The sequence below is a fragment of the Methylophaga sp. UBA3603 genome (assembly GCF_002375335.1).
Lineage (GTDB): Bacteria > Pseudomonadota > Gammaproteobacteria > Nitrosococcales > Methylophagaceae > Methylophaga.
This window is the reverse complement of the sequence record NZ_DFMC01000007.1, coordinates 115,343-162,474: the sequence shown is the minus strand read 5'-3', so window position 1 is coordinate 162,474 and position 47,132 is coordinate 115,343. Positions and strand designations below refer to the sequence as shown.

The window sequence follows — 47,132 nt, the reverse complement described above, 5'->3', positions numbered from 1 at the left end:
CCAAGTTTGGAAAATGATTCAGATGGTCTGGGCGCAGTTGGTGCATATCGTGCACTGTCTAGCTGGACTAACCTGGGTGGTGTTCTGAGCGTGTTTAGCTTGTAAGACCAATTAAGTATTAAAAAATATACTTAAGTTAAACCTTAAAACCCGGTATCTTTTAAAGATGCCGGGTTTTTTTTTGAACAAAAACGGCATAGGAAATGTCTTACAAATTCCCATAAGTAATAAGGAAGAGAGAATGATAAAACTACAAAAATGGGCAATCCTGGCGTCAGCTCTAATGGGTGCCTCGTTTGCAGTTAATGCTGAAGATTTAAAGCCAATTCAGGGACAAGAAGTATTAAGGGTCTGCGCGGATCCTAACAATATGCCCTATTCCAATAAAAACAAGGAAGGTTTCGATAATAAAATTGCTGCACTATTAGGTGAAAAATTAGGTATTCCGGTTGAATATTACTGGTTCCCACAACGCATTGGTTTTTCACGTAACACGATTAAAAAAGAACATCCCGAACGTGGTGGCTATATGTGTGACCTCGCCATGAGCGTTCCCGAACACACTGATTTCCTATTACCTACCAAACCGTATTTCAGCTCTATTGAAGCGATTGCTTATCGGAGTGGCGAAGGTTATGAAATTACTAAGCTGTCAGATTTAAAAGCTGTAAATGAAAAACATGGCCCCTTAAAAATTGGTTTGTTTGATCGCGCCATTTCTACCAAAGCTTTAATTGATATGGGCTTGGGGGAGAATATTGTTTATTACCAATTGATGAGCGGTGATGTAAATGAAAGCCCAGGTAGAGCGATAGAGGATTTAGCGGCTGGTAAAATTGATGTTATCCCGATGTGGGGACCAATAGCCGGTTACTATGCCAAGGTATCGGATGTGCCTATTACGGTAAATCCATTAAATGAACTGGGTCAGTTGCATGTATTCAGCTTCAGTATGGCAACTCGTTATTCGAATAGAGATTGGAATAAATTGCTGAATAAATTTATCGATCAGAATAAAGATGAGATTGATGCCATTATTGCTGAATACAATTTACCATCTTTGGAAAACGTTAGTCCGACCCCCGCGAAAAGACCGCGTAAGGATGATGACGATTAATACACTGTTTGAATAAATCATTAGCTGAAAAATAGAGGCTACAAAACAGTAGCCTCTATTATTTTTTTCAGATCATCATTAATCCGGGCGGCAAAACTTGCCTGATCTCTATCCGACACGTTTTCATCCATTAATCTGGTGCCAATAATCACCCCACTGTTGCTTTCCCTAACAGTAATGATGCAGGGCATATCATTGATAAGTTGTTCATTAATCAACATCATTTCTTTTGCGTGGGTAATATTACAAAAGCTAATGACAGTAGATAACGGGAAGTTTTTATCGCCACGTTCACGGATCGCAGAACCAATTTCGCTTTTATGAATTATCCTGTAGTTATACTCGGAGATGGCTATGTCCAGATTTACCAGTGTGTCTTGATAATTATATGGACTGTTTTTTTCAAGTATTCGATTAGTGTTTGCCGATTGGCATGCGATAATAAGTAATACGCATGAAATCACAATTGCGGGAATCTTTAGGCGTTCAAGTAGAGTCATAAGCAAATAAAAATAATAAATTGAAATATAAGAATTTAAGCATAACACCTATAAAAATTCATGAGGTAACAAACAGTGAAGACAAACCAATACATCGTTTTTTTGTTCGGATTAATATTGCTGATAAGTGGCAAAGCGTTTGCAGCGCCAGGCATGTCAGAAATCAATAATGAGTTATTTGATAAAGCGCATTTAAAAAATATTGATCAGCCAGGGGTGCTGAAATATAAATTTTCTAAAAACAGTTTTGTTGATGGGGACCGCACTGACACGATTGAAATGATGGTCAATAATATTCGTAATACTGGTCGTGCAGATACCTATTTTGAGTTTTTTACCGGCGAGAATAAACGCCCCTACGAACCACGCCTGGACCAACGGGGTAATAGTGTCTTTGTTTTGTTTCTGGAATATGACATTCATGAAATGAATCGGTTGACAGGGGGGGAGTGGCGTTATTTTCAACGGCTGCTTCGTTGGTCTTTTGCTGAAGGGGCTGACAAGAAGCAAATTGAAGTGGACTACAAAGGCAAGAAAGTAAAAGCATGGCAATACATCGTGCAGCCGTATATCAAAGATCCCAAGAATGATCGTTATAAATTGTATTCTTCCAAATATTATATTTTTACTATGTCGGAAGAAATTCCTGGTGAGATTTATCAATTAAAAACTGTTGTGCCAGACGGTAAAAACTGGAAAGAAGGTGACCCAGTCCTGGTTGAGGAAAAAGTCACATTTACCGGTTTTGAACCCCAGTAAAGGATAGGTAACAATTTATGAAACGGGCCTTCGTGCCCGTTTTTTTAATGAAAAGACTTTTAAAAAAACTCCAATCCATTCAAGGTGCCTTAAGGTTCCATGAGCTCAGCTTTGTGGTGTTAATTATCATGACAGCCTTAATGAGCTTTAACTGGGCACTTGTCTGGCAGAAAAGTTCAGAAGAGTCGCTGCGTTTAAGTTCAATCAATACTCATGTACAACATTTACGTGGCGATCTTTATCGTCAGCTAAAAGAAGTCTTTGATGTTGTTTTTCTAAATGATGAGCTTGCAGTAGAACAATATTACCAATTTGTTGATCAGATTAATTCTTATCTAACTCGGTTAAAAGCGCTTTCAAGCTCGCCAGACGAAGCGCTTTTGATCGTCAGAATTGAATATGCCTATAACAAGTTTTATCAGGAAACCCGACGTTTCCTGAATAACGATAAACTGAGCAATGATGACAAACTCTGGTTAGATGAACAGCTTGAACAGCAAACCTTTCAGCAACTTGAAATGGTTTTCAGCGATATCGAGCACTATCTTCAACAGCAACAGCAGCAGTTAACTGACTCTGATGAACGGATGTTTGGCAAAATGCTGCTCAGCGAAGCCTTGCCAATTATGTTGGCATTAGTTCTACTCATTATCTCCAAATGGTTTGTCCGTCGAAATATGCTGGCGCCACTACGTAATGTTACCCAAGGTGCCAAAATAATCAGTACCGGCGATTTTCATCATCATATTCCGTTAACAGGTGTCGACGAACTGCAAAGACTTTCGCAGGCTATTAACAGCATGGCTGACGAATTGGCCAGTAATCGTGACAAATTGATAGAAACCAAAAAACAAGCCGCATTAGGCGAACTAGTGCCTTTGGTCGCTCATAATATACGCAATCCTCTTGCAGGGATCCGTGCGGCCGCACAAGTCTCTATCGAAGAAGCGAATGAAGAAGGTCGAGTCGTGCTGAAAGACATTATCATTGCGGTAGATCGACTGGAAAACTGGGTCACCTCGCTACTGATGTACCTGCACCCGTTAAAACCCAATCTTGTTGAGGCGACACTCACCGAACTCACCGATAATGCTTTATCCCTGACAGCCCTGCAACTCAATGATAAAGACATCCATGTAAATCGTCATGGCTGGCAGCAAGAGGCCAGACTGATTAATATAGATAATAATCTGATGGAGCAGGCTATTTTCAATTTGATTCAAAATGCAATTGAAGTGTCACCCATTAATTCAACCATTCATATTCATTATTGGGAAAAACCTCAGCTAATTGGATTGCAGATTGAAGATCAAGGACCGGGTTTTAGCGAAACGCCTCAGGCAGAGACCAGCCAAATGCATAAAAAGCTGAATTGCGGACTGGGTATTCCTTTTGCTCAGAAAGTGGTTAAACAGCATCAGGGCGATTTGATTTTTGAAAATATTCCGGAGGGTGGAGCGCGAGTTTCACTGACCTTGCACCTGGATAAAACGCTGACTCGTCAATAGGATGTTACATGCTTAATTTTGTATTAATTGAGGACGAAAGCCTGTTTGCCAAATCGGTTAAACGACGGCTGGAACGGGAAGGTCATCAAGCCAAAATTGCCGATAACATCAGTGATGGAAAAAAACTGTTACGTCAGGAATCAATCGATGTATTGCTATTGGATGTCAGGTTACCTGATGGCAATGGCCTGGATTTACTGGCTGAAATTCGTGTGTCAGGACATCCACTGCAGAACTTGCCTGTGGTCATGATGACAGCTTATGGCGAGCTGGAAGACGCGGTTAATGCAATGAAATTCGGCGCCTCAGATTATCTCAAAAAGCCTGTGGATTTGGATGAACTGATGATGACGATTGAGAAGGTGGTGCACAATCACGCTATCAGTCTTCAGTTACATTATTCTGAACAGCGTGAACAAAAGACTCACAAACCAATTAATTTGATTGGTACTAGTCAGGAAATCCTGGCTATTCGGCAGCAGGCAAAACAGCTCTCTGAGCTCATGGATAAAAATAAGGATACTACCCCTGTCGTATTAATTACCGGAGAAACAGGCAGTGGCAAAGGCGTTCTAGCCAGGTATTTTCATCAAATAAGTCAGCGGCATAATCGGCCTTTTGTCCATGTCGATTGTGCTGCATTACCGGAAGCTTCAATCGAAGCTGAGTTATTCGGTCAGTCACCCAGCACCCTTGAAACCAACTCTCCTGCTCGTCCCGGTTTGATTGAAGTCGCTGAGGATGGAGCGTTATTACTGGATGAAATTGCAGAATTATCGTTATCAACTCAAACCAAACTGCTGAATGTCATAGAGCGTAGACAGCTTCGCAGACTGGGATCCAGCAAAGAAATTTCGGTGAATTCCCATATTATTGCTACGACCAATCGCGACCTTCATCAATTAGTGATTTCGGGCGAGTTTCGAGCTGATTTGTATTTTCGGTTAAATGTTGTAGAGATTAAGCTGCCACCGCTACGGTTACGCCAACAGGATATAGCGGAACTTGCACAGTTTTTTATCGAGCAATTTGCCAAACGTTATGGTGTCGAACAACCAAGACTCGCATATGATGCAATGCGTGAAATGCAACAATATGATTGGCCTGGTAATATCCGTGAACTGGAGAATGTTTTGGAGCGAGCCGTAATGCTCTGTAAACAGAGTGTCATCGAATCTGATGATTTGTCATTGAAAGCATTTGGCCGTGACAACCAAGACGAACAAGGGGGCTCCAAGTTCGAAAAAATGACACTTGATCAGGTGGAAAAATATTTACTGGAAACGGCTTTGAAACGAAGTTCAGGTAATGTTTCCAGAGCGGCGAGACAGCTTGGATTAACCCGTATGGCAATGCGTTATCGTATGGAGAAATACAAGCTTTAAACTATTTGACCAGTTTTAAGCTTGGCTTGCCATTAGTCGTTTTATTGGTTGGTTTACCTGGTTCTTTAGCTGTTGGCGGTGGAGGCGTGGGATGCTCTTCTTCTGGAAAGAACATACCTTCGTTATTTTCTTTTCCATAAATCGCCTGAATGGCAATAACCGGAATAAATAAATTCATCGCCTTGCCAGAAAATCTTGCTGAAAAACTTACCCAGTCATTGTCCATATTCAGGCCGTCGATAGCATCGGGCGCCAGATTAAGAACGATGCGCGAATCGCGAATATACTGTTCTGGAACCACAACCCCTTCATAATCCGTATTCACCAGCAAATAGGGTGTGCAATCGTTATCGAGCAACCATTGATAAATGGCTCTGATTAGATAAGGCTTTTGTGAAGACATGCTCATTAGCGCATTCCTCTCTCCGCTGTGCTCAGACTAGCCTGGAAGGTATCTCTATTAAATATTTTTTCTGCATAACGTTCAACCGCTTTGGCGGAGTCAGGTAATTTTATCCCCAAATGCGGTAATCGCCACAATAACGGAGCAACGTAACAATCAATTAATGAAAATTCGTCGCTCATGAGAAAGTCGTATTGTTCGAACAATGGTGCCAGAACGGTCAAATCCTCACGTAGCGTTTTTTTGGCCTTGGTTGCTGGTGATTTATCACGCCCGGATAATTGAGGCCACATGGAAAACCAGTCCGTTTCCAGACGATGCAACATCAGTCGCATCTGAGCTCTTGCACCTGGATCGTTAGGCATCAGGGAAGGATGAGGGAAACGCTCATCAAGATATTCCATAATGATTCGTGAATGAAATATCACGATATCCCGATCAAACAATGTCGGGCCCTGAGCGTATGGATTTGCTGAGGCCACCTCTTCTGGCCAGTGGCCATCAACAAGATCTACAATCTGACAATCAATTTGCTTTTCTTGAACAACGATACGGGTTTGGTGACTGAAGGGACATTGTACATCTGAGTACAATGTCATCAGTGGTTTACGATTACGTGTTGTCATTAGCTGTACTGCTTATATTTTGGAATGTAGCGTTAGTGAACGTCTTTCCAGTAAGCTTTTTTCAGTGCCAGTGCGATCACAAAGAATATCGCAAGATAGAGCAAGACCCACTTACCCAGCGCTAAACGCTGTAATTTAGATGGTTCACTGATATAAGCAAGAAAGTTGACTAGATCTCGGCTCATCATATCGTATTGACGAGGAGTCAGCGCACCTTCTTGTTCAACACTTAAATGACCATCCTCGTCTATAGCCTGATATCCCTGTTGTTCCCAAAGGACATGTGGCATACCAACATCTTTGAAAGCCAGGTTATTAGTGCCCATTGGCCGACTCTCATCCAGATAGAATGTACGCAGGTAGGTATATAACCAGTCCGTACCTCTTGCTCGAGCAATAACCGATAAATCCGGCGGCACAACACCAAACCAGCGTTTGGCATCCTCAGCTCGCATTGCTATTTGCATGGTGTCACCAATTTTATCGGTGGCAAACATCAAGTTTTCAGTGACTTGATCATCGGTAAGCCCCAGATCTTTTGCCATACGGTTATATCGCATCAACGATGCACCATGACAGCTCAGGCAGTAATTAACGAACGTGTGAGCGCCACGTTGCAAAGAGGCTTTATCGGTCAAATCAATATCGACAGTATCCAGTTTTGATGACGGCCCCGCTGCAATGGAGAGCGTCGAGAACACACTGAATATCGAAACAAGAGCAGCAAAAATCAGATTTCTCATTTGGTCGTCACCCTTTCTGGCACAGGTTTATCTTTATCAAATTTCGTGTAAATCGGCATCAGGAGAAAGAAAGCAAAATACAGAACGGTAAAGATCTGAGCCATCAAAGTATAAAGAAACGTTGCAGGCTGAGTACCTAAGTAACCTAATGCTAAAAAGCTAATAACAAACACTACCAGAGCGATACGGAAATAAGGCCCTCTATAGCGAATAGAGCGGGTTCTGCTGCGGTCCAGCCAGGGCAGCAGGAACAACACAACAATCGCCAGACCCATGGCAATAACACCGAACAACTTATCTGGCACCGCACGTAAAATGGCATAGAACGGCGTAAAGTACCAAAGCGGGACAATATGTTCCGGTGTTTTTAATGGATCGGCAGGAATAAAGTTATCTTTTTCCAGGAACCAGCCGCCAAATTCCGGCATATAAAACAACACCAATGAAAAGATAAACAGGAAGACAACAACACCGACCAAATCCTTCACAGTGTAATAAGGGTGGAATGGGATGCCATCAACTGGCTTACCGTTTGCATCTTTGTTTTTCTTGATTTCCACGCCATCCGGGTTGTTGGAACCAACTTCATGAAGAGCCAGAATATGCGCTGCTACCAAGCCAAGCAATACGATTGGCAAGGCAATAACATGCATCGCAAAAAACCGGTTTAAGGTGGCATCAGCGACCACATAATCGCCACGAATCCACAGAGCCAGATCTTCACCAATAACCGGTAATGCGCCAAATAAGGAGATAATTACCTGAGCGCCCCAGTAAGACATTTGACCCCAGGGCAACAAATAACCCATAAAGGCTTCAGCCATCAGCACAACATATAACAGCATGCCGAAAATCCAAATCAACTCTCGCGGTTGTTTATAGGATCCGTACATCAGGCCACGGAACATATGCAAATAGATAACAACAAAAAAGGCGGAAGCCCCAGTAGAATGCAGGTAACGAATCAACCAGCCCCATTCAACGTCACGCATAATGTATTCAACCGAGGCAAAAGCCAGTTCCGCATCCGGTTTGTAATTCATGGTTAAAAAGATACCGGTAACAATCTGCAGAACCAGAATCAATAAGGCGAGTGAGCCAAAGTAATACCAAAAGTTAAAGTTTTTCGGTGCGTAATACTCCGAAAGATGTTCCTTCCACATTTTTGTTGCCGGGAAGCGGGCGTCAATCCAATCCATCATAGACATCATGCAGCTCCTTGGGCATCTTCACCAACAATAACAACATTGTCACCTTGGAAATGGTAAGGGGGGACGACAAGGTTGCTTGGTGCAGGAACACCTTGGAAAACCCGTCCGGCTAAGTCAAATCGTGAACCATGGCAGGGGCAAAAGAATCCACCTTTCCAATTTGCGCCAAGATCTTCAGGAGCTATTTCAGGTCGGTAGGTTGGGGAACAGCCTAAGTGAGTACAGATGCCGACCATTACCATGACTTCTTTACGAATAGAACGTGTTTCGTTCTGCGCATATTCAGGTTGTTGGGTCTGTTCGCTTTGTGGATCACGCAGATCATCATTTAAGGTTGTAAGCGCATTCAAAATTTCTTCTGAACGGCGGAAAATCCATACCGGTTTTCCACGCCACTCAACCGTTAGTAATTGGCCGGGTTCCAGCTGGCTGATATCAATTTGTACTGGAGCACCAGCCGCTTCAGCTTTGGCACTTGGTGCAATGGATGATACAAAAGGAATGGCTACAGCCACTGCGCCAGCACCGCCTACTACACTAGCTGCGGCTGTTAAAAACCGTCTTTTGCCAGTATCTATAGTGTCACTCATCAGATGAATATCCCCTGATATGTTATTTAATGTGAATCCAGCAGAGCATCAATGCCTTGGGATTGCTGAGATAAAACCATTAAATTTTAGCATAGCAAGGAATTTTTTGGATCAAAAAAGCCCGCATTTTCATGCGGGCTTTAGAAAAGCCGGAAAAGGCAGAGTAAGTGTTACTCTCCAGCAGCTTTTTGTGTTTTTTTCACAAGCCGTTTCAGTGCACCTTTTGGTTTTGAATCAACGATAGCTTGTAAGTTGGTTGGCTCACCAACAATAATAGAGCCACCCATGCCAGCACCCCAGTGAGGATCACATTTGTACATGTAAACACCTTCAACTGTTAATGGCTGGGTTTGAAAATTTTCGCCCATTTGGGACATAAAACCTTCAGCACCTTCAGGGATATATTGGTGTTCGCCGTCTGAATCGGTGAATGTAGTATTGACCAGATGACCATTCATTTTGTCCCAAGATACAGTATCACCCGGTTGAACTTTGATAACCATTGGGTCAAATGAAGTTAGTGATGCTGATACAACATGATTTTCAGCCATTGCAGCCGCAGAAAACAAAGATGCAGCACCTAATGCAGCCGCGATCAGTGATTTACTATATTTCATGAATATTTCCTCTCTTTATTGAGTTATTTGCCTCAGTGCGGAGCCAGTCTCCCATAATGAAGCTGAACACACACTGAACACATTTAGTTACGTGTTTTAGCACGCTATTTTCTTGGCAGGACAAGCACAAAAACGCCAGACTATACTGACTGTTTGTGGGATATGTCCATGGAAAAATGAAAATTTGTGTCATTTAACACAATGTTCTCTCCCTGATTTGAACGCATCCAACTGCCTGAAATCAATAGAGATGATGATTTAATAAAATTCAGGATGGAAACTTGGTGGGTGATGATTTTAAATTACTACCTAATTATCTTGTGGAGTGGGGAACGGTCAGTTTTTGCTGGTTACACCCAATTACTAAGGTTGGTTGTGAATTATCGCAGTCAGTTATTTGCAAGGGATAGCTTCGCTGTTTAATTGATAGTAGCCAGCGCTTTTGGATTCAAAGAGTTTTCGGTAGCTGATGCAGGTATCTGACTTTTTAGGCAAAGATTACGTGTGATCCCTACTTTCCAACAAAAGATTATGGATAGCAAAGCACTGCCGGGCATATGAAAATCCAGGAATGTCCGTTTAGTAGGTTGCCATATTTAGTTACGTTAAAATGCCAAAGACTGAATTCGCAAATTTTCGGTATAATCAACCCCTTTTAAGCTTGAAACAAATATTTCTTGCCGCATTTATAAGCAGCGTTGTTTGTTGATTCATTTTTAGGGAGTAACCTCATGCCGTTTTATGAATATCGCTGTGATGCCTGTAATCATAACTTTGAAGCGTTGCAAAAGATCAGTGATGATGCGTTGGTGGAGTGTCCAGCATGTCATCAACCCAACTTGAAAAAGCTGATTTCAGCGGCGGGTTTTCGTCTTAAAGGCCAGGGCTGGTATGAAACAGATTTTAAATCGGGTTCAAAACGGAATCTTGCCGACAGCGGAACCTCAGACAGTTCATCTGCCGCAGCTCATACCTGTGGAACAGGATGCAGTCATTAAAAATTTAAATGCGTAAATATTTAATAGCAGGCCTGCTGGTCTGGATGCCGCTTGGGGTCACTTTTTTAGTGGTCCGGGCGATAGTTGGTTTTTTAGATAAAAGTCTGTTGCTGTTGCCGGACGCATTTCAGCCCGATAGGCTGCTCGGCTTTCATATTCCCGGTTTGGGAGTATTACTGGCAGTGGCGCTGGTTTTAATCACCGGCATGATAATGGCCAACTTATTGGGGCGTCGATTAGTGGCGTTCTGGGAATCATTACTGGCAAGAATCCCGCTGGTCAGAACGCTTTATTCAGCGGTTAAGCAAATCATGGAAGCGGTGCTGGCAACAGATGCCAAATCGTTTCGAAAAGTATTATTGGTGGAATATCCACGCAAAGGTGTCTGGAGCTTAGCGTTTATGACATCGGATGATCTGGGTGAGGTGCAGGATAAAACCATTGCCAATGTCATCAGCGTGTTTATTCCGACCACACCAAATCCTACCTCGGGGTTTGTGTTGATGGTGCCGGAGTCTGATGTTATTGAATTGGATATGGCGGTAGAAGAGGGGTTGAAAATGATTATTTCGATGGGCGTGGTGGTGCCAAACTCACTAGCCTATCAAAAGAAACGTCAGGATCAGCAGCTCACTGAATAGAAAATTTCGGACACTTTTTATCTATATAAATGGTGTAGTGTTAAACAGTATTTTTGGATGTTGGAATAATTATGCGTAGCCATTACTGCGGCGATGTAAACGAATCTTTGATTGAACAAACGGTAAAAGTTGCAGGCTGGATGCATCGTCGCCGGGATCATGGTGGGGTTATCTTTATTGATTTGCGTGATCGTGAAGGTCTGGTGCAAATCGTTTGTAATCCGGAAGATGCCGAAAGTTTTGCCGTGGCTGAAAAAGTACGCAGTGAATATGTGTTACAAATTGAAGGTGTGGTTAACCCCCGTCCTGCGGGCAGCGAAAATACCGATTTAAAAAGCGGCAAAATCGAAATTATCGCCAAGCGCGTGACTATTTTGAACAGTTCTGAAACTCCGCCATTCCCATTGACGGAACAGGCTGAAGTTAATGAAGATATCCGGCTGCGTCATCGTTATATCGATTTACGTCGCCCGGAAATGCTGCAAAAGCTGCGCTTTCGTTCACAGATTATCCGCCAATTACGCCAGTATCTCGATAATCACGGCTTTATGGATATTGAAACACCTATCCTGACCAAAGCTACCCCGGAAGGCGCGCGCGACTATCTGGTCCCAAGTCGTACTCATCCAGGAGATTTCTTTGCATTGCCACAGTCGCCACAGTTATTTAAACAACTGCTGATGGTGGCTGGTATGGATCGCTATTACCAGGTTGTTCGTTGCTTCCGCGATGAAGATTTGCGTGCTGATCGTCAGCCGGAATTCACGCAATTGGATATTGAAACCTCTTTTGTTGAAGAAGAGGATTTAATGCAATTGATGGAAGAAATGATCCGCGACCTGTTTGCCAATGTATTAGAGCAACCGTTACCGAATCCTTTCCCAAGAATGACCTATGCGGATGCTATGGACCGTTATGGCAGTGATAAACCGGATCTGCGAATTCCATTGGAACTCGTTGATGTAAGTGATTTGATGCAGGGAGTTGATTTTAAAGTCTTCTCTGCACCAGCCAATGATGAAAATGGACGTGTGGCTGCTTTACGCGTTCCGGGTGGTAACTCATTAAGCCGTAAAGAAATTGATGATTACACCAAATTTGTCAGCATTTACGGTGCAAAAGGTCTGGCTTACATTAAAGTGAATGATCTTGCTGCTGGCCGGGAAGGTTTGCAATCACCTATTCTGAAATTCCTACCCGATGATGTGGTTGATGCGATTTTGCAAAGAACGGCAGCTGAAACCGGTGACCTTGTTTTCTTTGGTGCCGATAAAGCTTCTGTTGTGAATGAATCTTTGGGTGCTTTACGTGTCAAAATTGGCCATGATTTAGATATGGTTGAACATGGTTGGCGCCCGTTATGGGTGGTTGAATTCCCGATGTTTGAATGGGATGACAAAACGCAACGTTGGTATGCCTTACATCATCCCTTCACTGCGCCACGTGAGTCAGATATTGATTTATTAAGCAACGATCCGGGCAAGTGCTTGTCCCGTGCGTATGACATGGTATTAAACGGTACTGAATTGGGCGGCGGTTCGATTCGTATTCATAAAACAGATGTGCAGCAGAAAGTATTTGAAATGCTGGGTATTCCTGCTGAAGAAGCGGAAGAGAAATTTGGCTTCCTGTTACAGGCATTGAAATATGGCTGTCCACCACATGGTGGTTTGGCATTTGGTTTGGACCGCCTGGCGATGTTAATGACGGGCTCAGCATCGATCCGTGATGTAATGGCATTCCCGAAAACACAGTCAGCGGCTTGCCTGTTAACCAATGCACCAAGCCCGGTCAGTGATGAACAGCTTAAAGAATTGAATATTCGTCTGCGTAAAGTGCCAACAGCAGAAGTCTGAGCAAAAAAGCAATAGCGGATTTAAGAGGAAAGCGAAGTGGCTACAAAACTAGCAACAACGGCAATCCCGTTTGAACAATACTTCTCAATTGATGATGAGGCATGCGATCAACGTATAGCTGCCGCTAAACAGAAATTGGGCGATGATTTGGTTATTCTGGGGCATCACTACCAGCGTAATGAAGTTTTCAAACATGCGGATTTTTCAGGTGATTCGCTAAAACTGTCACGCAATGCTGCCGAATCAGACGCTCAGTACATCGTGTTTTGCGGCGTGCATTTTATGGCGGAAGTAGCGGACATTCTTTCCCGTCCTGATCAAATCGCGATTTTGCCCGATCTGGCAGCTGGTTGTTCTATGGCAGATATGGCGAATCGAGTAAATGTTGATCGCGCTTGGCAGGAAATGAGTGAAGTACTTGATCCAGATGAAATGATCACACCGATCACTTACATCAATTCTGCTGCAGATCTGAAATCCTTCTGTGGCAAACATGGTGGCATTGTCTGTACGTCAACCAATGCCCCCCATGTTTTGGATTGGGCATTTGCTCAGCGCGAAAAAGTCCTGTTTTTCCCCGATCAACACCTTGGTCGTAATACCGGTTATAAAATGGGTATTCCACTCGAAGAAATGGTCGTTTGGGATTTTGATAAGCCTCTTGGTGGTTTGACCCCGGAAGCATTGAAAAAAGCTAAAATCATTTTATGGAAAGGTTTCTGTTCAGTTCACCAGATGTTTCAACCACAACAAATTGATAACTTTCTGGAAAAATATCCGGAAACCAAAGTCATCTCTCATCCGGAGTGCAGTTTTGAAGTCTGTCAGAAGTCAGATTATGTCGGTTCCACTGAATATATAGTGAACACGATCGCCAACAGTGAACCTAACACGCGCTGGTTGGTGGGTACCGAATTGAATCTGGTGAACCGTTTACATGAACGTTTCCAGGACCAGGGTAAATCGGTGCATTTTATGTCGCCCACTGTCTGTATGTGTTCAACCATGTTCCGTGTTGATCCGCAGCATTTGTTATGGGTATTGGAAAACTTGGTGGAAGGTCATGTGGTGAATCAGGTGTCAGTGGATCCGGTGACTGCCAAAGAAGCCAAACTGGCGCTGGACCGGATGCTCGCTTTACCAATTTAATTCAGGAGTAGCGCGTTATGTCAGAGAGCAAACAAGCCTGTACACAGCGACGCTATGAAGTGAGCAAAAAAGATTTACCCATCAGCTGTCCCATGCCGGATATGCCGGCATGGAATGCCCATCCACGGGTATATCTTGAAATCAAAAGTCATGGTGAAGTGCTATGTCCATACTGCGGCACGCTATTCGTATTGAAAAATTGATTGATGAAAAAACGTCTACAAGTCGCTGTTGCGATTATTCTTAATAATGATGAACAGGTTTTAATTGCACGCCGTCATGCGCATCAGCATCAAGGTGATCTGTGGGAATTTCCTGGCGGTAAGCGTGAAGCCAATGAAACCCGGTTAGAGGCTGTGCAACGGGAGATTTACGAAGAGGTCGGTTTACAGGTTGAGCAGGCTGAACCCTTAATGCAGATAGTTCATGACTATCCAGAGTTGCAGGTTGAGCTTGATGTCTGGTTAGTGACCGAGTTTTCCGGTGATGCAACGGGCAAGGAAGGACAGCCATTAGTGTGGTGTCCCTTAGCTGAATTATCGGGCAGGGAATTTCCCGCTGCAAATATGCAGATTATTGAGCGGTTAACTAATTTCTACCTTGTTTAGCAGCTAGTGCTCGTTTACAGGCTGGCAGGTAGTAAATACTGAGCAACAGCAATCGTTAATGAAATGAGTTGGGATCGTCTTCAGGATCAATAACCGGCTCTCCAGGTATGCGGTGATTTCCCGCTGCCCATTCACCCAAGTCAATTAATTTACAGCGCTCACAGCAGAACGGCTTCCATTTGTTGTCATCAATCCATTCAACTTTACGTCCACATTGGGGACAATTTACTTTCAATACCATAATTACATCGTGCAACAGCTAAGCTGAAAATCCGCATCATCATTAATTTGTTGGGGACGTTGATTAATATCAAACGTCATAAACCGCACCGTGAAACGGTGTTTGCCACCACTTATTTCTGGGTAATAAGGCGTGCTTGACGGAATACGAACCCGAATTAATTGGGTTGGCAGATTACTGTCCAGGCTGCGTTGATAAAATCCCTTCTCTGCTTGAGCACCACTGAAACCGGCACTGCCACGAATCAGTTGCAGCGAAATATTAATCGCTCCGCGTACTGCTACAAACTGTTCCAGCCAGTAATTTAATTGTTGCTGGCGTTGCTCAACAGAGGAATGTTGTAACCAGTAATGGTAGGCAGGTAAATCAAAATCACAGGTGCCGCCGGCAATGCTGGATCGCTGACGGATGCTGTAAAGAAATTCATTTTCTTTTAAAACCTGACCAATTGACGTTTTACGAATCTGCAAGGCATCGAGTGTCTGATCCAACTCTGCAAGTAATGCATCCAATGTGTCTTTATCAACACCGGGCGAGTTTTCCAACGCTGACAAATTGGTAATCAGCCGTTCAACTTCCTTGGTCACTTCGGACTTCATATCGCCACGCTCAAATACCTGCAACATACTCAACATGGCATCAATGGCTTCACGATGACTCATTTCATCATCATGCTGAATGGCATAATCCACGCGCGCCAACAGAAATTCCAATCTCAGGAATGTTCTTATGCGTTCATTCAGTGGTTGTTCGTATGTGATAACGTCGGACATAGTGTGTTTTTATCATTTACATAAGGTCAGCTTGATGACCAGGATTAATTTTGCGTCGTCTCTGCCAGCTGACAATATAACGCATGCAGTTGAGTAACCTGAAATTTCAATTTTTCAATTCCATCACTATTGTCGATGATATCGTGAGCACATTGCAATCGCTGTTCGCGGTTTGATTGAGCCGCAAGATGTTGAGCAGCTTCTTCAATGGTTAGATTGTCTCGGATTTGCAGACGGGTGAGTTGAGTTTGGTAATCCACATCAACGACCAAAATACGATCCACGCACGACTGCATCCTGGCTTCAACTAATAACGGTACACTCAGAATACAGTAACGGCCTTTGGCATTTTCTGCCTGATGTAACAGTTGTTGGCGAATTGCTGGATGCAGGATCCGTTCAAGCGTTTTTTTGGCTGCAGCATCCGAGAACAGCATCTTACGTAATGCTGGTCGGTTTAACTGACCATCTGCAAGTACGTAATGATTGCCAAACTGCTCAACAATTTCCTGGTATTGGGTTGTACCAGGCTGGCTCAGTTCGCGGGCAATAATATCGGCATCAATAACGGTAACGCCCAGATCTGCAAATAATGTTGAGACAGTTGATTTGCCTGATGCAATGCCGCCGGTTAGGCCAACCCGAAACACCATCTCAGCTTAATCCGCTCCAATTCAGATATGCGGTACTCAGAGTGTCGCCCCATATCAGCGCCAGCCAGCCGGCTGCTGCCAGATAAGGACCAAATGGAATGGGAATATCCCGATGCTGTTGTTTTAACAAAATCAGGCTGATACCAACCACTGCACCGACTAAAGAGGATAATAAAATAATCATTGGCAATGCCTGCCAACCCATCCAGGCTCCCAAGGCTGCCAGCAGCTTAAAATCACCATAGCCCATGCCTTCCTTACCTGTGACCAAACGAAAGGCGTGATACACCAGCCAGAGCGCCAGATAACCGGCAATAGCACCAATAACGGCAGAGCTAATATCGGTATAGGTAGCAAACAGGTTAAAGCTGAGGCCTAACCACAATAAGGGTAAAGTAATGCTGTCTGGCAACAGTTGATGATCAACATCGATAAAGGTCAAAGCGAGCAGAGCCCAACTCAACAGTAATCCACCTACTACGGCAATGCTGAAACCAAAGTGCCATGCCACCACCGCCGAGATCACTGCAGTGAATAATTCGATCAGCGGATAGCGTTTGGATATTGGCGCTTTGCATTCCTTGCAACGACCTTTCAGAGCGAGATAACTGATTACCGGAATATTTTCCAATGCAGTAATCGCATGACCGCAATGCGGACAGCGAGAACGCGGTTTGCTTAACGTAAGTTCATCTGTCTCAGGTTCAGATGTTCCAATCAATTCATGGCACTGTTGGGCCCACTCACGCTGCATCATCAGCGGCAGTCGGTGAATGACTACATTGAGAAAGCTACCGACCAGTAATCCCAGAATGAAAATACTGGCAATAAAAAAAATGCTGGAGGTTTCCAGCAGATAAATTAGCGACATAGGATTAAACGACAGCGCCGAGTTTGAAAATCGGCAAGTACATGGCAATAACCAGTGTACCGATCAATACACCCAGGAAGGCCATGATAAACGGCTCCATCAACGCGGTCATATTATCAACAGCATCATCGACTTCACGTTCGAAAAAATCTGCGACTTTCGCCAGCATCGCATCCAAAGAACCCGATTCTTCACCGATGGAAACCATCTGAATCACCATATTAGGAAACAGCTCGGTATCGGTCATGGCTTTATTTAATTGGGTACCGGTTGAGACATCATCACGCATTTCCAAAGTGGCTTCGTTATAGACGATATTACCCGTGGCACCTGCTACCGAGGTCATCGCTTCCACCATTGGCACACCGGCTTTGAACATAACTGAAAATGTGCGAGCAAAACGTGCAATTGCACCTTTTGTTAATACATCACCAATAACCGGCAGTTTTAATAACATACGATCCATAAAATGCTGAACCTTGCGAGAGCGGCGTTGTGCTGCCATAAAGCCCATCACCGAGCCAATAATGCTGCCGAAAATTAACCACCAGTAATCCTGAAATACCTGGGAAATGCTGATGACCATTTTAGTAAGGCCAGGCAGGTCCGCACCAAACCCGGTAAATAAAGCCTGGAACTGTGGGATAACAAAGATCATCAAAATCGCCGTCACAATAAACGCTACTACCATGATGGCAGTTGGATAAACCAGCGCTTTTTTAATCTTCGATTTCAGTGCTTCAGTCTTTTCCTGATATGTCGCGATCTCGTGCAATAAGGCTTCCAGCGTACCGGACTGTTCACCGGCGTTGATAAGACTGATATACAGATCATCAAAATATAATGGGAATTTCGCTAATGACTCCGCCAGACTAGTGCCTGATTCAACATCGGCTTTAATTGCCAGAATCATTTCCTGCATACTGGCATTTTCATGGCCTTCGCCAATAATTTGCAGTGATTGCATCATCGGCACACCCGAAGACATCATGGTGGCCAGCATTCTGCTGAAGATGGCTATGTGAGCCGGTTTGATTTTGGGTTTGCGTGGAGCAAATAAATCCTTGGGTTTACGACGTACTTTGTCCGGCATAATACCTTGACGGCGTAAATCTGCCCGAACGGCCTGAATACTTTCACCGGCCTGTTCACCTTTAACCTTGCGGCCGGCTTTATTTGTTCCTTGCCAGATAAACAGGGTCGGTAATTCGGCTTTTTTAGGTTTAAGTTTAGCTTTAGCTGCTGTGGCCACGGTTTATTCCTTAATGACGCGGTTAATCTCTTCCAAGCTGGTTAATCCGGCCATGACTTTTTTCAAACCGGAAGCTCGTAAATCTGCAATACCCTCAGCTTTTGCCTGATCCGCCAGTTGCATGGAGTTACCGCCTTCCATAATCATTCTTCCCATTGCATCCGAGACTGGCATTACCTGATAGATACCAACACGACCTTTATACCCCTCGGTGCATTGATCGCAACCTACAGCACGGTAAACTTTGAAATCTGTCGCAATTTGCTCCGGTGTGTAACCTTCTTCGATCAGCGTTTCTTTTGGTAACGGTTCCACGGTTTTACAATGCTGACACAGGCGACGCGCCAGACGCTGGGCAATAATCAAGGTTACAGCGGAAGCGATATTAAACGCCGGCACACCCATATTGGCGAGGCGGGTCAATGTTTGTGGAGCGTCATTGGTATGTAGCGTTGAAAACACCATATGACCAGTCTGCGCAGCTTTAATGGCAATTTCAGCGGTTTCCAGATCGCGGATCTCACCCACCATGATTACGTCAGGATCCTGACGTAAGAAGGCTCTTAAACATTCAGTAAACCCCAGCCCGATCTGCGGATGTACATTGACCTGATTGATACCCGGCAGATTTATCTCTGCAGGGTCTTCTGCTGTAGAGATATTTCGATCGTCAGTGTTGAGAATATTTAAAGCGGTATACAAGGAAACGGTTTTACCACTACCTGTTGGACCGGTGACTAGCACCATGCCATAGGGTTTATGCATGGTCTCAAGAAAGATTTTTTTCTGATCTTCCTCATAACCCAATGCATCAATACCTAATTGGGCGCTAGTAGGGTCCAGAATACGCAGTACGATTTTTTCGCCGAACAGGGTCGGGCAGGTGCTGACACGAAAATCGATGGCTTTGGATTTGGAAATTTTCAATCGCATCCGGCCATCCTGGGGGACCCGACGTTCAGCAATATTCATTCTAGACAGGACTTTCAGCCGCGCAGCAATACGTCCGCCAAGCACTACGGGTGCCGTTTTGGTTTCATGGAGGATGCCATCAATACGCACCCGAACACGATATTTTTTCTCGTAGGGTTCAAAGTGAATATCCGAGGCACCGGCTTTGATCGCCTGAGTCAGAATACCGTTGATAAATCTGACGACCGGAGTGTCATCAATATTTTTTTCAGTGAGTTCAGCTCCACGATCAGCATCATCATCCGGCCCCAGATCAATATCATCTAGCTCAGCATCATCAAAATCATCCAGAACCTGGTTTTTGTTATCCAGTGCTTTTTCGATGGTGACGGATAATTTCTGTTCATCGACCAGAACAGGGTAAGTATTCAGAGCAGTGTTGAACTGGAATTCATCCAGGGCCTGAAGATTGGTAGGATCGGACACGGCCACATAAAGACGTTTACCACGTTGAAACAACGGTAGGGCATTATGCTGACGGATGAGTTTTTCCTGGAACAGGCTGGTAGGCGCAAGTTCCATATTCATACTGTCCAGGTCAAATAAAGGAACGCCAAATTCCTGAGAGGCAATGGCACCGATAACATCACTATCAAGCAGTTTGTTATTGACCAGATAGGTCACAAAAGATTGTGAAGCCTGTTTAGCCGTAACCTGAGCAGTCTGTGCCTGCTCCTCACTCAGCAACCCTTCACTTACAAGTCGTCTTGCAAGACCGCTTAGTCTGATTGGTGCTGTCATATTTGCCATTACAGGACGCTATTCCTTAATATAAAGCTAATTTTAAATGCACTTATAATATGTAAGTTAAATAATAAATTCTAGTTTCCAATGTGGGTCAGTTGCCAGTATTCCTGTGTATACTGCCTGCCTTTACAGCATCGGGGAAGACATCATGCGAAAAATTTCTGGCTGGAAAACTCTGGCGATCATCCTGTGTACCATAGGAATACTGACCTCATGCGGCCTAAAGGGTGATTTATATCTGCCTGAAGGAAACGCTAATACTGTGAAGGTTGCCTAAAAAATGCAGGATTATTTCACTCAAAAACATGGAGAGTTGCATGCCGAGCAGCAATCTTTAATTGATTTGGCGGCGCAATTTGGCACTCCTACTTATGTGTATTCCAGAGCTGCACTCGAACAGCATTGGAAAGCCTTTGATGATGCATTCAGTGCTTATCCGCATTTGGTCTGTTATGCGGTCAAAGCTAACTCTAATCTGGCGGTGCTGAATGTGTTGGCCAGACTGGGATCAGGTTTTGATATTGTGTCTGCCGGTGAATTGGCTCGCGTCATCGCCGCAGGTGGTCAAGCGGAGAAAACAGTGTTTTCCGGTGTTGGTAAAACCGCTGAAGAAATTGGTTATGCTTTGAAAACCGGTATTCGCTGTTTTAATGTGGAATCGATCCCTGAGTTGCAACGTATCAGTGATGTGGCCGTCAGTCTTAAAAAAACGGCTCCGATTTCCATTCGTGTCAATCCGGATGTCGATGCGCAAACCCATCCATATATTTCCACTGGCCTGAAAGAAAACAAATTTGGCATTGCCATTGATGATGCGCTGGCGGTGTATAAGCAGGCAGCTTCTTTGCCAAATCTGCAAGTGATTGGTGTGGATTGCCATATTGGCTCCCAACTGACCTCTGTTTCACCCTTCGTTGATGCTCTGGAACGAGTGTTAGCGTTGATTGATGCGTTGGCAGAGCAGGGTATTCATATAAAACATCTCGATATCGGCGGCGGACTGGGGATTTGTTATCGTGATGAAAAACCGCCAACTCCAGCTGAATATGCCAAAGCAATGCAGGCTTTATTAAAAGATCGTGATCTGGAAATCATGCTGGAACCCGGTCGGGCAATTGCAGGTAATGCCGGTGTGTTGCTGACGAAAGTGGAATATATCAAAGCCACAGAAGCCAAAAACTTCGCTATTGTCGATGCGGCAATGAATGATTTATTACGCCCGGCATTGTATCAATCCTGGATGGCGATTGAAGCCGTCAAACCCCGTCAGGATGAAGCTGAACAGGAATTTGATATTGTCGGTCCGGTCTGTGAAACCGGTGACTTTTTAGGCAAGGATCGCAGTCTGGCGATTCAAAGCGGAGATTTACTGGCGATTCGCTCTGCTGGGGCGTATGGTTTTACCATGAGTTCCAATTATAACTCGCGTCCGCGGGCCGCTGAAATTATGGTCGATGGAACAAATATGCATGTGGCGCGTCAACGCGAGTCGGTTGAAAGCCTTTATGCAGGTGAGCAGGTATTGCAGGATTAATCCTATGTTGAAATTCAGCAAAATGCATGGCCTTGGTAATGATTTTGTGGTGATTGATGCCATCAATCAGTCTGTGCAGCTGACCACTGAGCAAATTCGTTTTATGGCGGACCGACATATCGGTATCGGCTGTGATCAGTTATTGCTGGTAGAAAACAGTGACCTTAACGATGTCGATTTTCGTTATCGGATTTTTAACGCCGATGGCGGCGAAGTATCTCAATGCGGTAATGGCGCACGTTGTTTTGCCAGATATGTACGTGACAATGGCCTTACCACCAAGGATTCAATTGCAGTTGAAACGGCTTCCGGCGTGATTTATCCCACCTTGCAGGCCGATGGTCAGGTCTGTGTTGATATGGGAAAACCTCGCTTCTCGCCAGAACAAGTCCCATTTAACGTGGCTGAGCAGAGTAATACCTATATGCTGGCGGTGGAACCAGGACATCAGGTGGAAATTGCTGCATTATCAATGGGCAATCCCCATGCGGTTTTATTGGTTGATGATGTGACCACCGCGCCTGTCAGCGAGTTGGGACCTAAAATTGAAAACCATCAGCAGTTTCCGGAACGGGTCAATGTCGGGTTTATGCAGCTGATAGATCACGAGCATATTAAATTGCGGGTGTATGAACGTGGCTCTGCTGAGACAACGGCTTGTGGTACCGGAGCCTGTGCGGCAGTGGTCAGTGGGATTCGTCGCGGAATACTTGGACGTCAGGTCAGTGTTTTACTGCCGGGCGGCACATTAGAAATCAGCTGGCCGGATGAAAATTCTTCCGTATGGATGACCGGACCAGCACAACATGTATTTGATGGAGAAATTGCGTGGGCAACACTCAACAATCTGTAAGCGCTGAGCAGGTCAGTGAATTTTTACGTCAGCACACAGATTTTTTAATCGATCAGCCGGATTTATTGTCCGAGCTGGAATTCGAAAACACACCTGAAGGCACTATTTCGCTGGCACAGCGCCAACGTCAGCAATTACGCCAGAAAAATCAGCATCTGCATGAACAGTTGCATGCATTAATCGATAATGCGCATAGCAATGCTGAATTACAGCAGCGAGTCCATCAACTCTGTCTGCGACTGATGGACTGTCAGGACATGCACAGCCTGCTGGCAACGTTGATGCAACAATTACAGCAAGAATTCTCGGCTGACGAAGTGTCGTTAAGACTGTTTTACAGTGGCGATCAAAAACCAAAATTACCGCCAGTCGAAGGTAACATCGTCGAACTGCATGCTGATGACAGCCAACTGAAAGCATTTGATCATATTCTGGGCAAGCAGCTACCGGTTTGTGGCCGACTGACCAAAGCGCAGAAACAATTACTGTTCGGTGACAAAGCCGATGAAGTGCATTCGGTGGCCTGTTTACCTTTAGGACACGAGCCCTGTGCCGGTTTACTGGCGATTGCCAGCAGTGATGCCAACCGCTTTCATGCCGATATGGGCACTGAATATCTGAGCTTTCTCGGTGAAGTGTTTATGCGTCTGCTGCGCCGTTTCTGCCACGGCCAGAATGACAGCTGAGCTGCAAACACCGCTGCAGGATTTTCTGCAGTATCTGGAGCAACAGCGCCGGGTTTCGCCGCATACCGTACTCAATTATCAGCGTGATTGTCAGCAATTAATTGAATATTGCCAACAACAATCCTTTACCGATTGGCAACTTCTTAAACCGGCAGATATTCGTCTGTTTATTGCCCGCCTGCATCGAAAAGGTTTAGGTGCCCGCAGTATTCACCGTTTACTTTCAGCCGTTCGCAGTTTTTATCGCTATCTGCTCAAAGAAGGCCTGGTCGATCATAATCCGGCGCAATCGGTGCAGGCACCCAAAGCCGAAAAACGTTTACCAAAAACCCTCGATGTAGACCAAATGAATTCATTGCTTGATAGTACACCGGCTGACACTTTTGTCGCCTGTCGGGATCGGGCAATTATGGAATTATTCTATTCCTCTGGCCTGCGTCTGGCAGAGCTGGCAGCATTGGATTTACGTGATGTCGATTTTGGCCAGCAACTAGTACATGTCATCGCCGGTAAAGGTAATAAAGGAAGGATTCTGCCAATTGGTCGTACAGCGATTGATGCATTGAAAGTCTGGCTCGATAAACGGGATCAGAACGGTCTGTATCAACAACCAGCATTGTTTACCACGCAACAAGGCAAGCGCCTTGGTGTACGTTCCATCCAGCAACGCCTGGCTTTCTGGGGTAAAAAACACGGTATCTCCGAACACGTTCATCCGCATCGGCTACGGCATGCGTTTGCCTCACATATGCTTGAATCCAGCAGTGACTTGAGAGCCGTGCAGGAGTTGTTGGGACACTCGGATATCAGCACAACGCAAGTCTATACCCATCTGGATTTTCAGCACTTGGCGAAGGTTTATGATGCCGCGCATCCTCGGGCTAAGAAGCGTTCTTGAGATTAACCACAGAGGCACAGAGGGCACGGAGAGTTAAAAGCGATTTATCCGCAGATTACGCAGATGGACGAAGATTTCTTAGAGAGAAATATAAAAGAAAAGATATGCGAACACAAAGCTCAGAGGCCGCCCCTAAATCCCCTTTTGTGCTGACGAGTAGCGCAGGTTTATCTGGATAAGGATTGGTCAGTGTCTGAGCGCAGCGAGTTTTGGCCAATCCCCAGATAAATCGTGCAACGCAGTGGAGCCGCAGGCCAGCACAAGGGGTGCCCTTGGGTTGTTAGGGGCTTGGGCACGCAAGCCCCTGACTCGCGAGAGCGAAAGATCAGCTTAAATAGGCAAAATGAACTTAAAGCATAATTTCGCCTGAGGGCGAGTTCATTTTCTTTGCTTGCCCAAAGAAAACGAACCAAAAGAAAATGCACCCCTTGTGTTGGCCTGCGGCTCCCCGAAAAAAATGGCCATCGCAGGGAAATCGAAAAAACTCGCTTCGCTCAAACATTCCGATTTCTAATCCTGCGATAACCATTTTTTCCGGCAACACAAAAGGGGATTCAAGGGAAGCCTCTGGGATCTATGCCCTTTTCTAAATCCTTTCTTAACTTCTATCTAACAATCTGCGCCCATCTGCGTAATCTGCGGATAAATTGCTTTTATAGCCTCAGTGTCCTCTGTGTCTCTGTGGTTAATAATCCAGCTAATGCGCCTGTTCCCAATTATCCCCAACTCCAATCCCCACTTCTAATGGCACTTCGAGATCAGCTGCTTGAATCATAAACTGCTCAATTTCGGTTTTAGCCAAATCAAGCTGATCGTCTGGCACTTCAAAAACCAATTCATCGTGTACCTGCATAATCATGCGAATACCGGTATCGGCTTCGAGCAGCCAGTCATGAATTGAAATCATCGCGCGTTTGATAATATCTGCCGCGCTGCCCTGCATTGGCGCGTTAATCGCGGTGCGTTCGGCATATTGGCGACGCAGGCCGTTACTGGAGTTGATTTCCGGTAGATATAAACGTCGGCCGAAAATGGTTTCGACGTAACCATCCTTTTTGGCCTGCTCGCGGGTATTGTCCATGTATTTTCTGACGCCGGGATAGCGTTCGAAATAGGTTTCCATGTATTTGGCGGCCTGATGACGTTCGATACCAAGTTGTTTGGAAAGTCCGTGGGCTGACATGCCGTAAATCAAACCGAAGTTGATGGCTTTGGCACTGCGTCGTTGATCGCCAGTGACGTTTTCCGGTTCCACACCAAAGATTTCAGAAGCGGTATGGCGATGAATATCTTCACCTTCGGCAAACGCGGTCAACAGGCTTTTATCACCGGATAAATGCGCCATGATGCGTAATTCAATTTGCGAATAATCCGCCGCCAGTATTTTGGAACCTTTACCGGCGACAAAGGCTTCACGGATTTTGCGACCCGTTTCAGTACGGATTGGAATATTCTGCAGGTTCGGATCCGATGACGATAACCGCCCGGTGGCAGTCACCGCCTGATGATAGGAGGTGTGCACACGTCCAGTCTGTTGATTCACCTGTTGTGGCAGTTTGTCGGTGTAGGTGGATTTCAGCTTACTTAAACTGCGATATTGCATAATGATTTGCGGCAGCTCATAGCCATCATCAGCTAATTCCTGCAGCACATTTTCAGCGGTCGAGGGTTGGCCTTTGGGTGTTTTTTTACGTACCGGCAACTGTTGCTGGTCGTAAAGAATTTCCTGTAGCTGCTTTGGTGAACCCAGATTAAATTTGGTACCGGCAGAGGCATGGGCTTCTTTTTCCAGCCGATCAATATCTAACGCCAGTTGATCGCTTTGCTGCTGCAACATAAAGATATCAATATGCACGCCATTACGTTCCAGCGTATTCAGCACCGGCAGCAACGGCATTTCCAGTTCACGATAAACTATTTCCAATGATGGAATCGCCTGAACTTTTGGCCACAAAATATTGTGTAGCTGCAAGGTGATATCGGCATCTTCGCAGGCATAAGGTGAAGCTTCTTCCAAACCGATTTCATTGAAGGTCAGTTGTTTTTTGCCTTTACCGGCAATATCTTCAAAATGGATAGTGCTGCGATTCAGATATTTTTCGGCCAGCGAATCCATATCATGGCGGGTTGCGGTGCTGTCGAGCACATAGGATTGCAGCATTGTGTCATGGGCGATGCCCTGCAAATCAATGCCATGATTCAGCAGAATATGCCGATCATACTTGAGGTTTTGACCGACTTTCAGGGCCTTGGGATCTTCCAGTAATGGTTTCATCAGAGCCAGCGTGGCATCAAAATCCAGCTGATCCGGCGCGCCCGGATAATCATGGGCCAGCGGCAGATAAGCGGCTTCTCCAACTTTGATGGCAAATGACATACCGACAATCCGTGCCTGCAGATAATTGAGGCTTGTAGTCTCGGTATCAAAGGCAAACAGTTCAGCTTTTTTGAGTTTTTCCAGCCAGCTATCCAGCTGCTGCTGAGTCAAGATGGTTTCGTAATGGGTTTCAATCGTTGATGCTTCTACACTATCGGAAATCTGACTGGCGTTAACTATATTTGAGCGTGGATCGTGTCCGGTTTTGAGTTCATTAATCCAGCTGCGGAATTCCAGCTTTTCAAAAAGCTCCAACAGAGTGGCATTATCCTGAGGTTTATTCTGAATATCTTCGACATGAATCGGCAGTTCAACATCACATTTAATGGTCGCTAGCTGATAACTTAATTCAGCCATTTGTTTATGCTCAGCCAATTTCTCAGGCATCTTTTTGGCACCACGAAAATCCAACGTACTTACCGAATCAAGATTGTTGTATATGGCTTCTATACCACCAAGGTTTTGTAGTAATGCTAATGCTGTTTTTTCGCCAACTCCGGGAACGCCAGGAATGTTGTCAACTTTATCGCCCATCAATGCTAATAAGTCGATGATGAGCTCTGGTGGTAAACCAAATTTTTCTTTGACGCCTTCAATATCAAGTTTGGTCTCTGTCATAGTGTTCACCAAGGTGACATTAGAATTGACCAATTGCGCCATATCTTTGTCACCAGTGCTAACCACCACATGCAAACCTTTTGCTGTAGCTTCTTGCGCGAGCGTTCCGATAACGTCATCTGCTTCAACGCCCTCGATTGAAAACAAAGGTAATCCCATCGCATGAATAACGTCATGGATCGGTTGTACTTGTAAACGTAAATCATCCGGCATTGGTGGGCGTTGTGCCTTGTACTCGGCAAATAGTTCATCCCTGAAGGTTTTGCCTTTAGCATCAAATATCACAGCAATGTGACTTTCTGGATAGTCTTTCGCTAACCGACGTAACATAGAAGTCACGCCTCGTACGGCGCCAGTGGGCTCACCCGCTGAATTCCGCATGTCTACTTTGTACATCGCATGATAAGCGCGATACAGGTAGGAAGAGCCATCAACAAGTATAAGTGGTGCAGTTTGAGTCATAGTTCACAAGGCCTGAAATTAGTGGCAAACAGATTGCTTTTATCATCGTAGCGGAAATGCTATCTTTATCGGAAATTAGTGGAGCCAAGTCATGTTAAAACCGTTCGCCATTGTATGCGCAATCAGCGCAATGTTCACAGGAAGTGCCTGGGCTGGGGCTGCGGGCCCTGATTTATCTGAACCACCTGTTGTGCCGCCTACATTACAGGATGGCGAAAGCATTGAACCTGAAATCACCATTATCCAGGAAGAAGATCGTACCATTGAAGAATACCGCGCCAACGGTCAGCTTTACATGATCAAAATCACCCCGGATATCGGACCATCCTACTACCTGATGGATACTGATGGCGATGGTTCACTTGAAACCCAAAAACATAACCTTGCCAATCCGGAAGTGCCGAACTGGATTTTGTTGGAATGGTAACAAAAACTCCCGTTAACTGAGATTTTCATGTCTGTTTATACCGAAGTCGGGCGCGATGAATTAATGGCGTTCCTCGGCGATTATGCCGTTGGTAATCTGATTGATTATCAGGGCATTTCTGCTGGAATCGAAAATACCAATTATTTTGTGACCACCGATCAGGGCGAGTTTGTGCTTACTCTGTTCGAACAGCACGAATTCGCTGAATTGGATTACTTCCTGGAAGTCATGACGTTTTTCTTCAAGCATGGCATTCCCTCTGCGCATCCTGCCGAAGATAAACAGGGAAATTACCTCAAGTCTTTATGCGGTCGTCCAGCAGCGCTTGTTATGCGCCTGGCGGGACATACAGTTGATGAACTTGCCACACTAAGTCAATGTGAAGCCATCGGCGATATGCTGGCGCAAATGCATCTTGTCGGACAGAAGTTTAAACATCGCCGGGCAACACAACGCGGTGCTGACTGGCGTGAATCGATGGCTGAAACACTATTGCCACATATGTCTGCAGAACAGGCAGAAATGCTTCAAGCAGAACTGAATTTTCAACAACATTACAGCGATCTGGAATTACCGTGGGGTGTCACCCATTCGGATTTATTCCGCGATAACGCCTTGTTTGTCGACAATGAACTGCAGGGTATTATTGATTTTTACTATGCCTGCGATGAATTCCTTATTTATGACCTGGCCGTAGTGGTCAATGACTGGTGTGTCAATGAACAAGGGTTGATTGATAACGAACGCTATCAGCGTTTGATGAACGCTTATCTACAACGTCGGCAACTCAATGAAGCCGAAAAGTCCAATTGGAATCTGGTTTGTCGTGCGGCAGCATTACGTTTCTGGTTGTCACGCCTGCAGGATCAGCTTTTCCCTCGTGAAGGTGAAATGACACAGATTAAAAATCCCGATGCATTTCTGAAAATTTTGCAGCAGCATCGCCATAATCCATTGTCTTTAAATACTTTGCAAAACGCTTGATGTTAATCCATCAGGCATTTTTCCGTTTATGAAAGTATTAATCATCAAGCTCACCTCCATGGGCGATTTAATGCATGCCTTACCGGCGCTGAGCGATGCGGCCAAAGCCTTTCCCGGCATTGAATTTGACTGGGTGGTGGATGAAGCCTTTGCTGAAGTTCCAAAATGGCATCCCAATGTTCGCAAAGTCATCACCACCTCGCATCGGCGTTGGAAGAAATCCGCCTGGCAAACGTTGACCGGTGGTGAACTACGCCAGTTCTATCGTGAACTGAATCTGGATGATTATGATGCTGTCGTTGATATGCAGAATAATCTGAAAAGCGCGTTGGTCAGTAAGTTACGCCGCGGCCCGGTCTATGGTCTGGATAAACAATCCTGTCGTGAACGACCGGCCCATCTGGCTTATCAATACCCGATAACGGTTAATCCACAGCAACATGCCGTGGATCGGATGCGGCAGATCCTGTCACAGGCACTGGATTATCCACTCCCCAAAACACCCGCCAAATATGCGGCGAATTTCAGTAAATATCCGTTACCGGAGCTCGAGTTTGCCTTACCCGAGCGTTATCTGATGTTTGTGCACAATGCCAGCTGGCTGACCAAGCTCTGGCCGATTAATTTCTGGCAGCAATTGGTTTTACAGGCGCGATCTGAAGGTTATTCCGTATTGTTACCGTGCGGCAATAATGAAGAATATCTGCGTGCTCAACAGATCGCTTCAATTGATGCAATGGCTTTTGCGTTACCACGTTTAGGCCTGAACGATATTGCGGCGATTATGCACCACTCGGCAGGTGCGGTGTGCAGTGATACCGGACTGGCACATCTTGCTGCTGTTGCCGGAACACCAGCGTTAACATTGTATGGTGCGACAGACACAGCGCTGATTGGCACCTATGGCAAACATCAGCAGCATCTGGTCAGTGAGTTTAACTGCGCCCCATGCTATAAACGCAAATGCCCGTTACCCGCCTCACGCAATGGCGAACCAGTGTGTATGACCGAAATGACACCGGAAATGGTTTGGCATGGACTGCAACCACTTTTAGCCGCACAATAACCGCTTTCTCTAATCAATAAATCAAACGTTATGAAAAATGCATTCCCGGATTTTCGGCAGGCCAATGTCGTCGTAATAGGCGATTTGATGCTGGACCGCTTCTATTTTGGTAAAACCAAGCGTATTTCTCCTGAAGCGCCTGTGCCAGTAGTGAATGTTGAGCGATTGGAAGATATTCCGGGCGGTGCCGCCAATGTAGCGATGAATATTGCTTCACTCGGTGCCAACTGCAGTTTGTCAGGCATTACTGGTCAGGATGAAGCCGCGCAGGTGTTAGAAGAGCGACTGCGTTCGGTCAGCATTGAGTGTGCATTTCATCAAACCTCACAACACCCCACCATCATAAAATCCCGCATTATCAGCGCGCATCAGCAACTGCTACGGATGGATTTTGAAAGCCGATTTACCATAGAAAGCGCTGTTGGGATGGCTGACAAAGTCACGCCATTGCTGGTTAATGATGGTGTGATGGTTTTGTCAGATTACGACAAAGGCACGCTGCATGATCCACAGCAATGGATTAACTTGGCGAAAGCCAATGCTATGACCGTGCTGGTCGATCCAAAAGGCAATGATTTCAGTAAATATCGTGGTGCGGATTTAATCACCCCCAATCTCACCGAATTTGAAACGGTGACGGGCGAAATTCAATCAGAAGCCGACCTGATTGAGAAAGCCAAAAAGCTGATTGCCGACTTTGATATTAAAGCGGTATTGATCACCCGTAGTGAACAGGGCATGTCGTTGATCACCAATGACAACAGCGAATTCCATCTACCGGCGATTGCCAAAGAAGTTGCCGATGTCACCGGAGCCGGGGACACCGTGATTGCCACCTTGGCAGCAGCACTGGCCGCCGGACAATCTTTGCAACAAGCCGTGACCTTAGCCAATGTCGCTGCCAGTATTGTGGTCAGCAAACTGGGCACATCCACTGTCAGCGAACCCGAACTGTTTGCCGAATATCAACGTCATCAGGGCACAAATCAAAGTGATCATTCCTTTGCTGGTGCGGTCACCGTTGAACAATTAAAAATTGCGGTTGATCAAGCCAAAAAACGTGGCGAGAAAATTGTCTTTACCAACGGCTGTTTCGATATTCTGCATGCCGGTCATGTCAGCTATCTGCATCAGGCGCGCGCCCAGGGCGATAGATTAATTGTTGCCATTAACTCCGATGAATCGGTCACCAAACTTAAAGGTAAAGGTCGTCCGATTAATACTGCGGATCGCCGTCAGATCGTGTTGGCGGGCCTGGCCGATGTGGATTGGGTTACCGTCTTCGAAGGCGATACTCCGGAAGATCTGCTCAGAAAAATCCAACCGGATATCCTGGTTAAAGGCGGCGACTACGATAAAAAAGGCGTGGTTGGCTGGGAAATCGTTGAAGGCTACGGCGGCGAAGTCAGAGTGATGGGCTTAACCGAAAACTGCTCTACCACGGCGATAGTGAATAAGATTCATCAGGATAGATAACCACAGTAGTAACAAAGCAATTTATCCGCAGATTACGCAGATGGACGCAGATTATTTATTAAGATAAATAGACCACAGAGACACAGAGGGCACAGAGGTTTCAAAGGAATCTATCCGTGGTTTATCAGACAATTTGGTAGGTTGGTTGAATGCAATGAAACCCAACAAATATCGAATATTCAAGCCAAAATGTTGGGTTTCACAAGCTCAACCCAAACTACCTTGCTTAAGCAATATTAAAATTCAAAATATCTGAAAGCTTAGATGTGACTTTTGGTGCATAGATTTGTGACCTTGAAAGCAGATCTGTAATTTGATTTTCTGTAATGACAAAATCAGAATAGCAAACAGCAGAGCCGATGTAACACCAGTCATTCAAATCAGACTGCTTGGGGGTCAAGCTACCATTTCTTGCCCACTGTTCTCTCAGATGCATATCCACTTTTCTTGTTGGCATCATATTTAAAAATCTACAGAAACTTTCTTCGCCTAGTAGCATAAACTTTTCAAGAGGAACACCCAAATACACTAGCTCTTCACTAATTGGTTCAAGGATATCCTTAAATGTGATTGAATAGATTCTCCGTTTTAACTCAGCTTCAGTCATTGTTGAAGCACAGCCTTTCCATTCTTCAAGATGGTCTTTAAATTTGTTATCTGAAGTAAGATCTACCTTAGTAAATAGGTATTCAATTTCACCAGATTTTAGAACACCACTAAGAAATGTAGCCTCGATAATGCTGAAGATGTCGTTTTCAAATTTATTTCTAATATATTCAGGAATATGTTCAGGTTTTGGCCAGACTAATTTTAGATTGAAATATCTACCAAGTGCATGTTCAAAGCCCTTTCCTAAATATTGAAACTCTTCCTTTTTGTTATTCAAATCTAATATTGATACTAAGGCAGAACGAACTTCATGTCTTACGATATTTCTTAGCGCGGCTACAGAAAAGCCTTGTGATAGTGTCCTCATGACAGAAGCTAATCTTTGCCTACGATTTGGATCCGAGTGCTTAAGTGTTTCGTAATAGTGTGAGATCGATAGAGGAAAAACGGCACACCCTGAGTTACTTAATATATTCATGTGCTCAAGAGCTTCCGATGTTCCGTCCTTTGCAGGCTTACCATTGACACATTTTGCTATTTCTATCCAATGCAACTGATCCAAATAAACTATCTTCAATGTACATAAACTCCTTGCCAGTTATCCGAACGTCTCAATAAATGACACACTTTAACGTGTCTATCGACTAAGGCGAGAATTAGATTACTCGTTAGGATGGGAAGTATGGGATCAGTATTTAAACTTGATTCTGCCAAGCTACACTCATTCAATTCGAGTCAACCGCAAACTCCCATCTGATGGTAATAGGATACGGTAGACTTGGCGTGCACCAGGCGTAAGGGTGGTTTCTTGTGATGCAGCTATATTTGGACAGAGGCCACCCCCAGTTTCTAATCGAAAAAAATGTTGCCCTGCGGGCACGTGAATTGTGATTTTTTCCCCATGACGAATGGCAAACACCTTTACGTTATCAACATACATATCATGACTGCATCCCGCACCAGAGAAGCCCTTGTCTCGGAGAAAAATAATTGTTGCATCACCAGCGGATTCTGCCGGTCCAAGATAGGATGGGTGATAAATTCTGTCTGGGTCGACTGGTGAAGCGCTTTGTTGCGTGACGGGCGTAGTAGAACATGCGCTCAACAACAACGTGCCCATTAGCATAGCTGTTTTTAACAATATGACAGCCTTAAAACAGCTTTTTAATGAGCTCTGTAGCCTGATAATAAATGGTAACTTGAACGACTTGTAATTATTCAACATTGCAACGATCCCTGATAAGTAATTGAAATAGAACTTCTATAGTTGGCTAACTATAACTGTAATAATTAATCGTGAATCATAACGATGAAAGGTCATGGATCTTCGCAAAAGTCGCCAAAAAATAATCCATCTATTGATAAATACTAAATCTGCGTCCATCAGCGTAATCTGCGGATAAATATTTATATCCCCAAAAACCTCCGTGCCCTCTGTGTCTCTGTGGTTAATTACTTATCAAAAGCCACAATAGCCTTAGCCACATTGTCTGCCAAATGTACTGGATTAATCGTGCCAACCACCACACTGGCCACCGCTGGATTAGCAAAGATCATTTCAAAGCTGGCAGTGACGCTGTCTTTTGTCGTATTGGCAGGCAAATGCCCACTGGCAAAGGCTTTTTTGATAAATACCGATTTGTTTTTATTAGCCGCCGCATCTAACACGGCCTGTTCATCTTGATAGGCGAGGTTATGGGTGACCATGGCGATATCAGCTTGATCCAATGTCAGCAGACCGCCTTCAACGGTTTTGGTGGACATACCGGCGGCCAAAATCAAGCCTTGTTGCTTGAGTTTATTTAAGGTTTCCAATGCTTTGTAATGTTCAATGACCGGCACATCGTTTCCATCAGAGTGGATCAATACAATCTCAATTTGATCACGATTGAGGCGTTTTAAACTGTTTTCAACGCTGCGTTTGAGGCCATCGGCTGAAAAATCAAAAGACGATTCACCGGTGTTGCTATTAAACAATTCACCGGCTTTAGAGCAGATAATCCAGTCGTGCGGTAGTTGTGGTAATAACTCGCCAAGACGTTGTTCACTGCTGCCGTAGGCTGGGGCGGTATCAATCAGATTGATGCCCAGATCCCAGGCTTGTTGCAGCAAGGCGAGGGCGGCTTGATCATCAGGAATGGTAAACGCTTCGGGGTATTTAACGCCTTTATCGCGTCCCAGTTTGACGGTGCCGAGTCCCAGTACCGAAACAACCAGCCCTGTACCTGGAATGGTTTTTTTAGGCAGCTTGTTCATTTTATGAATGCCCGATCCCAGAGTGGTTCGGCCAGTTGTGCTAACGGCAAAATATGCTGCTCTGGATGGGATGTTTTTTGCACATTTTGTTTTGCCAGCGCTTCGATAACTTTATCGGCTAGATCGGGGGAGAGCGCCAATTTGGTCGGCCAGGCAATATGCAGATTGTTATGGCTGCTGACATAGGCGCTATCGGGACGTGCAAAACCGCTTTGTTTGGGTTCGGCGCGATTGACGTTATGCGTCGTCCATTCCAGTTCCGGCAGGGTAAACCACGGCAGGATTTGTTTAAGTAAAGCGCGTGCTTCCTCAATCAAACTATCAGGATCTTTGCCGACACCTTCTTCCGCAATATTACCGCCGAGGTACCAGACGATATTGCCGGTTTTATCCGGATGGCTGCTGATGGTGGCGATCGGTTTGCTGCCACTGCCAAGACCATGAGCATAAATTTGCGGTAAAGGATCATCCGGATCTTTGGCTTTGCAGAGCAGCATTTGCAACGGCCGTTTCTGCATTTTGGGTCGGGTCAGTTGCAGGCTTTTTAACAGTTCACCCGTGCCTTCACCGGAAGTCAGTACAAACTGCTGGGCCTGAATTTCCAGTTCTTCACCAAAGTGCATGGCAGTGATATTGCCATCCTGCTTGATCCACTCCGGTTCTATGTCTGGTGTCTTTAAAATCGTTGCGGCATAAGGCTTGATTAAGGCTTTAAGCAAACTGCCGACATCCAGTACCGGTTCATCCAACTGGTATAACGCACCTTTAAAACCTGCATCGGCAAACAAGCCGCTACGTTCGGATTTGGGGATATTCTGCATACGGCTTTGCAACGCCTTGCTGGCAAAAAAAGACACCATTTTGGAAGACAGGCTTTGCGTGGACCAGAGCAATTGATGTTCGGTAAACACGTTAACGTCGGATAAATCAATTTCGCCATTGCCTTGCAGACAGGATTTCCAGCGGGCGGGCATACCGCTGATGGTTTGTGCGGCGTTGGATAAAAAGCCGTTTAACGCATATTTGCTACCGCCATGGATAATGCCTTGAGCACTCAGCGTTTGGGCATGACCGATTTTCTGGTTTTCCAGTAACAGACAGTGATAACCCAACTGGCTCAGCCGGTTATGTAGCCATAATCCGGCAATGCCGGCGCCAACTATAACGACGTCTGCTGTGATGATTTTTTGACTCATGCTTTGCTGAGTTTCTCGTCCAGTGCTTCACATAACCAATGGCCAATCAGGATATGGCCTTCCTGCACCCGGGCTGTTTCTGTGTCGGCGACACAGACACAATGATCAGCTATGGCTTTCAGTTGTCCGCCACTTTGGCCAGTAAAGGCAATGGTTGCACAACCGGCTTTTTTGGCAGTATTAATGCCGTTAATCACATTGGCACTGTTACCGGAAGTCGATAAACCAATCGCCACATCGCCGGGTCGGGCCAGCGCCTGAATTTGCCGATCAAATACGGTTTCAAAACTGTAGTCATTGCTGTGTGCTGTCAGAATCGATGTGTCGGTGGTCAGCGCAATCGCGGCCAGCGGTCTGCGATCTTCTTTATAACGAATCACAAACTCCGCGGCCAGATGCTGGGCATCAGAAGCGCTGCCCCCATTACCGAAGAACAATACTTTATTGTCATTCAGCACGCAGTCGCTGATAAGATCCAGTAAATCATTTAATTGAGGCTCCATTTCAAACAAGCTTTCAATCATCTTTTGGTGGCGTTGCAAGGTGGATTTAAATGACACGGCTTACCTCATTTCGGCTCTGGTGGTAGTATTTATGGTTTCCTGCAAACAGTGTAACAAAACGCTGTGCGCGTTCGCACAACTCACTGCTTGGCATAGCCTTTAGATGGCCTTAATGAAAAAGAATTCCTGTTATTTGCGACAAGATTTGGCACAGGCATGGGCCGATAAACCGGTGTTTGATGTTGTAGCCAATATCGAAGGTGATATCTTTCGTGATAAGGAAGGTCGCCGGACCTTGCGCTTTGAGCTGAATGGCCGCTCGTATTTTCTAAAATATCATCAAGGTGTCGGCTGGGCAGAAATCATCAAAAATTTGTTGCAGCTGCGTTTGCCGATCATCAGTGCGCGTAATGAATGGCAGGCGATTCATTTTCTGGAAAAGTACGGCATCGAAACCATGACGCTGGCGGGTTATGGCGAAAAGGGAATTAATCCGGCGACATTACGTTCGTTTGTGATCTCCGATGATTTAATCAATACCATGAGCCTGGAATACGTTGGTGAGCAGTGGCAACAGCGTCCACCAAGCTTTGCCACCAAGCAGGCTTTGATTCGCAAGCTGGCCAATATGGCGGGCACCATGCATAAAAACGGCATGAATCATCGTGATTTTTATCTGTGTCACTTTCTGCTGGATGAACGATTTGCCGAGCACAATACCTTTGATGACAATACGCCGGTTTATCTGATTGATTTGCACCGTGCGACTATTAGACACAAAACACCGAAACGCTGGCAGATAAAAGATTTGGGAAGCCTGTATTTTTCGGCTTCCAGAGTACCTTTGACTAAACGGGACAAATTACGTTTTATGCAGATTTATTCAGGATTGCCGCTGCGGACATTGCTGAAAGAGCAGGGCGATTTATGGCGTGAAGTTGAACGTCGCGCGCAGAAGTTGCTGGCGGAATAATGGTCATGTTGACTGCTCAAAGTTTATTAAAAGAATTACCTGCCGCTTTTCCAATTGAGTTAGAACTGGGCGGCACAAAATATCAAATTCTGTCGGTATTACGTTTTCTGGCCGGGCGGCGAATTGTTTTACATGCCAGCAACGATAGTGGCGAATTTGTGCTCAAGTTGTTTGCTGCCCAAGGTAAAGGTCAGCAGGAATATCAACACGAACTGACAGCGCATCAACATTGCAGCCAAGCCGATATCGCCGTCGCGCTGATTTTGCAGCATGCCGATGATCAGCAGGGCGTTAGTTTTATCGTCTATGCCTTTTTGCCCAAAGCGGTGACATTGAATGCTTTGTCAGAAGAAGCGTTTCCGCTAACGGCCTTATTTGATTTGTTTGGCCGTTGCCATCAAAACCAGTGCTATCAGCAGGATCCGCATCTGGATAATTTTGTGTTTTCCAATAACACTTTGTATCTATTGGATTTAGCTTCAGTGGTTTGTCCGAAAAAACCGCTAAAAATGGCGACCTGCCTGAATAATCTGGCACGGTTGATGGCACAGTTTCCTCTGGAACAGCAGGAGTGGTTGTTGAATGGCTTGCCCGCTTATTTCGCTGCGCGAAATATGGTGCTGGATCCTATTGTTGAGCAACAATTACTCGGTAAGATCAAAAAAGCTCGCGACTATCGACAAGCACATTATCTGAAAAAGCAGTTTAGATCCTGCACCATGACCCGTTATCAAAAATCACTGATGCTCGAGGCGGCATGGCGTGGCAATTTATCTTCCGCTTTAGCAGAGCAGCCGCTAACGGTATTAAATCAAGCCATGCAGGATGGGATTTCTCTGAAAAAAGGCAACTCTGCTACCGTTGTCAAAAGAGAGCTGGCGGGACAGCAAGTGGTGATTAAACGCTATAACATGAAAACGCCTTGGCATTTTTTACGACGTTGTCTGCGGAAAAGTCGCGCCAATGTGTCCTGGTACAATGCCAATCTGCTGGAATTTCTGGGTATTGCTACACCACAACCTCTGGGCTTTGTTGAACAGCGGTTTTTCGGGCTGCGGCATAAAGCCTATTTTATCTGTGAGCATATTGCCGGACGTTCGTTAGCGGACCTTTCTGACTCGGAAATTCAGCAACCGCAGATGCTGCAGCAAATCAGCGATTTATTTGAGCAATTACGTCTGCATCATATTTATCATGGTGATTTAAAAGCCAGCAATTGGCTGGTTGATAATCAGAAAAAAATCTGGCTGATTGATTTGGACGCGATGCAGCAAATCACAAAAACCGGTTTCAAGCGTTTGCATAAACAGGATCAGCAGCGATTTTTACGCAATTGGCCGGTAGGCGAAACTCGTCACCTGTTAACCAAAGCGATCAAAGCATAAGGCAACAACACAGTGTTAAACGGAACGCATTTATGAAGCTGGCAGTATGCCTGTATAAATATTTTGCCTATGGCGGCCTGGCGCGTGATTTCCGGCGAATTCTGGAAATTCGCCGTGATGCCGGAGATGAAATCGATGTGTATTACATTGAATGGCAAGGCGATCCCATTCCCGGTTTTAACCAAATTCCGATTAAGGTTTCAGGGCTAACCAATCATGCCAAAGTAAGGGATTTTTATAATAAATCGCGGCCATTAATCGCCGCAGGAAATTACGATCTGGTGATTGGCTTTAACAAAATGCCGGGACTGGATTTGTATTACGCTGCTGACCCTTGTTATCTGGCGCGGGTCAGACAAGAATCAAGCTATATCATCAAACAGTTTTTTGGCCGGGTAAGATTCTACGAAGCTTGGGAGAGAGCTGTATTTGGCCCGCAAAGCCACACCGTATCGATGATGATCTCATCGGTACAGCGCAAACTGTTTGAACAGTATTATCAGACACCACCTGAAAGGCTGGTTGATCTGCCACCCGGTATCGATCCGGATCGCGTACGGCCCGATGACTGGCAGATGCAACGTCAGCAATTTCGCCAACAGTTATCGTTAAATGATGATGACTTTTTACTGTTGATGATAGGCTCCGGTTTTAAACGCAAAGGCGCTGATTTTGCCATTGAAGCCATGGCCGCTTTACCACAGGCTTTACGTGAAAAAACACATTTATATGTGGTAGGTGAGGATAATGCCAAACCTTTTGAACAACTTGCGCACAAGCTTGATGTCGCTGAGCGAACTCATTTTATGGGTGGACGCGATGATGTATCGAAATGGCTGCTGTCGGCCGATGTGTTTTTACACCCGGCGCGTTCAGAAAATACCGGTACCGTGATTCTTGAAGCTATGGTGGCCGGGCTGCCCAGTATGGTCAGTAGTGCCTGTGGTTATGCCAATTTTGTTAGAGATTCAAACGGCGGTGAATGTATTGACCAGCCGGAAGATACGTCAGCGTTTACCCAACAGCTGATCAAAATGCTCGATAAACCACGCCTGCAACAGCTGTCACAAAATGCCTTGGATTATGCCGCCACACATGATTTGTATAGCATGCCGCAGCATGCTGCTGCACTCGTGGAAATGTTAGCTAAAAAAATAAGCAAATAAAATCACTAGATAATTAAACAAAAATGTTAAATACATGAAATCAGTTAAAAGAATAGCCATCGTTCCTTTCCCTGCTCTTGGTGATGTCACAATTTGTTTACGGTTAGCCCAACACCTGACTAATAGTGGTTACGAAGTTACGCTGTTTGCAAATTTAATTACTTCAGCAACATTAAACTTCCCTTGGCTTACGCTTGGGAATTTGCCTAATGATCCTGAGAATTTAATATCAACGTATGATCTGATCCTTCTGGATGTCTTGTCGCCGTGGGTAAAAAAGCATTTAGTGGATTTAGAAGCTTCGAAAAATATATTACTTTTCACATCAAAGAATTATTCTAAAAGCCTTCCAACTAAAACTTTTTCAAATAAAGATTTAATTTCTCAATCATCAGGTACTTTTACTAATCGTCCACTTTGTTTAGATAAAAACAGCACCAAAAGTATGGTTGACTGGGTTGATGAGTATGGGCTGGAGGTATTAGGGGTTAAAGCCGATTCATCGTTACCTGCAGTTACTTTCCATCAGCCAAAGCAAGTTAAAAATTTAGTGGTGGTCTTTCCAACTACGCCAAATCCTAAAAAGAACTTTTCTATCAAAGGCTTTAATAAACTTGCAAACCAGCTAGTGAGCATGGGGTTTCAAGTAGAAGTTATTGTTATGCCCCATGAAAAAGAATTGTTAGAAGATAAGTTTGGGACAATAAACGTTAAAACATTTCAGGAAATCGCACATTTAATAGAATATCTGCGATCAGCTAAAGTGGTGATTAGCAATGATTCAGGTGGAGGACACCTTGCAGCAATGCTAGGTATCCCCACAATAACCATTACCCGTAAAAATAAAAACTTCGTATGGCGTCCAGGTTATAACCTGGGAAATGTCGTTTCACCAATTATTACTCTGAAATTTGGTGGCGAACACATCTGGCGACCATTTATTTCAATTAAAAAAATTGAAAGCATCACCAAAAAAATTATGCGTAATAGTTAAACTTTGGTGATCAGAATATCTTCCATCACCAGATATTGCAGATCGGAACCGAAGAACATATTCAACGCATCCGTTGGGCTGCAAACCATCGGTTCGCCACGACGATTCAATGAGGTATTCAGCACCACCGCATTGCCGGTCAGTTTTTCCATTTCTTCAATCAGTTCGTAATAACGTGCATTGGTCGATCGGGTGACAATCTGAGCACGGGCAGTACCATCTTCATGAACGACTTCCGGAATCCGTGATTTCCAGCTTTCCGCCACATCAAAGGTAAACGTCATATATGGGCTTGGATGCTCGGTCTGCAGAATTTCCGGCGCTACTCTATCCAGCATACTTGGGCAGAACGGGCGCCAGCGTTCACGATATTTAATCTGTGCGTTAATACGATCAGCAACACCAGAATGGTTTGGTGAACCCAAAATGCTTCGATTACCCAATGCACGCGGTCCAAACTCCATACGACCCTGAAACCAGGCAACTGGATTACCATCGGCTAGAATTTTTGCCGTGTCCCCACAAACATCATTTAGATATTGCCAGCTGACAGGTTGAGTATAACGTTCACAAGCATCAATACATTGTTGAGTGGTATAGGATGGACCAAGATAAACATGCTCCATTTTCTCGACTGGTACACCAGCCAGTTGTGAAGCATAACTGGCCGCACCAATCGCCGTACCCGCATCACTGGAAGCAGGTTGTACAAACAGTTCTTTGACGCCGGGCATGGCAATAATGCGCTGGTTAAGTTTGACGTTTAAAGCCACACCACCGGCATAAGCCACTTTACCTGTTTCACGAATAATATCGCCCAGGTAATAATCAATCAGATGCAAAGCACATTTTTCCAGCAATGCCTGGATGCTGGCGGCATAATCGATGTAAGGCTCGTCTTTTTCATCACCTTCACGCATTGGGCCTAACCATTCAATGAGTTCAGGGCTGAAAAAATAACCTTTGCCACCTTTTTTATAACGGCGGAAACCCACGGTATTCACTAATTTGGTATTGACCTTGAATTCGCCGTTTTCACAATAAATCAAACGTGAAAAATCAAAACGGTTCGGATCGCCATAAGGCGCCATGCCCATAACCTTGAATTCGCCATCAAGCATTTCAAAACCGAGATATTCAGTCATCGCACCATAAACGCCGCCGAGTGAATCCGGGTCATAAAACTCTTTGATTTTGTGAATTTTGCCGTTTTCGCCATAACCAAAAAACGTTGTGGCGTATTCACCTTTACCATCAATGCCGATAATCGCGGTTTTTTCTTGAAAACCACTCAGATGATAAGCGCTGCTGGCATGGGCCAGATGGTGTTCAACCGGGACAAATTTGACGCGTTTGGAATCAATCCCTAAATCATCAAGCAGTTTCATCACGTTTTTGTGATTACGCCAGTAACGACGATTACCAGAGAATAAAGCAGTTAATGCTCTGTCAGGCGCGTACCAGTGACGTTTGGCGTAATGCCAGCGAGCAGGTGATTGCAGGCCAATCTGCGCATAAGGAAACGCGACAATATCGATTTCATCGGGACGGATACCTGCTTGCTCAAGGCAGTATCTGGTGGCTTCATAAGCCATCTTTCCCTTGGCATGTTTGTCACGGAGGAAGCGCTCTTCTTCTGCAGCCGCCACGAGTTTTCCATCAATATATAAAGCAGCTGAGGCGTCGTGATTTACCGCGCCGGAAAGGCCTAAAACAATCATAAATTATCTTCGAGTTGCGTAAAAATATTGTTCAGTATATCAAGCGTAGAGGGCGTGAACCATTTAACCTTTCAGTTTGCCAGGATTAATCGGAGTAAAGCCTTGCGGGGAGATCTGAAAACCATTTTTACGAGCTTGCTCGATATCGATTTGCACCAATTTATCCAGTGAAGTCCATGCTGCTGGTGCATCACGCAGATTTTTGGGTAACCAGCGATTCGATTTCCAGTTCATGAAGTGGAGATACATAAATTCCCTGTTATCTCTATCATTGGTTAGATGACCATCTTTCCAGAACCATTGCTGTGGATGCTCTGAGCTTCCATCAATCCACTTAATTGGTGAGAGAACGGTACTAAACTGTTCTTTATATAAAACCCGCCTTTGATAGCGTGAGCTGTATGACCATAATTTTCGGAGCCACAAAGGATGATTTTTATGGCGGACAAACAGCTTGGAAAATTTTGATTCATCTAATCCGATATGTTCGTCCATTTCCATTAACTTTTGCCAATCTGGGATTTTTCGAAAAGCTTGTCGGTTTTGCTCGGTATTCCTAAATAGACTGAAGTGTCCAGAAAGACGACGGTTATGGGTTCCTATTACATCATATCTATCAAGCATTTCATCGGTAATAAATTGACGAATCTGTCCGTATATTATGTCTATATCACCGTAGGCATAAAAATCATAACTATCAATCTCATCTTGATGTACGAATCCATATGCAGGTCGAACATCACATAGTTTGAAAGGGGCTGGTGACGAAAAATTTATTCCTAACCGTTCGCTTATAAGTTTTTTGTAGTCAAGGAAACTTATATTAACAAACCGTACATTACGTGGACTTTTTTCTGGAATTTGGCAATCAGTATAAAACAACCAATCAATGTCGGGATTATGCATGCAGCTTAACAAATATAACTCGAACCATTCTGGCCATTGACCAAAATATGGAATGATTTTGATGATCTTTTGGTGTTGCATTGTTCAATTAAGTCCAAACTAAAAAATTAATACTTTGCACTTCCAGTATTCGACATTATGTGAAACATACTGTTGTTCTATGAACATAAAGTTCTATGTCTAGCTTATGAAAGTCCAACGGGGGATTATGCTGTATAATTTGGGGATTTCCAACAAAGCAAATTAGATGGCAAAACGAGATATTTCTGTCCTTCAACTGCATCAAGGTTACAACATAAAGCCGATTGATGTAGCTGACCTCGCGGAACAGGTAATCAAAGCACTTCCACCTGAAAAATTCGCTACCACAACTTTATTTGTTACAGGTAAACCCCAACCCGGCGAAAAAGAGAGCTGTGCGGAAAGAACCATCTATCTCGATTTGCCAAAAAAAAATCTTAGGGGTTTGAGGCTGCGAGCTCTCTACGAATTATTTAAGATCTTTAGAAGAGAACACTTTGATGTTGTAATTTGCAACCGATTCAAACCTACCTCTTTAATGGTCTGGTTACATTTGCTTATTGGCCGACCTAAATGTGTTTCGGTTGTGCACATCCTTAGTGATTATCGGCCATTTATGCGAAGATTGATGGTCAGGTTAATTGCACATAAATGGCATTTTGTTGCAGTTTCAGAATCAGTTCGACAAGGACTTTTTGCGCTTAATTGCGGTTTTAATGAACGCAATGTCACAGTTGTAGAAAATGCGATCGATTCCCAACAGATGCTATCGCTGCTCTATCCAGCAGACGTTTCCAGAAAAACACTCGACTTGCCAACGGCAAAGACCATTGTGGGCACGATAGGAAGGCTTGATAAGCGTAAAGGCCATATCGACCTGATAAGAGGTTTTGCCAAGATCCATCAGCAGTTCCCCGATGTCTTAATAGCAATTATTGGTGAAGGTAAAGAACGTAAAACACTAGAAGCTGAAATTGCGAGTCTAGGATTATCAGGGAAAGTATTTCTTTTAGGTAACGTAGATGGAGCCGCTCGTTATGTAAAGGCTTTTGATATTTGGATTATGCCTTCTCATAGTGAAGGTCTGCCGCTGGCATTAATGGAAGCGATGACGGCAAAACTTCCCATACTGACGACATCAATTCCCTCTATGGATTACATTGTTCGTCCGGCTGGCGGCAAGTGTTTTGAGGTTCAAAACCCTGATGATTTAGCAAAAGTGCTGAGTGATTGTTTGAAGTTAACTCCAGAACAAAGAGCAGAATTAGGAGATCAGTCCTTTAAATACTTACAGACCCACTTCTCTTTACAACGTTATCGAAATGAGTACCAATCTCTAATCGAGAGACTTTTGAATGACCGTTAGAACCTATTTCAGTTGGATGCTGGCATTATTTGTGACATCTTTTTTAGTGTTACCTACCAGTAAAATGGTGAACAATTTTTATTACATCTTCATTGCCATTCCTGGGCTTTATCTTTTACTGAGAAACTATAAATTACTTAAGCCAATAAATTCAACGGAATGGATTTTTTTGATTTTATGCTCGGTCATTACCTTTTATTCCGCTTTTTATCATACTAGGGCAATCATTCATGCCCTATATGTTCTGGTATTTGTTTATTCAATATCTCGCTTTGTAGACCCAAACTTTTTCAGCAGTAAAACCTTTGCCAGAATGTTGTTCTGGGGGGGGCTGCTTTACACTGCTGCCTGCGCTATTTCCTTTTATTTAATTGGCAACGAACCATTCGGGACTCGTCTGAATCCCGGTATATCAAGACTCTACAGTCCTATTCAGATCAGTATGTTTATTAGTTGTAGCTTGTTTATAGTTGGTCCGCACTGGATTAAAAATAGAAACCTTTGGGAAGGGCTCATTGGTTTTGTTTTGGCATTTTTGGCCATTACTTTAATCCTCCAGAGTCGCACTGGTCTTGTCGGGATGGGAGTATGGAATGCTTTTATGTTGATCTGTATGGTAAGAGGTTTCGGTTATAAAGGACTGATATTTCTGGTTGCAGGTTTACTGACATTATTGGTTATATCGATTCCAATGTTTGATTTGGCTGGCCAATCTACCGAACTGATTGAGCGTGGTGATTCGCATCGTTTGGCTATCTGGAATGGCTACCTGTTAGCGTGGCGAGACTGTGGAATATTGCTGGGGTGTGGTTTTCCAGAAACACCCTCCCCACACTTGGTATGGCAGCCTGATGGAAGTGAGGTATTTATCACTCACAATATACTTGTGAATTTACTTTATCACTTTGGTATTGTGCCATTAATGATGTTTTCTATCATGATTCTTAGTGTTTTAAATATAGCATGGCAGCAAAAAAACTGGTGGGGTGGATTTCTTTTTGCCGGGGTTTTCACCTTGATGCTGGATAGTAACAGTATTATCAATAATCCTGATGAAGTTTGGTTAATGCTGTGGTTACCTTTTGCTTTAATTCTGGCTGAAGAATGGCAAAGCAAAAGAGAAACTATTAAAAAGACTATAAACTGGTCAGGCACCCCAATTGTCGATGCAAACTAATTTATTTCAATAGTTCTGAGTGATCAGATTTAAGTATCTGACTGAAAAATGTATGTTTTGCTGATTCATCAGAAAAATAGTTTTCAAGTCGTTGCTGAGTTAAACTTTTGGGCTTATTCTCACCATTTGCCAGCTCAGCAATCTTATCGGCAAGCTCATCTGCATCTCCAAGTTTAAATAATAAACCTGTATCACCTACAACCTCTGGTGCACCACCACAATCTGAACTGATAATCGGCAGGTTTGCTGCCATAGCTTCTAATAGAACCATACCAAACGGTTCGTGATCTGATGCTAAAACGAAACAGTCGAAAGCATTGAAATACTGTCTTGCTAAAGGAATTTTGCCGAGTAACAACACATTATTTTCAATGCCCAATGAATGGATTAATTTTTTGAGCTCGTTTTCAAGTCGGCCTGTACCAATCATGACCAATAGCGACTGTTCTGGTAATCTTTCAAGCGCTAAGGCAAATCCCCGAATCAAAGTTTTGGGATCCTTATCAGGGTGCAGCCTGCCAACACTTCCTACTACCCATGCGGTGTCCGATAATTTCAATGCCTCCCTGGCCAGACTACGGGGTAGGAGTTCATTTCGAACTTTTTCAACATCAAGGTGATTATAGAAAGTGACAATTTGCTCTGCTGGCCAGTGAGATAAATTAAGCCGAATTTCATCTCGAACTGCATTCGATACAGCCAGAATTGTAACTCGATGTTGGAAACGATTGATCATCCAGCGCCTGCTGGCACGGTCAAAGTCCCCAAAGCTATGCCGGATACTATAAATCGGTAATTTTGTAGCTAATAAACCTACGTAAGCAGATTTAGCCCGGTGCGCGATACAAAACTCAAAAGGATATTGTTTTGCAATTTGGTGAATTTCACGAATAACTTGAAGTTTTAAGCCCCGTAGTTTTTTGCTGGAGTGTCCCAGAAAAATGACTTCATCCGAATCTGCTGCTTTTGCAACAGCATCGTCTGGTTCACCTGTCATAAATACAGTTACTATCCGATATTTTGTCCCTTTAAATATCGCGGAAAATTGACGGGCACAATCAAGAAATGGATCATAATAACAGTGACAAATTTGAAGAATGTAGGTCGTATCGTCATTATCAATAGAGATGTTTTCTTCAATATCCGTCATTACTTATTCACCATTTAGTAACCTTGCCACATTTTAATCCCTTACTCTTTTTATTTTAAGGTGATGATAAAAATCAATTTGTTAAAATCATTTTGGTTATGGTGGCAG

48 protein-coding genes (1 of these 48 cut by a window edge) are annotated in these 47,132 nt (G+C 44.4%); 25 read left to right on the top strand and 23 right to left on the bottom strand.

The window, feature by feature from the left end; translation table 11 throughout:
- Positions 1-181 precede the first annotated feature (181 nt).
- Positions 182-1,117 (top strand): quinoprotein dehydrogenase-associated putative ABC transporter substrate-binding protein, encoded by a 936-nt coding sequence (locus tag B4F66_RS04490; RefSeq protein WP_292738231.1) that lies wholly within the window; start codon positions 182-184, stop codon positions 1,115-1,117.
- A gap of 38 nt (positions 1,118-1,155) precedes the next feature.
- Here the strand turns inward: B4F66_RS04490 and B4F66_RS04485 are convergent, their stop codons facing one another.
- Positions 1,156-1,581 carry a DUF302 domain-containing protein gene (locus B4F66_RS04485; protein WP_292411520.1) on the bottom strand — a complete coding sequence of 142 codons (426 nt, stop codon included), beginning with the start codon at positions 1,579-1,581 and terminating at the stop codon, positions 1,156-1,158.
- A gap of 111 nt (positions 1,582-1,692) precedes the next feature.
- Between B4F66_RS04485 and B4F66_RS04480 the strand changes: the two genes are divergently transcribed.
- The 3 genes from B4F66_RS04480 (at position 1,693) to B4F66_RS04470 (ending at position 5,269) form a co-directional block, all read left to right on the top strand.
- Positions 1,693-2,376, top strand: coding sequence for a hypothetical protein (locus tag B4F66_RS04480; protein WP_292356053.1), 684 nt, complete (start codon positions 1,693-1,695; stop codon positions 2,374-2,376).
- Between the two features lie 128 nt (positions 2,377-2,504).
- Positions 2,505-3,884 (top strand): sensor histidine kinase, encoded by a 1,380-nt coding sequence (locus tag B4F66_RS04475; RefSeq protein ID WP_292740791.1) that lies wholly within the window; start codon positions 2,505-2,507, stop codon positions 3,882-3,884.
- A gap of 8 nt (positions 3,885-3,892) precedes the next feature.
- Positions 3,893-5,269, top strand: coding sequence for a sigma-54-dependent transcriptional regulator (locus B4F66_RS04470; RefSeq protein WP_292356057.1), 1,377 nt, complete (start codon positions 3,893-3,895; stop codon positions 5,267-5,269).
- 1 nt (position 5,270) lies between these two features.
- Here the strand turns inward: B4F66_RS04470 and B4F66_RS04465 are convergent, their stop codons facing one another.
- The 6 genes from B4F66_RS04465 to B4F66_RS04440 all read right to left on the bottom strand — a co-directional run bounded on the left by B4F66_RS04465 (position 5,271) and on the right by B4F66_RS04440 (position 9,459).
- The gene (locus B4F66_RS04465) at positions 5,271-5,678 is read right to left on the bottom strand and encodes a ClpXP protease specificity-enhancing factor (RefSeq protein ID WP_292356059.1); all 408 of its coding nucleotides are present in this window, start codon (positions 5,676-5,678) and stop codon (positions 5,271-5,273) included.
- Positions 5,678-6,298, bottom strand: coding sequence for a glutathione S-transferase N-terminal domain-containing protein (locus B4F66_RS04460; protein ID WP_292356061.1), 621 nt, complete (start codon positions 6,296-6,298; stop codon positions 5,678-5,680). The genes B4F66_RS04465 and B4F66_RS04460 overlap by 1 nt, the downstream gene beginning before the upstream one ends.
- Positions 6,299-6,330: 32 nt before the next feature.
- Entirely contained in the window at positions 6,331-7,041 is a 711-nt protein-coding gene (locus B4F66_RS04455; RefSeq protein WP_292356063.1) for a cytochrome c1, read from the bottom strand.
- The gene (locus tag B4F66_RS04450) at positions 7,038-8,252 is read right to left on the bottom strand and encodes a cytochrome b (RefSeq protein ID WP_292356065.1); all 1,215 of its coding nucleotides are present in this window, start codon (positions 8,250-8,252) and stop codon (positions 7,038-7,040) included. Before B4F66_RS04450 ends, B4F66_RS04455 begins: the two co-directional genes overlap by 4 nt.
- Entirely contained in the window at positions 8,249-8,842 is a 594-nt protein-coding gene (gene petA / locus B4F66_RS04445; protein WP_292356067.1) for a ubiquinol-cytochrome c reductase iron-sulfur subunit, read from the bottom strand. The genes B4F66_RS04450 and petA overlap by 4 nt, the downstream gene beginning before the upstream one ends.
- 170 nt (positions 8,843-9,012) lie before the next feature.
- Positions 9,013-9,459: a plastocyanin/azurin family copper-binding protein gene (locus tag B4F66_RS04440; protein ID WP_292356069.1), complete on the bottom strand. Its 447-nt coding sequence runs from the start codon at positions 9,457-9,459 to the stop codon at positions 9,013-9,015.
- Positions 9,460-10,190: 731 nt separating this feature from the next.
- Between B4F66_RS04440 and B4F66_RS04435 the strand changes: the two genes are divergently transcribed.
- From B4F66_RS04435 to mutT, 6 genes are all read left to right on the top strand, one after another.
- Positions 10,191-10,457 (top strand): FmdB family zinc ribbon protein, encoded by a 267-nt coding sequence (locus tag B4F66_RS04435; protein WP_292356071.1) that lies wholly within the window; start codon positions 10,191-10,193, stop codon positions 10,455-10,457.
- An 8-nt stretch (positions 10,458-10,465) separates the two neighbouring features.
- Complete coding sequence (locus tag B4F66_RS04430; protein ID WP_292356073.1) at positions 10,466-11,098, top strand: DUF502 domain-containing protein; 633 nt, start codon at positions 10,466-10,468, stop codon at positions 11,096-11,098.
- A 71-nt stretch (positions 11,099-11,169) separates the two neighbouring features.
- Positions 11,170-12,954 (top strand): aspartate--tRNA ligase, encoded by a 1,785-nt coding sequence (gene aspS / locus B4F66_RS04425; RefSeq protein ID WP_292356075.1) that lies wholly within the window; start codon positions 11,170-11,172, stop codon positions 12,952-12,954.
- 36 nt (positions 12,955-12,990) lie between these two features.
- Positions 12,991-14,103: a quinolinate synthase NadA gene (gene nadA, locus B4F66_RS04420; protein WP_292356077.1), complete on the top strand. Its 1,113-nt coding sequence runs from the start codon at positions 12,991-12,993 to the stop codon at positions 14,101-14,103.
- Positions 14,104-14,120: 17 nt separating this feature from the next.
- Positions 14,121-14,306, top strand: a complete 186-nt coding sequence (locus tag B4F66_RS04415) for a zinc-finger domain-containing protein (RefSeq protein ID WP_292356078.1) — start codon at positions 14,121-14,123, stop codon at positions 14,304-14,306.
- Between the two features lie 3 nt (positions 14,307-14,309).
- Positions 14,310-14,711 carry an 8-oxo-dGTP diphosphatase MutT gene (mutT, locus tag B4F66_RS04410; protein WP_292356080.1) on the top strand — a complete coding sequence of 134 codons (402 nt, stop codon included), beginning with the start codon at positions 14,310-14,312 and terminating at the stop codon, positions 14,709-14,711.
- 55 nt (positions 14,712-14,766) lie between these two features.
- On the opposite strand, the gene yacG is transcribed toward mutT, so the two are convergent.
- From yacG to pilB, 6 genes are read right to left on the bottom strand one after another with little or no spacing between them, the layout of a single operon-like run.
- The gene (gene yacG, locus B4F66_RS04405) at positions 14,767-14,952 is read right to left on the bottom strand and encodes a DNA gyrase inhibitor YacG (protein ID WP_292356324.1); all 186 of its coding nucleotides are present in this window, start codon (positions 14,950-14,952) and stop codon (positions 14,767-14,769) included.
- 2 nt (positions 14,953-14,954) lie between these two features.
- Positions 14,955-15,725: a cell division protein ZapD gene (gene zapD / locus B4F66_RS04400; RefSeq protein ID WP_292356082.1), complete on the bottom strand. Its 771-nt coding sequence runs from the start codon at positions 15,723-15,725 to the stop codon at positions 14,955-14,957.
- Positions 15,726-15,769: 44 nt separating this feature from the next.
- On the bottom strand, positions 15,770-16,378 hold the full coding sequence (gene coaE / locus B4F66_RS04395) for a dephospho-CoA kinase (RefSeq protein WP_292356084.1): 609 nt from the start codon (positions 16,376-16,378) through the stop codon (positions 15,770-15,772).
- Position 16,379: 1 nt separating this feature from the next.
- A complete protein-coding gene (locus B4F66_RS04390) occupies positions 16,380-17,249 on the bottom strand; it encodes a prepilin peptidase (RefSeq protein WP_292356086.1) in 870 nt (289 codons plus the stop codon).
- A 4-nt stretch (positions 17,250-17,253) separates the two neighbouring features.
- Entirely contained in the window at positions 17,254-18,501 is a 1,248-nt protein-coding gene (locus tag B4F66_RS04385) for a type II secretion system F family protein (RefSeq protein ID WP_292356088.1), read from the bottom strand.
- Positions 18,502-18,504: 3 nt separating this feature from the next.
- Positions 18,505-20,223, bottom strand: coding sequence for a type IV-A pilus assembly ATPase PilB (gene pilB, locus B4F66_RS04380; protein WP_292356090.1), 1,719 nt, complete (start codon positions 20,221-20,223; stop codon positions 18,505-18,507).
- Between the two features lie 145 nt (positions 20,224-20,368).
- Between pilB and lptM the strand changes: the two genes are divergently transcribed.
- The 5 genes from lptM to xerC are packed head-to-tail and all read left to right on the top strand — an operon-like array spanning position 20,369 to position 24,191.
- Complete coding sequence (lptM, locus tag B4F66_RS14365; protein ID WP_292356092.1) at positions 20,369-20,497, top strand: LPS translocon maturation chaperone LptM; 129 nt, start codon at positions 20,369-20,371, stop codon at positions 20,495-20,497.
- Positions 20,498-20,500: 3 nt separating this feature from the next.
- Positions 20,501-21,754, top strand: coding sequence for a diaminopimelate decarboxylase (gene lysA, locus B4F66_RS04375; RefSeq protein WP_292356093.1), 1,254 nt, complete (start codon positions 20,501-20,503; stop codon positions 21,752-21,754).
- Positions 21,755-21,758: 4 nt separating this feature from the next.
- Positions 21,759-22,607, top strand: a complete 849-nt coding sequence (gene dapF, locus B4F66_RS04370; RefSeq protein ID WP_339640413.1) for a diaminopimelate epimerase — start codon at positions 21,759-21,761, stop codon at positions 22,605-22,607.
- Positions 22,583-23,293, top strand: a complete 711-nt coding sequence (locus B4F66_RS04365; RefSeq protein WP_292356094.1) for a DUF484 family protein — start codon at positions 22,583-22,585, stop codon at positions 23,291-23,293. Before dapF ends, B4F66_RS04365 begins: the two co-directional genes overlap by 25 nt.
- The gene (gene xerC / locus B4F66_RS04360) at positions 23,283-24,191 is read left to right on the top strand and encodes a tyrosine recombinase XerC (protein WP_292356095.1); all 909 of its coding nucleotides are present in this window, start codon (positions 23,283-23,285) and stop codon (positions 24,189-24,191) included. Before B4F66_RS04365 ends, xerC begins: the two co-directional genes overlap by 11 nt.
- A 697-nt stretch (positions 24,192-24,888) precedes the next feature.
- On the opposite strand, the gene polA is transcribed toward xerC, so the two are convergent.
- Complete coding sequence (gene polA, locus B4F66_RS04355; protein ID WP_292356096.1) at positions 24,889-27,648, bottom strand: DNA polymerase I; 2,760 nt, start codon at positions 27,646-27,648, stop codon at positions 24,889-24,891.
- A gap of 91 nt (positions 27,649-27,739) precedes the next feature.
- Here polA and B4F66_RS04350 point away from each other — a divergent pair, with 91 nt between their 5' ends.
- From B4F66_RS04350 to hldE, 4 genes are read left to right on the top strand one after another with little or no spacing between them, the layout of a single operon-like run.
- Entirely contained in the window at positions 27,740-28,075 is a 336-nt protein-coding gene (locus B4F66_RS04350; RefSeq protein ID WP_292356097.1) for a DUF2782 domain-containing protein, read from the top strand.
- A gap of 27 nt (positions 28,076-28,102) precedes the next feature.
- Complete coding sequence (locus tag B4F66_RS04345; protein WP_292356098.1) at positions 28,103-29,059, top strand: homoserine kinase; 957 nt, start codon at positions 28,103-28,105, stop codon at positions 29,057-29,059.
- Between the two features lie 28 nt (positions 29,060-29,087).
- A complete protein-coding gene (gene waaC, locus B4F66_RS04340) occupies positions 29,088-30,125 on the top strand; it encodes a lipopolysaccharide heptosyltransferase I (RefSeq protein ID WP_292356099.1) in 1,038 nt (345 codons plus the stop codon).
- A gap of 30 nt (positions 30,126-30,155) precedes the next feature.
- Entirely contained in the window at positions 30,156-31,601 is a 1,446-nt protein-coding gene (gene hldE / locus B4F66_RS04335; protein WP_292356100.1) for a bifunctional D-glycero-beta-D-manno-heptose-7-phosphate kinase/D-glycero-beta-D-manno-heptose 1-phosphate adenylyltransferase HldE, read from the top strand.
- A 226-nt stretch (positions 31,602-31,827) separates the two neighbouring features.
- Here the strand turns inward: hldE and B4F66_RS04330 are convergent, their stop codons facing one another.
- The 5 genes from B4F66_RS04330 to B4F66_RS04310 all read right to left on the bottom strand — a co-directional run bounded on the left by B4F66_RS04330 (position 31,828) and on the right by B4F66_RS04310 (position 36,222).
- Complete coding sequence (locus tag B4F66_RS04330; protein ID WP_292356101.1) at positions 31,828-32,787, bottom strand: hypothetical protein; 960 nt, start codon at positions 32,785-32,787, stop codon at positions 31,828-31,830.
- Between the two features lie 144 nt (positions 32,788-32,931).
- Entirely contained in the window at positions 32,932-33,435 is a 504-nt protein-coding gene (locus B4F66_RS04325) for a hypothetical protein (protein ID WP_292356102.1), read from the bottom strand.
- 227 nt (positions 33,436-33,662) lie between these two features.
- Positions 33,663-34,466 (bottom strand): aldo/keto reductase, encoded by an 804-nt coding sequence (locus B4F66_RS04320; protein ID WP_292356103.1) that lies wholly within the window; start codon positions 34,464-34,466, stop codon positions 33,663-33,665.
- Positions 34,463-35,662 carry an FAD-dependent oxidoreductase gene (locus B4F66_RS04315; protein WP_292356104.1) on the bottom strand — a complete coding sequence of 400 codons (1,200 nt, stop codon included), beginning with the start codon at positions 35,660-35,662 and terminating at the stop codon, positions 34,463-34,465. The genes B4F66_RS04320 and B4F66_RS04315 overlap by 4 nt, the downstream gene beginning before the upstream one ends.
- Positions 35,659-36,222, bottom strand: a complete 564-nt coding sequence (locus tag B4F66_RS04310; protein WP_292356105.1) for a D-sedoheptulose-7-phosphate isomerase — start codon at positions 36,220-36,222, stop codon at positions 35,659-35,661. Before B4F66_RS04310 ends, B4F66_RS04315 begins: the two co-directional genes overlap by 4 nt.
- A 115-nt stretch (positions 36,223-36,337) precedes the next feature.
- Here B4F66_RS04310 and rfaP point away from each other — a divergent pair, with 115 nt between their 5' ends.
- The 4 genes from rfaP to B4F66_RS04290 are packed head-to-tail and all read left to right on the top strand — an operon-like array spanning position 36,338 to position 40,683.
- Positions 36,338-37,138, top strand: a complete 801-nt coding sequence (rfaP, locus tag B4F66_RS04305) for a lipopolysaccharide core heptose(I) kinase RfaP (RefSeq protein WP_292356106.1) — start codon at positions 36,338-36,340, stop codon at positions 37,136-37,138.
- A 5-nt stretch (positions 37,139-37,143) separates the two neighbouring features.
- Positions 37,144-38,523 carry a lipopolysaccharide kinase InaA family protein gene (locus B4F66_RS04300; RefSeq protein ID WP_292356107.1) on the top strand — a complete coding sequence of 460 codons (1,380 nt, stop codon included), beginning with the start codon at positions 37,144-37,146 and terminating at the stop codon, positions 38,521-38,523.
- Between the two features lie 32 nt (positions 38,524-38,555).
- Positions 38,556-39,689: a glycosyltransferase family 4 protein gene (locus tag B4F66_RS04295; RefSeq protein ID WP_292356108.1), complete on the top strand. Its 1,134-nt coding sequence runs from the start codon at positions 38,556-38,558 to the stop codon at positions 39,687-39,689.
- A gap of 34 nt (positions 39,690-39,723) precedes the next feature.
- Positions 39,724-40,683, top strand: coding sequence for a glycosyltransferase family 9 protein (locus tag B4F66_RS04290; RefSeq protein WP_292356109.1), 960 nt, complete (start codon positions 39,724-39,726; stop codon positions 40,681-40,683).
- Here the strand turns inward: B4F66_RS04290 and B4F66_RS04285 are convergent.
- Together B4F66_RS04285 and B4F66_RS04280 are read right to left on the bottom strand one after the other, a co-directional pair.
- Positions 40,680-42,404, bottom strand: coding sequence for a carbamoyltransferase family protein (locus B4F66_RS04285; protein WP_292356110.1), 1,725 nt, complete (start codon positions 42,402-42,404; stop codon positions 40,680-40,682). The genes B4F66_RS04290 and B4F66_RS04285 overlap by 4 nt on opposite strands.
- 63 nt (positions 42,405-42,467) lie before the next feature.
- Entirely contained in the window at positions 42,468-43,391 is a 924-nt protein-coding gene (locus tag B4F66_RS04280; protein WP_292356111.1) for a DUF6625 family protein, read from the bottom strand.
- 166 nt (positions 43,392-43,557) lie between these two features.
- Here B4F66_RS04280 and B4F66_RS04275 point away from each other — a divergent pair, with 166 nt between their 5' ends.
- Both B4F66_RS04275 and B4F66_RS04270 read left to right on the top strand, forming a co-directional pair.
- The gene (locus tag B4F66_RS04275) at positions 43,558-44,697 is read left to right on the top strand and encodes a glycosyltransferase (protein ID WP_292356112.1); all 1,140 of its coding nucleotides are present in this window, start codon (positions 43,558-43,560) and stop codon (positions 44,695-44,697) included.
- Positions 44,687-45,874: an O-antigen ligase family protein gene (locus tag B4F66_RS04270; protein WP_292356113.1), complete on the top strand. Its 1,188-nt coding sequence runs from the start codon at positions 44,687-44,689 to the stop codon at positions 45,872-45,874. Before B4F66_RS04275 ends, B4F66_RS04270 begins: the two co-directional genes overlap by 11 nt.
- 1 nt (position 45,875) lies before the next feature.
- On the opposite strand, the gene B4F66_RS04265 is transcribed toward B4F66_RS04270, so the two are convergent.
- Both B4F66_RS04265 and waaF read right to left on the bottom strand, forming a co-directional pair.
- Positions 45,876-47,024, bottom strand: coding sequence for a glycosyltransferase (locus B4F66_RS04265; RefSeq protein ID WP_292356115.1), 1,149 nt, complete (start codon positions 47,022-47,024; stop codon positions 45,876-45,878).
- A 73-nt stretch (positions 47,025-47,097) separates the two neighbouring features.
- On the bottom strand, positions 47,098-47,132 hold the 3' portion of the coding sequence (waaF, locus tag B4F66_RS04260; protein ID WP_292356117.1) for a lipopolysaccharide heptosyltransferase II. It continues 979 nt past the right edge of the window; only the last 35 of its 1,014 coding nucleotides appear in the window; its start codon lies off the right edge, out of view; the stop codon is at positions 47,098-47,100.

Bases quoted from the DNA above. Each gene is read 5' to 3' on its own strand.
- B4F66_RS04475 (WP_292740791.1), top strand. From the start codon at position 2,505: ATGACAGCCTTAATGAGCTTTAACTGGGCACTTGTCTGGCAGAAAAGT.
- B4F66_RS04470 (WP_292356057.1), top strand. From the start codon at position 3,893: ATGCTTAATTTTGTATTAATTGAGGACGAAAGCCTGTTTGCCAAATCG.
- B4F66_RS04465 (WP_292356059.1), bottom strand. From the start codon at position 5,678: ATGAGCATGTCTTCACAAAAGCCTTATCTAATCAGAGCCATTTATCAA.
- B4F66_RS04460 (WP_292356061.1), bottom strand. From the start codon at position 6,298: ATGACAACACGTAATCGTAAACCACTGATGACATTGTACTCAGATGTA.
- B4F66_RS04455 (WP_292356063.1), bottom strand. From the start codon at position 7,041: ATGAGAAATCTGATTTTTGCTGCTCTTGTTTCGATATTCAGTGTGTTC.
- B4F66_RS04450 (WP_292356065.1), bottom strand. From the start codon at position 8,252: ATGATGTCTATGATGGATTGGATTGACGCCCGCTTCCCGGCAACAAAA.
- petA (WP_292356067.1), bottom strand. From the start codon at position 8,842: ATGAGTGACACTATAGATACTGGCAAAAGACGGTTTTTAACAGCCGCA.
- B4F66_RS04440 (WP_292356069.1), bottom strand. From the start codon at position 9,459: ATGAAATATAGTAAATCACTGATCGCGGCTGCATTAGGTGCTGCATCT.
- B4F66_RS04435 (WP_292356071.1), top strand. From the start codon at position 10,191: ATGCCGTTTTATGAATATCGCTGTGATGCCTGTAATCATAACTTTGAA.
- B4F66_RS04430 (WP_292356073.1), top strand. From the start codon at position 10,466: ATGCGTAAATATTTAATAGCAGGCCTGCTGGTCTGGATGCCGCTTGGG.
- aspS (WP_292356075.1), top strand. From the start codon at position 11,170: ATGCGTAGCCATTACTGCGGCGATGTAAACGAATCTTTGATTGAACAA.
- B4F66_RS04415 (WP_292356078.1), top strand. From the start codon at position 14,121: ATGTCAGAGAGCAAACAAGCCTGTACACAGCGACGCTATGAAGTGAGC.
- mutT (WP_292356080.1), top strand. From the start codon at position 14,310: ATGAAAAAACGTCTACAAGTCGCTGTTGCGATTATTCTTAATAATGAT.
- yacG (WP_292356324.1), bottom strand. From the start codon at position 14,952: ATGGTATTGAAAGTAAATTGTCCCCAATGTGGACGTAAAGTTGAATGG.
- zapD (WP_292356082.1), bottom strand. From the start codon at position 15,725: ATGTCCGACGTTATCACATACGAACAACCACTGAATGAACGCATAAGA.
- coaE (WP_292356084.1), bottom strand. From the start codon at position 16,378: ATGGTGTTTCGGGTTGGCCTAACCGGCGGCATTGCATCAGGCAAATCA.
- B4F66_RS04390 (WP_292356086.1), bottom strand. From the start codon at position 17,249: ATGTCGCTAATTTATCTGCTGGAAACCTCCAGCATTTTTTTTATTGCC.
- pilB (WP_292356090.1), bottom strand. From the start codon at position 20,223: ATGGCAAATATGACAGCACCAATCAGACTAAGCGGTCTTGCAAGACGA.
- lptM (WP_292356092.1), top strand. From the start codon at position 20,369: ATGCGAAAAATTTCTGGCTGGAAAACTCTGGCGATCATCCTGTGTACC.
- lysA (WP_292356093.1), top strand. From the start codon at position 20,501: ATGCAGGATTATTTCACTCAAAAACATGGAGAGTTGCATGCCGAGCAG.
- dapF (WP_339640413.1), top strand. From the start codon at position 21,759: ATGTTGAAATTCAGCAAAATGCATGGCCTTGGTAATGATTTTGTGGTG.
- xerC (WP_292356095.1), top strand. From the start codon at position 23,283: ATGACAGCTGAGCTGCAAACACCGCTGCAGGATTTTCTGCAGTATCTG.
- polA (WP_292356096.1), bottom strand. From the start codon at position 27,648: ATGACTCAAACTGCACCACTTATACTTGTTGATGGCTCTTCCTACCTG.
- B4F66_RS04350 (WP_292356097.1), top strand. From the start codon at position 27,740: ATGTTAAAACCGTTCGCCATTGTATGCGCAATCAGCGCAATGTTCACA.
- B4F66_RS04345 (WP_292356098.1), top strand. From the start codon at position 28,103: ATGTCTGTTTATACCGAAGTCGGGCGCGATGAATTAATGGCGTTCCTC.
- waaC (WP_292356099.1), top strand. From the start codon at position 29,088: ATGAAAGTATTAATCATCAAGCTCACCTCCATGGGCGATTTAATGCAT.
- hldE (WP_292356100.1), top strand. From the start codon at position 30,156: ATGAAAAATGCATTCCCGGATTTTCGGCAGGCCAATGTCGTCGTAATA.
- B4F66_RS04325 (WP_292356102.1), bottom strand. From the start codon at position 33,435: ATGTTGAATAATTACAAGTCGTTCAAGTTACCATTTATTATCAGGCTA.
- B4F66_RS04320 (WP_292356103.1), bottom strand. From the start codon at position 34,466: ATGAACAAGCTGCCTAAAAAAACCATTCCAGGTACAGGGCTGGTTGTT.
- B4F66_RS04315 (WP_292356104.1), bottom strand. From the start codon at position 35,662: ATGAGTCAAAAAATCATCACAGCAGACGTCGTTATAGTTGGCGCCGGC.
- rfaP (WP_292356106.1), top strand. From the start codon at position 36,338: ATGAAAAAGAATTCCTGTTATTTGCGACAAGATTTGGCACAGGCATGG.
- B4F66_RS04300 (WP_292356107.1), top strand. From the start codon at position 37,144: ATGTTGACTGCTCAAAGTTTATTAAAAGAATTACCTGCCGCTTTTCCA.
- B4F66_RS04295 (WP_292356108.1), top strand. From the start codon at position 38,556: ATGAAGCTGGCAGTATGCCTGTATAAATATTTTGCCTATGGCGGCCTG.
- B4F66_RS04290 (WP_292356109.1), top strand. From the start codon at position 39,724: ATGAAATCAGTTAAAAGAATAGCCATCGTTCCTTTCCCTGCTCTTGGT.
- B4F66_RS04285 (WP_292356110.1), bottom strand. From the start codon at position 42,404: ATGATTGTTTTAGGCCTTTCCGGCGCGGTAAATCACGACGCCTCAGCT.
- B4F66_RS04280 (WP_292356111.1), bottom strand. From the start codon at position 43,391: ATGCAACACCAAAAGATCATCAAAATCATTCCATATTTTGGTCAATGG.
- B4F66_RS04275 (WP_292356112.1), top strand. From the start codon at position 43,558: ATGGCAAAACGAGATATTTCTGTCCTTCAACTGCATCAAGGTTACAAC.
- B4F66_RS04270 (WP_292356113.1), top strand. From the start codon at position 44,687: ATGACCGTTAGAACCTATTTCAGTTGGATGCTGGCATTATTTGTGACA.
- B4F66_RS04265 (WP_292356115.1), bottom strand. From the start codon at position 47,024: ATGACGGATATTGAAGAAAACATCTCTATTGATAATGACGATACGACC.